Origin of the sequence: Pseudomonas sp. GD04091, assembly GCF_029836165.1 — a bacterium.
Lineage (GTDB): Bacteria > Pseudomonadota > Gammaproteobacteria > Pseudomonadales > Pseudomonadaceae > Aquipseudomonas.
The window spans coordinates 173,015-218,602 of sequence record NZ_JAOEBG010000009.1 but is presented as its reverse complement, the minus strand read 5'-3'; the positions used below and the strand labels follow the sequence as shown (position 1 = coordinate 218,602).

General features: G+C 63.6%; 49 protein-coding genes and 1 riboswitch (1 of these 50 running past the window's edge). Of the genes, 21 read left to right on the top strand and 28 right to left on the bottom strand.

Going from position 1 to position 45,588, the window contains the following annotated elements:
* From N7422_RS14050 to N7422_RS14040, 3 genes are all read left to right on the top strand, one after another.
* Nucleotides 1-394, top strand: a 394-nt coding sequence (locus N7422_RS14050) for an MFS transporter (RefSeq protein WP_279807080.1), incomplete at its 5' end; no start/stop codon positions are given.
* Nucleotides 395-618: 224 nt separating this feature from the next.
* The gene (locus N7422_RS14045) at nt 619-1,317 is read left to right on the top strand and encodes a DUF305 domain-containing protein (RefSeq protein WP_008786731.1); all 699 of its coding nucleotides are present in this window, start codon (nt 619-621) and stop codon (nt 1,315-1,317) included.
* Nucleotides 1,318-1,327: 10 nt separating this feature from the next.
* Entirely contained in the window at nt 1,328-1,594 is a 267-nt protein-coding gene (locus tag N7422_RS14040; RefSeq protein ID WP_008786730.1) for a glutaredoxin family protein, read from the top strand.
* Nucleotides 1,595-1,600: 6 nt separating this feature from the next.
* Here the strand turns inward: N7422_RS14040 and N7422_RS14035 are convergent, their stop codons facing one another.
* From N7422_RS14035 to N7422_RS13990, 10 genes are all read right to left on the bottom strand, one after another.
* Nucleotides 1,601-3,595 carry a relaxase/mobilization nuclease and DUF3363 domain-containing protein gene (locus N7422_RS14035; RefSeq protein WP_019396546.1) on the bottom strand — a complete coding sequence of 665 codons (1,995 nt, stop codon included), beginning with the start codon at nt 3,593-3,595 and terminating at the stop codon, nt 1,601-1,603.
* Nucleotides 3,592-4,047: a hypothetical protein gene (locus N7422_RS14030; protein WP_071567547.1), complete on the bottom strand. Its 456-nt coding sequence runs from the start codon at nt 4,045-4,047 to the stop codon at nt 3,592-3,594. The genes N7422_RS14035 and N7422_RS14030 overlap by 4 nt, the downstream gene beginning before the upstream one ends.
* On the bottom strand, nt 4,044-4,643 hold the full coding sequence (locus tag N7422_RS14025) for a S26 family signal peptidase (protein WP_047337404.1): 600 nt from the start codon (nt 4,641-4,643) through the stop codon (nt 4,044-4,046). The genes N7422_RS14030 and N7422_RS14025 overlap by 4 nt, the downstream gene beginning before the upstream one ends.
* A complete protein-coding gene (locus N7422_RS14020; RefSeq protein WP_047337403.1) occupies nt 4,640-5,197 on the bottom strand; it encodes a DUF2840 domain-containing protein in 558 nt (185 codons plus the stop codon). Before N7422_RS14020 ends, N7422_RS14025 begins: the two co-directional genes overlap by 4 nt.
* Nucleotides 5,194-5,457, bottom strand: coding sequence for a hypothetical protein (locus N7422_RS14015; RefSeq protein WP_047337411.1), 264 nt, complete (start codon nt 5,455-5,457; stop codon nt 5,194-5,196). Before N7422_RS14015 ends, N7422_RS14020 begins: the two co-directional genes overlap by 4 nt.
* Complete coding sequence (gene parA, locus N7422_RS14010; RefSeq protein WP_047337402.1) at nt 5,454-6,092, bottom strand: ParA family partition ATPase; 639 nt, start codon at nt 6,090-6,092, stop codon at nt 5,454-5,456. Before parA ends, N7422_RS14015 begins: the two co-directional genes overlap by 4 nt.
* A gap of 253 nt (nt 6,093-6,345) precedes the next feature.
* A complete protein-coding gene (locus N7422_RS14005; RefSeq protein WP_113994982.1) occupies nt 6,346-7,191 on the bottom strand; it encodes a replication initiator protein A in 846 nt (281 codons plus the stop codon).
* Between the two features lie 26 nt (nt 7,192-7,217).
* Nucleotides 7,218-7,502 carry a helix-turn-helix domain-containing protein gene (locus N7422_RS14000; protein ID WP_011241663.1) on the bottom strand — a complete coding sequence of 95 codons (285 nt, stop codon included), beginning with the start codon at nt 7,500-7,502 and terminating at the stop codon, nt 7,218-7,220.
* Between the two features lie 111 nt (nt 7,503-7,613).
* Nucleotides 7,614-8,384: a DUF2285 domain-containing protein gene (locus N7422_RS13995; RefSeq protein ID WP_047337400.1), complete on the bottom strand. Its 771-nt coding sequence runs from the start codon at nt 8,382-8,384 to the stop codon at nt 7,614-7,616.
* A 348-nt stretch (nt 8,385-8,732) separates the two neighbouring features.
* Nucleotides 8,733-9,083: a DUF2958 domain-containing protein gene (locus N7422_RS13990; RefSeq protein ID WP_047337399.1), complete on the bottom strand. Its 351-nt coding sequence runs from the start codon at nt 9,081-9,083 to the stop codon at nt 8,733-8,735.
* A 317-nt stretch (nt 9,084-9,400) separates the two neighbouring features.
* Here N7422_RS13990 and N7422_RS13985 point away from each other — a divergent pair, with 317 nt between their 5' ends.
* Genes N7422_RS13985 through N7422_RS13975 form a run of 3 tightly spaced genes read left to right on the top strand, consistent with a single transcriptional unit; the run spans nt 9,401 to nt 11,956 of the window.
* Nucleotides 9,401-9,694 carry a helix-turn-helix transcriptional regulator gene (locus N7422_RS13985; protein WP_047337410.1) on the top strand — a complete coding sequence of 98 codons (294 nt, stop codon included), beginning with the start codon at nt 9,401-9,403 and terminating at the stop codon, nt 9,692-9,694.
* Nucleotides 9,687-10,940, top strand: coding sequence for a hypothetical protein (locus tag N7422_RS13980; protein ID WP_047337409.1), 1,254 nt, complete (start codon nt 9,687-9,689; stop codon nt 10,938-10,940). The genes N7422_RS13985 and N7422_RS13980 overlap by 8 nt, the downstream gene beginning before the upstream one ends.
* Nucleotides 10,937-11,956: a hypothetical protein gene (locus tag N7422_RS13975; RefSeq protein ID WP_047337398.1), complete on the top strand. Its 1,020-nt coding sequence runs from the start codon at nt 10,937-10,939 to the stop codon at nt 11,954-11,956. Before N7422_RS13980 ends, N7422_RS13975 begins: the two co-directional genes overlap by 4 nt.
* A gap of 71 nt (nt 11,957-12,027) precedes the next feature.
* Here the strand turns inward: N7422_RS13975 and N7422_RS13970 are convergent, their stop codons facing one another.
* The 3 genes from N7422_RS13970 to N7422_RS13960 form a co-directional block, all read right to left on the bottom strand.
* Nucleotides 12,028-12,342 (bottom strand): DUF736 domain-containing protein, encoded by a 315-nt coding sequence (locus N7422_RS13970; RefSeq protein WP_047337397.1) that lies wholly within the window; start codon nt 12,340-12,342, stop codon nt 12,028-12,030.
* 842 nt (nt 12,343-13,184) lie between these two features.
* Entirely contained in the window at nt 13,185-15,230 is a 2,046-nt protein-coding gene (locus N7422_RS13965; protein WP_047337396.1) for a ParB/RepB/Spo0J family partition protein, read from the bottom strand.
* A gap of 79 nt (nt 15,231-15,309) precedes the next feature.
* Nucleotides 15,310-16,140: a DUF932 domain-containing protein gene (locus N7422_RS13960; protein WP_047337395.1), complete on the bottom strand. Its 831-nt coding sequence runs from the start codon at nt 16,138-16,140 to the stop codon at nt 15,310-15,312.
* Nucleotides 16,141-16,732: 592 nt separating this feature from the next.
* Here N7422_RS13960 and N7422_RS13955 point away from each other — a divergent pair.
* Nucleotides 16,733-17,542, top strand: a complete 810-nt coding sequence (locus N7422_RS13955; RefSeq protein WP_047337394.1) for a hypothetical protein — start codon at nt 16,733-16,735, stop codon at nt 17,540-17,542.
* 70 nt (nt 17,543-17,612) lie between these two features.
* On the opposite strand, the gene radC is transcribed toward N7422_RS13955, so the two are convergent.
* Nucleotides 17,613-18,119, bottom strand: a complete 507-nt coding sequence (radC, locus tag N7422_RS13950; protein WP_047337393.1) for a DNA repair protein RadC — start codon at nt 18,117-18,119, stop codon at nt 17,613-17,615.
* A gap of 358 nt (nt 18,120-18,477) precedes the next feature.
* Between radC and N7422_RS13945 the strand changes: the two genes are divergently transcribed.
* A complete protein-coding gene (locus N7422_RS13945; protein ID WP_047337392.1) occupies nt 18,478-21,126 on the top strand; it encodes an AAA family ATPase in 2,649 nt (882 codons plus the stop codon).
* Here N7422_RS13945 and N7422_RS13940 read toward each other — a convergent pair.
* The 6 genes from N7422_RS13940 to N7422_RS13915 form a co-directional block, all read right to left on the bottom strand.
* Nucleotides 21,089-21,799, bottom strand: a complete 711-nt coding sequence (locus N7422_RS13940; protein ID WP_047337391.1) for a hypothetical protein — start codon at nt 21,797-21,799, stop codon at nt 21,089-21,091. The two genes, N7422_RS13945 and N7422_RS13940, sit on opposite strands and share 38 nt — an antisense overlap.
* Nucleotides 21,800-21,806: 7 nt before the next feature.
* Nucleotides 21,807-23,090, bottom strand: coding sequence for a hypothetical protein (locus N7422_RS13935; protein WP_058142533.1), 1,284 nt, complete (start codon nt 23,088-23,090; stop codon nt 21,807-21,809).
* Between the two features lie 13 nt (nt 23,091-23,103).
* Nucleotides 23,104-23,922, bottom strand: a complete 819-nt coding sequence (locus N7422_RS13930) for a TIGR02391 family protein (RefSeq protein ID WP_058142534.1) — start codon at nt 23,920-23,922, stop codon at nt 23,104-23,106.
* A 22-nt stretch (nt 23,923-23,944) separates the two neighbouring features.
* Entirely contained in the window at nt 23,945-24,247 is a 303-nt protein-coding gene (locus N7422_RS13925; protein WP_047337388.1) for a DNA-binding transcriptional regulator, read from the bottom strand.
* Nucleotides 24,231-24,614, bottom strand: coding sequence for a type II toxin-antitoxin system RelE/ParE family toxin (locus tag N7422_RS13920; RefSeq protein WP_047337387.1), 384 nt, complete (start codon nt 24,612-24,614; stop codon nt 24,231-24,233). Before N7422_RS13920 ends, N7422_RS13925 begins: the two co-directional genes overlap by 17 nt.
* A gap of 139 nt (nt 24,615-24,753) precedes the next feature.
* The gene (locus tag N7422_RS13915; protein ID WP_047337386.1) at nt 24,754-25,953 is read right to left on the bottom strand and encodes a site-specific integrase; all 1,200 of its coding nucleotides are present in this window, start codon (nt 25,951-25,953) and stop codon (nt 24,754-24,756) included.
* Nucleotides 25,954-26,269: 316 nt separating this feature from the next.
* On the opposite strand from N7422_RS13915, the gene N7422_RS13910 reads away from it, so the two are divergent.
* The 4 genes from N7422_RS13910 (at nt 26,270) to N7422_RS13895 (ending at nt 28,249) form a co-directional block, all read left to right on the top strand.
* Nucleotides 26,270-26,827 (top strand): hypoxanthine-guanine phosphoribosyltransferase, encoded by a 558-nt coding sequence (locus N7422_RS13910; RefSeq protein WP_279807079.1) that lies wholly within the window; start codon nt 26,270-26,272, stop codon nt 26,825-26,827.
* Between the two features lie 2 nt (nt 26,828-26,829).
* Nucleotides 26,830-27,303: a WbuC family cupin fold metalloprotein gene (locus N7422_RS13905; RefSeq protein ID WP_279807078.1), complete on the top strand. Its 474-nt coding sequence runs from the start codon at nt 26,830-26,832 to the stop codon at nt 27,301-27,303.
* Nucleotides 27,304-27,416: 113 nt separating this feature from the next.
* A complete protein-coding gene (locus N7422_RS13900; protein ID WP_279807077.1) occupies nt 27,417-27,887 on the top strand; it encodes a hypothetical protein in 471 nt (156 codons plus the stop codon).
* Between the two features lie 71 nt (nt 27,888-27,958).
* Entirely contained in the window at nt 27,959-28,249 is a 291-nt protein-coding gene (locus N7422_RS13895; RefSeq protein WP_279807076.1) for a PA4642 family protein, read from the top strand.
* A gap of 114 nt (nt 28,250-28,363) precedes the next feature.
* Here the strand turns inward: N7422_RS13895 and mqo are convergent, their stop codons facing one another.
* Together mqo and N7422_RS13885 are read right to left on the bottom strand one after the other, a co-directional pair.
* Nucleotides 28,364-29,869 (bottom strand): malate dehydrogenase (quinone), encoded by a 1,506-nt coding sequence (gene mqo, locus N7422_RS13890; protein ID WP_279807075.1) that lies wholly within the window; start codon nt 29,867-29,869, stop codon nt 28,364-28,366.
* 604 nt (nt 29,870-30,473) lie between these two features.
* Entirely contained in the window at nt 30,474-30,707 is a 234-nt protein-coding gene (locus tag N7422_RS13885) for a hypothetical protein (RefSeq protein ID WP_279807074.1), read from the bottom strand.
* A 142-nt stretch (nt 30,708-30,849) separates the two neighbouring features.
* On the opposite strand from N7422_RS13885, the gene N7422_RS13880 reads away from it, so the two are divergent.
* On the top strand, nt 30,850-31,434 hold the full coding sequence (locus N7422_RS13880; protein ID WP_279807073.1) for a YajG family lipoprotein: 585 nt from the start codon (nt 30,850-30,852) through the stop codon (nt 31,432-31,434).
* Nucleotides 31,435-31,537: 103 nt separating this feature from the next.
* Here N7422_RS13880 and N7422_RS13875 read toward each other — a convergent pair whose 3' ends face one another.
* Nucleotides 31,538-31,744, bottom strand: a complete 207-nt coding sequence (locus N7422_RS13875; protein ID WP_279807072.1) for a hypothetical protein — start codon at nt 31,742-31,744, stop codon at nt 31,538-31,540.
* A 158-nt stretch (nt 31,745-31,902) separates the two neighbouring features.
* On the opposite strand from N7422_RS13875, the gene N7422_RS13870 reads away from it, so the two are divergent.
* Nucleotides 31,903-32,163, top strand: coding sequence for a hypothetical protein (locus N7422_RS13870; protein ID WP_279807071.1), 261 nt, complete (start codon nt 31,903-31,905; stop codon nt 32,161-32,163).
* 62 nt (nt 32,164-32,225) lie between these two features.
* On the opposite strand, the gene N7422_RS13865 is transcribed toward N7422_RS13870, so the two are convergent.
* The gene (locus N7422_RS13865; RefSeq protein WP_279807070.1) at nt 32,226-33,392 is read right to left on the bottom strand and encodes a 1-acyl-sn-glycerol-3-phosphate acyltransferase; all 1,167 of its coding nucleotides are present in this window, start codon (nt 33,390-33,392) and stop codon (nt 32,226-32,228) included.
* Between the two features lie 125 nt (nt 33,393-33,517).
* Between N7422_RS13865 and N7422_RS13860 the strand changes: the two genes are divergently transcribed.
* Genes N7422_RS13860 through N7422_RS13850 form a run of 3 tightly spaced genes read left to right on the top strand, consistent with a single transcriptional unit; the run spans nt 33,518 to nt 34,596 of the window.
* Nucleotides 33,518-33,700 (top strand): CPXCG motif-containing cysteine-rich protein, encoded by a 183-nt coding sequence (locus N7422_RS13860; RefSeq protein WP_279807069.1) that lies wholly within the window; start codon nt 33,518-33,520, stop codon nt 33,698-33,700.
* On the top strand, nt 33,700-33,960 hold the full coding sequence (locus N7422_RS13855; RefSeq protein WP_279807068.1) for a DUF2007 domain-containing protein: 261 nt from the start codon (nt 33,700-33,702) through the stop codon (nt 33,958-33,960). The genes N7422_RS13860 and N7422_RS13855 overlap by 1 nt, the downstream gene beginning before the upstream one ends.
* A gap of 15 nt (nt 33,961-33,975) precedes the next feature.
* On the top strand, nt 33,976-34,596 hold the full coding sequence (locus N7422_RS13850) for an SOS response-associated peptidase (protein ID WP_279807067.1): 621 nt from the start codon (nt 33,976-33,978) through the stop codon (nt 34,594-34,596).
* 183 nt (nt 34,597-34,779) lie between these two features.
* Here N7422_RS13850 and N7422_RS13845 read toward each other — a convergent pair whose 3' ends face one another.
* Nucleotides 34,780-36,921, bottom strand: a complete 2,142-nt coding sequence (locus N7422_RS13845) for a methyl-accepting chemotaxis protein (RefSeq protein WP_279807066.1) — start codon at nt 36,919-36,921, stop codon at nt 34,780-34,782.
* 152 nt (nt 36,922-37,073) lie between these two features.
* Here N7422_RS13845 and N7422_RS13840 point away from each other — a divergent pair, with 152 nt between their 5' ends.
* Nucleotides 37,074-37,889 (top strand): M48 family metallopeptidase, encoded by an 816-nt coding sequence (locus N7422_RS13840; RefSeq protein ID WP_279807065.1) that lies wholly within the window; start codon nt 37,074-37,076, stop codon nt 37,887-37,889.
* 116 nt (nt 37,890-38,005) lie between these two features.
* Here N7422_RS13840 and N7422_RS13835 read toward each other — a convergent pair whose 3' ends face one another.
* The 3 genes from N7422_RS13835 to N7422_RS13825 form a co-directional block, all read right to left on the bottom strand.
* Nucleotides 38,006-38,590 carry a TMEM165/GDT1 family protein gene (locus N7422_RS13835; RefSeq protein WP_279807088.1) on the bottom strand — a complete coding sequence of 195 codons (585 nt, stop codon included), beginning with the start codon at nt 38,588-38,590 and terminating at the stop codon, nt 38,006-38,008.
* 91 nt (nt 38,591-38,681) lie between these two features.
* A riboswitch (yybP-ykoY riboswitch) is annotated at nt 38,682-38,801 on the bottom strand.
* A gap of 39 nt (nt 38,802-38,840) precedes the next feature.
* Nucleotides 38,841-39,839, bottom strand: coding sequence for a class I SAM-dependent methyltransferase (locus tag N7422_RS13830; protein ID WP_279807064.1), 999 nt, complete (start codon nt 39,837-39,839; stop codon nt 38,841-38,843).
* A gap of 50 nt (nt 39,840-39,889) precedes the next feature.
* Nucleotides 39,890-40,855 (bottom strand): 2-hydroxyacid dehydrogenase, encoded by a 966-nt coding sequence (locus N7422_RS13825; RefSeq protein WP_279807063.1) that lies wholly within the window; start codon nt 40,853-40,855, stop codon nt 39,890-39,892.
* 284 nt (nt 40,856-41,139) lie between these two features.
* On the opposite strand from N7422_RS13825, the gene N7422_RS13820 reads away from it, so the two are divergent.
* The 3 genes from N7422_RS13820 to N7422_RS13810 form a co-directional block, all read left to right on the top strand.
* On the top strand, nt 41,140-42,822 hold the full coding sequence (locus N7422_RS13820) for a fatty acid--CoA ligase (protein ID WP_279807062.1): 1,683 nt from the start codon (nt 41,140-41,142) through the stop codon (nt 42,820-42,822).
* Nucleotides 42,823-43,155: 333 nt separating this feature from the next.
* Nucleotides 43,156-45,093, top strand: a complete 1,938-nt coding sequence (locus N7422_RS13815) for a DUF1302 domain-containing protein (protein WP_279807061.1) — start codon at nt 43,156-43,158, stop codon at nt 45,091-45,093.
* Between the two features lie 26 nt (nt 45,094-45,119).
* Nucleotides 45,120-45,588, top strand: the beginning of a protein-coding gene (locus N7422_RS13810; RefSeq protein WP_279807060.1) for a DUF1329 domain-containing protein. It continues 896 nt past the right edge of the window; 469 of the gene's 1,365 nt are visible here — the first part of the coding sequence; it begins with the start codon at nt 45,120-45,122; its stop codon lies off the right edge, out of view.

The window sequence follows — 45,588 nt, the reverse complement described above, 5'->3', positions numbered from 1 at the left end:
TGGGCGGCTGATGGTGCGCTACGGCAAGGAGCGCGTGACCGCCGTGGGCATGGTGCTGCTCGCCGCCTCCGGGGTGGTGGCCCTGGGCGGGCTCGGCCTGTCCCACTTCTGGGGCTCGCTGGCGCTGCTGGGCATCGGCTGGAACTTCAGCTTCATCGGCGCGACGGCGGTGGTCACCGATTGCCACACCCCGGCCGAGCGCAGCAAGGCGCAGGGCATGAACGATTTCTTCGTCTTCGCCGCCACGGCGGCCGTGTCGTTCCTCGCGGGATCGATCCTGCACAGCTCGGGCTGGCAGGCGGTCAACTGGATGATCTTCCCGGCCCTGGCGCTGATCTTGGTGCCGCTGCTGTGGCAGACCGCGCGAAAGCCGGTGCGGCTAGGTCCGGGCTGATCGGGCCGATGCGGGAGGTGTTCCATCTAGCGGTCGCCTCAGGCGCTACATCACCTGCTTCCACCGCTGCAGCTTCGACAGCGCGTTGTCGTAGGCGGCGGAAGTGAAGGACTGGATCTTGCGCCGAGGGTCTTCATCGGCATCAACGGCGAAATGAGGGGCTTGACCTTCCAACAATGGGAAGCCCTACAGTGACTCCATCAATCTCATTCAAGGAGTTTTTCATGAGAGTCAACAAGTTCAGCCTGTTGTTCATTGCGGGCGCCGTCGTGGTCGCCATCGGCCTGATGGCCGTTCAGAAGAAGGTGGTCCCGTCGGGTGAAGTGATGCAGGCCAATGCGAGCGGAGATCACCAAGGGCACGCGATGCCCTCCAGCGCCTCGGCCAATGACAGCCCTTCCACGACCGCGTATCGCGCCGTGAACGACCAGATGCACGCGGGGATGGGAGCGCAGTTCACTGGCAACGCCGACGTCGATTTCATGCGCGGCATGATCCCGCACCACCAGGGCGCGATCGACATGGCCAAGGTGGCGTTGCAGTACGGCAAGGACCCGGAGGTCCGCAAGTTGGCTGAGGAGGTTATCTCTGCGCAGGAAGGCGAGATCGCCATGATGAATAAGTGGCTTGGAGAACGCGGCCAACAGGCGGCGACCGGCAGCTCGGGCGACGCCTCGACGACCGCCTACCGTGCCGGCAATGACCGCATGCACGCCGACATGATGATTGACTTCAGCGGCGATGCCGATGTGGACTTTATGCGCGGCATGATCCCGCATCACCAGGGCGCGATCGACATGGCCAAGGTGGCGTTGCAGTACGGCAAGGACCCGGAGGTCCGCGAGTTGGCTCAGGAGGTTATCTCTGCGCAGGAAGGAGAGATCGCCATGATGAAGAGCTGGCTTGCCGCTCGGGGAAAGTGAAGGCACGACCATGAACCAAGCCAGCACCCCGCGCATCATCATCTATAGCACTCCAGCCTGCCCGGACTGTCGGGTGCTGAAGGAGTGGCTGTCCCAGCAGAGCATCGTGTTTGAAGAACGCGACCTGACCGACCCGAAGATTTCTGCGGAAGCCAAGTCACGAACCGGCGTGCGCGTGGCTCCGATCACGCTCATCGGTAATGAGGTCTTCTATGGCACCTTTGCGAGCCAGAAGCCGGGGCTGATGAAGGCGCTCGGCCGTTCGACAAGTAGATGAAGGGTCTCAAGAAATACTTGGCCCGCGCTGCCGTCCAAGCTCCCAAGATACGCCGCCACCGCGCACCACGGCGGCGATATGCTGCCCCAGCCGCTGCTCGATCACCGGCCGCCACGGCACCAAGCTGAATCCCATGCCGTCGTCCAGCATCGCGTAGCGCCCGCTGGCGAGCATGACGCTGCGCCGGTAGATGCCAGCCACGCGCTGCCCGTCGGCCACCGGGCGATGCTCCAGGCCGGTTTCAGCGGCAATGCCCTTCGCGGCCTGTGCCAGTTCCCGGTTGCGCAGTGTGCCCAGCAGGTTGCGCGCCAGGATCACGCGCTGCCCGCGCCGCTCGGCCAGCCCCTGTTCGGCCAGGAAGTCGGCGCGCTGTTGCATGGCCTGTTTGGCCTCGCCACCAAAGCCCAGGTCGCCCAGGCCCGAGCCGCCGCCGATCAACTGCTGGTCGAGCCACGTGGCCCCGATCACGCGGGCCTGCCGCTCGATGGGCAAGTGCGATTTCAGCTCCACGGCCACGCCGCCCAGGCGCTGCGCGTCGTACTGGCGGCCACGCTCGGCCAGGTCGTCCGGCACCTTCCATAGCCCTTCGGCAACGCGCTCCACAATGCCGGCCCGACGCAGGGCCTCCAGCCGGCGGATGTGGGCGGCGACGACTTCTTGCGGGTCGCGTCCGGCCTTGGCCCGGCCCTGCCCGATCGCCAGGTGATGGTCAGTGCGGTACAGGCCATCGCTCGCCAGCGCGGCGATGTTCTTGTCGGCTGCGCGCACGTCGGCCGAGCCTTTCACCTCCACCACGGCGCCGCTCGGGTAGTTCGCCAGCTCGTCGCGGGCGTTGAGCGCGACGTAATGGGCCTTGCCGTCCACCCCGTCGATGACCAGATAGCCCCGGTCGCGCAGCTCGTCGGCCAGCCCCTTCGCGGCCACACGGCCGAGGATGGTTCGGCCATCGTCCCCCGGCTCGAACACGGCCAGCTCGCGCGGCTCGCCGCGCATGGCCCGCTGCACGGTGCGGATGATGTCGCCGCGCTCGCCCAGCGCGCGCAATGTCTTTTCCGCATCGGCATGGATGGCCCAGGTGCCGGGCTGCGTCTCGTCGGCCAGGCCCAGGCGCTGCAAGTGTTGCAGGCGGCCGATTAGCATCAGGCGTTGGCGCTGCAAGCGGGGGGCGTTGAACCTTTCGACGCGCACCAGGCCATCGCCGCCGGCCTCGCCTATCTCACGCTTGAGGGTGCGATCCAGGCTCGTCCACCGCTCTTGCTCCACCTCACGCTGCAAGGTCTGCTGGATCTCCAGTTCGGTGCGCGGCCCCAGCCATTCGGTCGCCAGCTCGGCGGCGCGATAGCGGAAGCCATCGGCGATGTAGTCGCCCGCGATGATGAGGTCTTTGCCGGTGTCGTCGCGCCCGCGCACGACGATGTGCGTGTGCGGGTTGTCGGTGTTCCAGTGGTTCACGGCCACCCAATCGAGGCCCGTACCCAGGTCGGCCTCCATGCGGCCCATGAGGTGCCGCGTGTAGGTGCGCAGGTCTTCCAGCTCCGCGCCATCCTCGGGCGAGAGGATGAAGCGGAAATGGTGCCGGTCGTCGGCGCAGCGTTCCTTGAAGGCGTCGAGATCGGCCACGTCTGTCTGCGGCCCGTAGGCTTGGCCCGGCTCGCCGTCGCGGCCCACGCCGTCGCGCTCGATGTAGCGCAGGTGCTTGGCGAGCGACTGCGGGCTGGCCCGCTGGTGGTTCACCAGCAGCGTCTTGATGGTCGCGCGCCGCGACATAGGCGTCAGCTTCGCCCCGGCGAAGCGTGCTGCCGTGTGGCCGCGCCCCAGGCGCGAGCCGGGCCGCTGGCCGGTGCCACTCGCCGATGCCGGACGGCGCACCGTGGACTTGCCGCTGCTGGCTTTGCCCGCCTGTTTGAGCACCTTGGAAACGAAGCTCTGCCCCTGGCCCTTGCCCCGGTTCTTCGGGGCGCTGGGGCGCACGCGGAAATCGTCGTCGCGGCGGTCGGTCATGGCTGCGCTCCCTGCAAGCTCTGGCGTGTCCTGTCGTGCGAAGCACGCGGACATGCCTGCATTGGCGCGACCTTCGCGCCGAACGCGGCACGGCGGCAAAGCCGCTCCGTGCCGCGCCACCCCCATGTGCAGACTGGCTTTCGACGCGGCCCGGTGCCGCGTCCTTTTGTCTTGCCTTCCGCCTTTGCCCTTCGCTGTCGCTCCGGGCAGCGGCGGCCCGGCGGCGCCGCTGCGCGAGCAGCCAGCGCGCCGGCGAACGCGCCAATGGCCGCAGGCTGGGCGCGTTCGAGGTAAGACGCCTGCACGTTGGACGGCTGCGCCGGATGTTGCGCGAAGCGCGGCGCGGATGCGCTCGCGCTGCACGCGCGACGACACGGCGGCAGCAGCCGGAACGACTTGCCCGATGGCACGATGAGAGGCACGGCAACGTGCTGCGAATCGGCGGCCATCATGGGCTTGTCTCCAGCCAGACCGGATGCGCGACGCCGATCACGGCGGACGCACTGACCGGCCCGAAATAGCGGCTGTCGAACGACGCCGGATTGGTCACGCTCAACAGGAACAGCTCGCCCGGTTCGAGGCGGCGGCAAAGCTGCAAGGATGGCAGCGGCCGGCCCAGCCGGTCGGCAGGCAGCGCGGCGGCCGCAGGCACGCCGTCGATGCTTACCTGCCCGGCGACGATGCAAACGTGTTGCGGCGCGACCGCGCCCACACGTTTGAGCAGCGGCATGCGCATCGGCAGGTAGCCGCGATGCGCAGCCAGCATGGCGGCCCTATCGGGCAGCGGCACCAGCACGATGCTGTCCACGGACAACGGACGTGGCAGCGAGGCGGTGCGCGGGTCGAACGGCTCGATGCGATACCAACCGACCGCCACGCTGTCGGACGGGTTGTAGGTCAGACGCGGCAGCGGCGACACGAAAGCCGCCCAGGCCAGCGCAGCGAGGCCGACGGCGGCGAAGCACGCCAGCACGATGCGAGCGCGCAGGCGCGAGCGAGGATGCGGCGCGGCTTCGTGCGTGCGCGCGGTGGTGGATTGGGTCGTCATGGCAGCGCCCTCCCGGCCAGCCAGGCGGCGTACCGCTCGGCGGTGTATTCGGGCAGCGGCAGACGGGCCGCCAGACGGTTGCCCAGCGTGCGCCAGTACGCGGGCGACACATCGATGGCGGCGATGCCTTGCGCGTCGATGCCGTCGATGCATTCCAGCACGGAACGCACCGCGTTCTCGCCTTCGGCGTGCAGCAGCAGGCGTGCGCCCGGCCGCACGCCGGGGATGCGCTGCATGTCGTCCAGCGGCGTGGCGGCTTGCATCACCATGAGCTGCCAGCGGATCGTGCCGTAGTCGTTGGCCTCCCAGCGCACGCGGCAGAACATGGCTCGCGGCAGGAACACCGCGCAGCGCCGCCAGCGGTCGAGCCGCAGCGTGCGCGCCGGCTCACCGAAGCGCAGGTAGAGCTTGAAGCGCGGTTCGATGTAAGCGAGCGATACGCGAGTCAGCGGCACGCTGCCGGCCTGGCCGGCGAGTGCCGAAAGCGAAGGCGGCGGCGCAGCAGCCGGTGCAGCCGTCGCCGCGTGAGCGGCAGGCAAGGCGGATGCGTTCATGGCGGGTTCTCCAGGCGCTTGTCGGGAAACTCGCGCTCCAGCAGGCCGCGCAGCAGTTCGGCCACGGTCACGCCCTGGCCAAAGGCGGCGATCTTGATGCGCGCGCGGAGCGCGGGCGTCACGTCGAGCGTCAGGCGTGCGGTGTAGAGGTCGCCCTTGTTGAGCGCACCGGCATCGCCCTGGCGAATCCACGCCTCGGCGTGCGGATTCGCGGGCGGACGTGCGCCGATGCCAACGCGCTTGCTGCGCGGGCTGCTCATGTCGGCCACCGCAGCAGTTCATCGGCGAGCGCGGCAATCTCGCGGGTGGCGACGCTGTCGGGTGCCGTCTCGCGGGCGAGCCGGCCGGCGGCCACGCTGTCGGCGAAGACGATGCGCTGACGTACTTCGCTACGCAGCGCCGGCAGCGGCTGTTCGGCCAGCGACTGCCGCGCTTCCCTGCCGATGATGGTGGTGCTGACGCGCCGGTTGATGACGAAGGCCGCGCGCAGTGCAGGCCGGAACACCTGCGCCTCGCGGATCAGCGCCACCATCTCGGCGCTGGCCCACAGGTCGTAGGGGCTGGGCTGCACCGGGATCAGCACGCGCTCGGCCGCCAGCAGCGCGGAGCGCGCCAAGGCGGCGATGCGCGGCGGGCCGTCGATGATGACGTGATCGGCGCGGCGGGCCAGCTCCGGCGCTTCCTGATGCAGCGTTTCGCGGGCGAGGCCCACGACGCTGAACAGCCGTGGCAAGCCCTGCTGGCTTCTGCGCTGCGTCCAGTCCAGCGAAGAACCCTGCGGGTCGGCATCCAGCAGGATGACGTGCTGGCCGCGCAGCGCGAGTTCGCCCGCGAGGTGCGTGGCGAGCGTGGTCTTTCCGACACCGCCTTTCTGGTTGAGCAGCGCGACGATCATGGCGCGGCCCTCCGGGTTGGAAAGCCGGGCTTTGGCTGTTGCGCGTGGTGCCGTTTCGCAGTTGTCCACCGAAGCGGCGCGCTTCTACTAAAAGTTATGTATTTCTTGTTAGGTATGTTAGAGGGCGCGCAAAGCCAGCAATGGCGCGGGTTTTCAGCCGATTTTTGTGCCTGATAGCACGAGGATGTGTTGCCTGATAGCACGAGCCTCCTGTTGCCTGATAGCACGAGTGAATCCACAGGTTTTCCCGCACTTATCCCCGTGCCGTAGGCAGCACGGGCCGGAAGGTCAGCAGCTCGGTTTTCTCGCCAGGCATCCGCTCGATGCCCAAGACGTAGCCGGGCAACGATTGCCGCGCCACCAGGGCGCGCAAATCGGCGGCGAAGTCGTAGAAGCGCGCTACGCTGCCCGACTTGCGGTACAGGTGCTGAAAGTCGAATTGCCAGCCGTGTTCTTGCCGCCCGCCATGCTTGCGCACCAATCGGTACAGCCAGCGTTCGATGCCACCGGTGAGCCGGAAATACGTCGGGTCGATGGTCAGCACCAGGGCCGCGTCCACCACGCCCGCATAGAACCAGTCCGGCAGGATCAGTTCGATGCCCAGCGGCGTGCCGCTGGCATCGGCCAGTTCCTTCCACTCGTTGATCCACGAGAAGCGGTGCAAACGCCTTCCCGTGGTTTCGCGGATGGACGTGGCCACCGTGGTCGATTGCAGCCGGTCGAGCGCCGCTTTCAGGCGCTGGTAGTCGCGCAGCGACGTACCGCGCCCGATGAAGCGCAGGATCTCGTAGGGGCGCACCTGCATCAGCCGCGAGGTCGGTATGCCCGCATCGCGGGCTTCCACGATCTGGCTGGCGGCCCAGATCAGGATGTCGGCATCCCAGATCGTGGCGATGCCATGCTCCTGCGTGCCTTCCACGCGGATGGTGATACCGCCAGTGCGAAAGTCGATCGGCGTTGTGCGCCGCGACTTGGCGAGCGAAAAGAACGGAAAGGCCATCAAGTCCTGGCTGTCGCGCGGCGCCATGTCGCCCGGCAGCGCGCGGAACAGGTCGAGTTGTTCGCGCTGCGGCAAGGCTTGCCCTGGCGGGCTGGGCATGGCGAAGGCCATCCACGCGCCGAAGGTCAGCGACCATCACGGTAGTCGCCCGCGTGGCGCTCGGCGTACTCGGGATCGGACGTAGCCGCGTAGCTGCGCGCATCGGCCCAGGCGTCGAGGTCGGACACCGCGTACATGACGCGGCGGCCGAACTTGCGGAATTTCGGCCCGCCGCCGATCACGCGCTGCTTTTCCAGCGTGCGCGGCGAAAGGCGCAGGTAGTCGGCGGCTTCGTCGTTGGTCAGGTAGCGTTGGGGCTGCGCGGGCGCAGCGACAGCAGCGGCGGCAGGCCGCAAGGGAGCGGGTCGCATGGGATGGTCCTCCATCAAGCCCGGCCACACCACGCGACCGGATAGAGGCACTTTCGAGAAATCCGGGCTTCCTGCTAAGGGACGAATTGCAGGGACTGCAAAACGTCCCCCTTACTGCGATGCAACTGGCGGAAGCTGCGCCAGGCTGCGATAGCCGCCGCGCATCAACGCCTCGCCACGCCGCACCAGCCGGCGCACGCGGGCGCGCAAGGCGCTGTCCTTGTGCCAATCGGCCACGACGATATCGGTGCCGAACAGTCCTTCGGCCACCTCGCGTAAGGATGCGCCCGCCAGGGTCGCGTCGAGCGCCTGCAAGCTGTGTAGCTCCAGCACCGCGGACGGCGTAGGCCGGGAGCGGGCCGCTGCCGCAGGCGCGGCCACGGTCGCGGCGGACAGCGCATCCAGCTCGGCCGCCAGCGTGCGATAGCGCGCGCAAGGCGCGGCGCAAGCACGGGTGGCGTAGAGATACGCCATGCCGTCTTCCAGGCCGGGCGCAAGTGCGAGCCGCAAGCAGCAGCCGGGCCAGTGCGACACCAGCACCAGGCGCTTGCCATCGTGGATCAGTTGCTTGCGGCCAGGCACGCGCCAGAATTCGAAGACAGCGGCTTCGGGCGGTGGATCGGCATCGGGAAGAAGCTGCACCACGGCATCGTGATCGGGGAACCAGGCCGGATGCGCGTCCCGCGCATCCAGGGCGGGATCTTCCAGCAGGCGCAGGCCCCAAGCCTGCGCCGCGTCCGGCCGGCGACGACGGCGCAGCCAGTCGCGGCGGTAATCGGGATTCCGTCGCAGGTACTCCCAGGCCAGTGCCGGGCCGTCGAGGTGCAGTGTGTAGAGATAGGCGGCGGTGGGATACCAATGCTCGGCGCTCGCTTCGGCCATGACGCAACCTCCCGTGTAGCAGGAACGTCGCCACGGATTTCGCCGTACGGAGCTATCGAATCGCCATCAAGCTGTCATCGGGTCGGGGTGAACTGATGTGGCAGGTGTCAAGACCGATTGGCTCCGAAGCATTGCGAAAATCGTCTCGATGCGACGGCTGAAACGCCAGAAAATCGGAGTCAGCATCAGGCACCGTGCCGAAACCCGCGCCAAAGATCATGTCTGTTTCGGTCAGGCACGCACCGATTTCGTGCAATAAAGCCGAGCAAGATCTATTCGGTCTTGACCAAGACCGAAATAGTCACAATGTGCTCGCCTTGGCTCGGCCTTCTCTGTCTTCGTGGCCGCTCAATCCGTGATCGAGCCGTTCTCCTGCGCCCGTCGGACGTACTCCGACAGCGGGCGCTCTGCCAGAAAGTAGAGATCACGCATCACCGGATGCTGGCTCGGCCCGACGATGGATGCCAGATCGGATAGCTTCACCGTTCCCAACGTCGGCAGGCCGATACCCAGGTCGATCAGTCCCCAGGCCGTATCACCGTCGTCCGGGTCAAGCGCGGCTAGCAGCCAGGTGGCGTGCGCGTCAGGGGTGAACAGTCGCACCGCCGGCATCGGGTCGATGCTCCGGCCAGCGGTGCGTGCCGCGCCGACGGCCAGCAGTTGCGCCCGCTGTTCAGCGGTGACGAGCGGCTGGGTCATGCCCCGAATCCCCACGCATCCGAAGATGCACGGGTACGCTTTTCCACCGAAGCGCGGAACCGCTGAAGCGGCTGCGTGCTTTGGCGGGAAAGCACGAAGGCGCAAGCCATCGAATCCGTACATGCACAGAAACGCAGAAGCGCAATTGTGAGGGTCAGGAAAGGCACGGAAGTAACTCTCTGGCTCCGGCTAAATCCGCAGTTGCGGATTTCCGTAAAAGCATGAGGCGGATTGCTCAGCAGGAATGAATACTATAGATTGTAGCCCTATTGGGTGCAATGAGCTGTCATCTTGGTTTTCTAGGGGAAACCAAGTTGGTGGCAGCGAAACACTCATTGGCGACGGCGATACGGACAGTCAGGAAGGCGCGCGGCTTGAGCCAGGAAGCGTTCTCCGACGTGTCCAGCCGTACCTACATGAGTTCGCTGGAGCGCGACTTGAAAAGCCCGACCATGCACAAGCTGACCGAACTGTGCAAGGTCATGGACGTGCATCCGCTCACGTTGCTGACTCTGGCCTATGCAGGCGACGACATGGACAAGGTAAGGCGTGTGCTTAAGCAAATAGAACAAGAGCTGCTATCTATCAAGCAACGGGATGTTCATGGATAAGAAGACCCAAGGCGCGTGGTTGCTGCACCACGCAAGAAAACTTCAAGCAACAACGAACCAAGATTTTGACTCGATCGCCTTCGCTGGGAAAAGTGGCACGTTGTTGTCCGCAATCTCCGCGGAAAGGCAAAGCGTTGTCACGCAACAACGCCTAGAAGCCCTCGCACGTGCCAACCACATCAGCCCCAAAACGGAACTCCCTGCAATCGTTGCCGAACTCGCGCGACAAAAGCTAATCCTGCCGGGCAGCGGGGGGGTGGAAGTCCTCGGTTTGACTGGACATAGCGTGCTCGAGCACACATCCAGAATTTTCGATGAAAGCAGCCACGAGGCACATGAAGAAGCCGTAATCTTCGTATCAGAGATTGCCTCCGAGACGCCCACGACGGACAAAGCTATCGCCGAGGTCGTTTCCGATAATTTGAAGCTTTCACGCAAGGAAGTCGGCGATACGCTGGATCTTGCGACCAACATCGGCTTCTTTGACTCTGAGCCGATCTCGGCTCAAGAGAAATTACTTTTCAATGGCAACCTGTTCCGGCGCGATGATGCGCGGAAGGTCAATGCAATTCTATCAACCTTGAAAGCCCCCGAGGCTGCGCTTCTGACAGAAGTGAATCAGAAGCTTCAAGAAACAGGCTGCCTACCATTGGAGACGGTCAACAGGATTCTCGGGCAGGATCTTTTCGCACGCCTTCACTCCATTGGTCTATTCGATGTCAGCGTCGTGGGTAATGATCAGGGAAAGAGCTACTTCGTTACCCGTCCGGCTGCATTCTCCAAATTCAGCAACTCCATTGCGGACGACGCGTTGGATTTGGCCAAGGCGCTGGTAGCCTCGCTCACCTACGGGATGACCGTCAGCAGCTATTACCGTGGCCGTATCCAGATGGTTTCGGCACTCATGAATAAGCTGATCGCAGGCCATAGCGTCGGTCCCGCCACCGCTATTGGAAGCGACTATCAGGCCCTTGAGCTCAAAGGCGTCGTCGCCGTGACACCTGCTGATAACGGCATGTTCAGCATGAGGCTCCTGAAGCCGGAAGTGGGGCGTCTTGCACTCGCCGTAATCGAAGATGGCGACATAACGGCCGAGAGCGTTTCGCATATTCCTGGTGCACGTATCACTGAATACATCGCGCCGGAATTGAATCGAGAGGTGCAGCGGAAAAATGCCACAGAGGCAGTGAAACTGAAGGCGCGCAACCTGCTCCAAGAAATTCGAACCGGCGGGCTCAAGCGATGAAAAGCCAACCACTAAAGGGCTCTGTCGCCGAGGAAGCACTGCGGAATTATTTCCTAAGCATTGGCTACTATGTTGCCAGAGGCATCAAGTTTACATTCCATCGATTCGATGTGACGGATGTCGATCTGTGGCTATACGCGCGCAATTCGCCTCTCAGCAGAGAACGCATCTGCGTCGACATCAAGAACAAGAAGACACCGCAGGCTCTCGAACGCATTTTTTGGGCAAAGGGCCTGCAGTCAGTTCTAGATCTTGACTCGTGCATTGTCGCGACAACGGATTCTAGGCCGGATGTTCGCGAGTTTGGCCTCCAACACGATGTCCGGGTATTGGATGGCAAGTTTCTTTCTCGATTAACCAATAGCGCACGCAGCCACAAGGAGCGCATCACCGAGGAAGATTTCCTTGCGGATCTTGAATCGGGCTCTCTAGGCCGATTGAGTGGTGACTGGCGTGGCAGGTATGAGGAAAGCAAATCTCGCCTGCTTCACTCCTTGAACTTCGACGGATGCAACGCCTGGCTTGAAGACATCGAATATTTATTGACCCAGATCGCCTCCGGAAATCGGGCGTGGAGACTCTTCTATGCCTCATGCTCGCATTTCATGATCGCGATGGACTTCATCCTCAGGGAATTCATTGCTGAGGATCAGGAGCAACGCCGTCAGATCATCGAGCGTGGAATACGCTACGGCGTATCAGGGCAGGCTTTCACGGAGAAGGTCGGTCGCATGGCGGCAGCACTAGTGGAAGGTGTTGCGGCTCAACCTGGTCTCGCTGATACGCTACAACAGGAACTTCAGCAACAGGCTAGTAACGTCAAAGCCGATCTGTTGGCCGAGTTCTTCGCCAGAAACCTAACGGGGTCAGCGGCGTTCGATGTGGCACTTGCGTTAGAGTCCGCAGCCTTCTCTCCCCAAGCTCCCACGCCATCCGCACTGCCTTCACAGGCGCAGGCGGTGGTTGGGGTGATCGCTGATTTTTGCGGCGTAGATCGGAAGATTGCGCTCGCCTAACGCTCAGGCGAGCGATTGGAACTGAGAGATGCCGCGCCCCGCCGCAATGGGCGGGGCGCGGTAGGCGGCCGTCAGGCTGCCTTGGGTTTGCTACGCGACCAGATCAGGTCGTGCGTGCCGTCCTCGTTCTCGATCAGGCGGGCATAGACCGTCGCGGGGAACGAAGGGTCATCGAGTGAAACCGACAGGTACGGACGGTCGGCCTGGCTGGTTTTCTTCCACGCCGCGCCGATCTCGTGGCCGGCCGCCTGAAGGTGGAAGTCGGGGGCGTTCTCGGTGTCGCCCTTGTCGTTGGGAACCAGCTTGACCTTGACGTTGAGCGTCAGGGTGCGGAGCGTGCCGGTGAAGCCGTCTTTCTCTGCGATGAAGGTGCCGATGTTAGCCATGATGTTTCTCCTTTCGGGTTGAACAAGGTCGCGCCAGTGCGTCCTTGTTGTGATCCGTCCGGCGGGGGATGGGCTGGCCGCACCGCTTGCGGTCGAAGCGCAGCGGAGAGCCTGGAAGCGAAAAGAATTTGTCCCGCGAGGAATGCGCGCAGCGCAGGGGAAATTGTTTTCGCTGGAAGGTTGCGACCATCAAGCCCAAGGCGCAGCCGCGCCCCCGCCAGGATTCACAACAAGACAAGGACGTACAGGCCGACCGCCCCCGAATGGAGACATGGCCGACTCGGCATCCCCGCGCGACGGCTTCACCGGCTTGCGCCCTGACGCGGGCAAGGCCAACCACCAAGGACAAGGGCGAGAACGCGCCTGCCGTCGCAGGCGGCAACGTGCTTGAGGCGTGGCGTGGAAGCTCCATAGGCATGGCCGTGCGGCGTGTCGGTGAACCGTCCTTCGTGACGACCAGGCAGCGAACTGCCAGCGTCGGGGACGGCACGCTTTCGCACAACCTGCCGCAGCAAACCTGAGCGTAGCCCTACAAGCCTCGCCCATTGCAGCGGGGCGCTGTCTAAGCACCGGCGGCGCGATGCGCCGGCGCACTTGCCGGCTTCTTGGGTTTCTCGCGCACAAGGCTGCTTGTGCGCGGCCCCTTCGCCGCCTGCCCGAAGGCGGCGAAGGGGCGTTTTGGCTTGGGCCTTGAATCCGAGCGCGGCTACCGCCGCGCCCGGATTCTTGACCGCCAGCTCCAAGGCGGAACGGCCTGGAGCTGGTGCGAATGGGGGGAGTCCTTCGTTTCGACAGCATGAAGCGCCCCGGTCGGAACCGGAGCGCCTATCTGCGGTGCAGGGTCACGCGGCCAATGCCTCGGCCGGTTCATCCGCCACGGCGGCAGCTTCTCCCGTACCGTCCTGCTCCGTGCCTGCTTCCGGCATTACCTCTTGCGGGCCTTCGGTGCGGAAGATGGCGGGCATCCAGCCGGTGCCATCGGCCAGCCGTTCGGCTTCGCTGGCACTGTCGGCCTTCTTCAACTTCGCCAGCCGGGTCACATGCTCCGGTGCAAACTCGCCCACGGCTTCCAGAATCGCGGCTTTCGGCACATGCCGGAAATAACCCTCATTGGTGGGCTTCCACCATGCGGCTATGTCCAGCCCCACGGCCTGCGCTAGTTCCGCGCCGGGTTGCAGCGTGGTGGCGCGGAGCGTCACCACGTCTACCGTGGGTGCCACGCACACGGCCAGCAACCGCACCAGTTCATCCTGCGACTTCGCCAGCAGCACGGCGAACAGTTCGGCACTGTCCTCCGGCAAGGCGTCGCCTGCTACCTGTTGCAGTTCGCGCAGCGCGACGGCGGCGGGCGATTCTGGCCAGTCCGGGGCCATGCCTTCCAGTCGGTCTTGCACCTTCAGGCTCACGCCCAATGGCAGGTCGTGGCCGTAGTGGCTTTTCTGCAAGACGGTCTGCACCATGCCATGCACCAGCGCAGCCAGCGCCACTTGCGGACGCCGGGCGACTTCGATTTGCAGCACGGCGGTGCGGTGGGCGCTCAACCGCTGTGCCAGCCGGTCGGACATGGCGGCGGCCTTGGGCTGCTCGTCGTCCTCGGCTTTATCCTCGTTTTCAGCGTCTGCGCCACCGAAACCCTGCCGAAAGCGTTCCAGCGTGCGCAGCGCCTTGGCTTCGGCTTCGCGCATCAGGCCGCGATGAATCACGGCTTCGCCGCTGCGGTCGATGGTGACGATGGCACCGGCTGCGGCCTTCACGTTCGGGCTGTAGTCTTGCAAACTGTCCTCGATGGCCTGCAACTGTTCGCCCAAGGCTTCGCCTTTCTCCTGCAAGACACCGGCCTTTTCCTCGTCGTCGGCATCCAGCGCAGCATCCACGGCTTCTGCCAGGTCGTGCAGCTTGGCTTGCAGCTTCTCGATGCGGGCAGCTTCGCGCTTGTTCGCCGCAAGGCGTTCCCTCGGGACGCGTTGGAAGGCGTGCAAGTCGGCATGGGTCACGCTCGGCGTGGCATCCACCCATGCCCAGCCTTCGGCCTTCACCTCGGCGGCAATACCGGCCAGCTTGTCTTGCGCCAGCTTCTCCAGTAGCGCGGCATCGGTCAGATACACACCTGCATCATCATCCGCGAACAGGTCGCGGCGGATGCCGCCGCCTGCAGCTTCGTAGGCATCCAGCCCTACAAAGCGAACCAGTGGATGCCGATAGGCGTCAATCTCACGCTCGGTAAGGCGGTCGCGCAATTGGGACGGGTGCCGCTGCCACGTCGGCGCATCGTAGAAGGCGGTTTCCTGCGCGGCGTGATCGTCGGTGATGGCAAGGGCCATCAACTGGTCGAGCGTGACGGCATCGGCGCGATAGTCGGCCATCAGACGCGGCGATACGTTCGCCAGCTTCAAGCGGCGCTGCACCACCAACGGCGTAACGCTGAAATCCGCTGCAATGTCCTCGATGGGCCGGCCTTCGGCCACCAGCGCGGCAAAGGCTTCAAACTGGTCTGCCGGGTGCATGGCTTCGCGCTGCACGTTCTCGGTGAGGCTGGCCGTGCGGGCGGTGCCATCGGCCACCAGCAAGCAAGGCACTTCCCATTCTTTGCTGATGCGGTGCTTCTTCGCCAGCAGCTTCAACGCGGCAAGACGACGGCCACCGACGACGACTTCATAAGGTTCGTCGTCAGCGGTCGCGGTGACGATGAGGTTTTGCAGCAGGCCGACACGTTGGATGCTCGCGGCCAGCTCGGGGATGGACATGCGCGGGGTCTTGCGCACGTTGCGACCAGTCGGGCGCGACACCAGCCGCGACAGCGGAACCAGAATCAGGTTCTTGGTCGGGTCGACAGTTTCCAGCGCGGGGACTTGGATGGCGCGGGCTTCGCTTTGGGGGATGGCGTTCATGGTGATAACTCCTTGCGGTGAGGAATGCAGCAGCGAAAGAAGCGGCAAGGGCTGCTGCCGGCCCCTGCCGCGTGGGGATTCAGACTTTCAACTGGCGCAGGCCATCGGCCAGCATCCAGAGGGCGCGGTTCAGGCGCACATCGGAGTCAATGCCCTGCACCGGGCGGGTTTTCTGGCGGCGACCATTGGCGCTGCGGCCATGCAATCCGCCTTTGGTCAGGTTTTCTTGGGTGCGATTGAACACGCTCCACAAGTCCGGGCGGCGGTCGTCGAACCGGCGCGGCATCAGGATTTGCGATTCGGTGATGGGCGCGGGCTTGTTGCCGGTGGGGTCGTACTTGAGGGCCAGCGCGGCGCGGGCGAACACTTCGGCTTCGCCTTCATCCAGCGTGATCGCGCGCATGGCATCGCGGGATTCCTTCACCCGCTCGAAGCCCTGCAAGACTTCGTAAGCGCCTTCGATGACGGAACCGGCCACGTCGCCTTTGTGCGGCACGCGCACATCCGCCACGGTGTCGCCGCACACAAGGCCATTGCTGCACACGAACCGGAACATCCCGGCCAGCATCTGATAGCTGCTGGTGCCGTCGTGCGAGTTCAGCAGGATGATTTCATTGGCTTCCGCGCCGTTGATCTGGCTGGCGTGGCGCAAGCGCAGCATGTGCTTGGTGTGTTCGCGCTTGCCTTCGTCGCGCACGCGGGTTTGGCACGCCATGAACGGCTGAAAACCCTCTTTGCGCAGTTCGGCCAGCACGGCGGCGGTGGGAATATAGGCGTACCGCTGCGAACGGCTTTCGTGCGGGGCCTCCGCGAAGATGGACGGGGCCACGCGGTGAATCTGGTCATCGGTCAGCGGGTAGTCGCTGCGCAGCGACGGCGAACGGGAAGCAAAACGGGATGCGAGTTGCATGGTCTTTCTCCTGACGAAAAGGGTTTGCTGTTCAAACCGCACACCGGATTCCTAGATTCGGAGCCCAGCCTTTCGGCTGTTCTGTGCGGTCGGCACGAGGAACCCGGTTGGCCCTGTTGCCACCGTCTTTCCTGAGTTCATCGCCCGCGACGGTCAGGAGCACGCGGACGGGAGCCGTCAAGGAAACAAGCGCAGGGTTGGTGCGGCCCGCAGGCGCAGCCGAGGACACGGCCCTGCGCGCCTTGACGGCACACGGACGCGGGCTACAGTCGCGGACAAGGTGATGAGGTCAGGGAAGACGGCTGTACATGGCAACGGCCCCCCTCGTGTGCTGAACCGCACGCAAGCGAAGCGCGCAGGCCCGGATCGAGGAATCCGGGCCGGAGGCGTCAGCGATGGAAGCCCGAAGGGGGCGAGACTCGTGCAGCGAGGCTCGATGCGCAGCACGACAGCGCGACCGGCCGTTTCCTGGCCGGGGACGCCCGGATCGCATGAGGTACCTGAAAGTCAGCCGATAGACGAAGACTCGGGTACCGACAAGCCCGCCTTGGTTAAATACGCTGCAAAGCGTCTTCAACATCAGGAACGGAACATGAGTTCACCGCAGACGACAAGCCCGCAGCAAGCCTGCGAAGCCATCCTCATCGAAGGAAAGCGCTACAACATCGAGCACGGCATCCTGCCCAGCGAGAATGCCGTCGCCGACCGTCTGCTCGCCCGCGGCGTCGAGCTGAGGGAGGCCTACGGCGAGTTGTACGAAAAACTGCAGCCGCGTCCGCCGGCACTCAAGGTTTTCCTGGACCTTCTGCTGAGCACGGCAGCGTTCTGGAGCCCGGAGAAGATCGCCGAGGCGCGCGTCGCCCGCGACGAACTGGCCGGCGTCAACCGGCAGATCGCACGGAAGGCCGAGGAACTGGCGGAGCTGCTGGAGCGCCGCACCGAGTTGAACAACACCTCCGGCTTCAGCAGCGAAACGCACTATCACGTCTGCGACGTGATCGAAGCGGCATCCGAGCACAACTACTTGTTCAACTCCTGGGTCAAGGATCGCCTGGATGCCCTTCGCGGCCAGTTCGATCTGAAATACTGGCCATCGCTGGATCAGTTCCTGCGAGAACTGGCTGCCGATGCGGAGAACGCCGGCATGGAAGCCACAGATCCTTTGACTGCGGCGGCCACCGTGGCGTCGCGCCCGTCACGGGCCGACTTCTTCAAGGCCCTGTTCGCCGCCATCGAGGAAAACAGCGCACGAAACTACGGGCTGCTACCCACGGGCTTCAAGCTTACCGACGGCACCCTGGCCTCGTTGGCGAACTGCGCATTGGATCTTGGGCCAGACGAGCTGGCGGACAGCACCTATGTGAAGCGGCTTCGCCAGCGCGAACGCAACGGCGGCAAGTGACGACGTGCCGTCGCCAGCAAAACGCAATCTCCCCTGATGCGCAGCAAAAAGGGGGCCGAAGCCCCCTTCGTCACAGCCAGCCGAGTTCGGCGAATGCCGTCGTCTGGTCGCCTGCAACGATGATGTGATCCAGCGTGCGCACCTCAACCAGTGTCAGCGCCTCCTTGAGCCGCTGGGTCAGTGCCCGATCGGCCGCGCTCGGCTCGGGATTCCCGCTCGGGTGGTTGTGCGCCAAGATCACCGCCGCCGCATTGTGCTGCAGCGCTTCCTTGACCACCTCGCGCGGATACACCGATGCCTGGTCTATGGTGCCGCGGAACATCTCGACGTACTCGATCAGCCGATGGCGCGTGTCGAGGAACAGGATTGCGAAGACCTCGTGCTCGAAGCCTGCGAGCTTGGTGCGCAGGTACTCCTTGACCGTCGCCGGCGAACTAAACTCGGTACCGCGCTGCATCTTCTGGTCGATGACCCGACGCGCGGCATCCAGGATCTGGTCGGCCGACGCCGGCCGATAGCGGCCACGGCCGTCACGCACCAGCAGCGAGGCATCGGAAGAGAGGGAAAACTGCGACATGATCGTGCTCCGGTTGCTCGGGCGGAATTGCCCGGAACCGGCGCCAGCACGGCGCAGCGCAAGCAGTCAGGGGGCGAAGCCGGCCGCCAGGACGCCAGCGCGCAACGCGCGCGCCGCCCTTGACGGCGAGAACGCCGTGGTACGGTGAAGGGAAACAGCAAGACCGCTCCATGCCATACACGCCCCCCGGCAAGTGGAGCGCGCAGGCCCACCAGGGCCGGAGGCGTTAGGGATCAAAGCCGGATGGCCACAACTCGATACGAGGCGCGGGGCGTGACCCCCAAGCCCAACGGCGAAACGCAGAGACGCACAAAATGAAAAAATCGGGTAAAACTTGCAACAAAGACTGGAGGGGGCTATGTCGATACTGCAAGAAATTCTGGCTTGGACTCAGGGATTGCCAGCTTGGCAAAGCGATGCCGTCGCACGCCTGCTGGCGAAGCAGACATTGACGATGGATGACAACGAAGATCTATTCGCGCTGCTTAAGCTGGCACATGGAATTCCCGATCCGAAGGGCCGTCAGCCTAAACCCCTAACGGCCGACCAGATTCCTGCGCCCGTTGCGGTGGCGACGCACATCGAGCTGGTCGCAATGAAGAACATGAGAAACGTCAATGCGATTGCAGAGAATCAGCGCTTGCCTTTCAATGCAACAGGTATGACCGTCATCTACGGAGATAACGGTTCTGGCAAATCAGGATATTCGAGGGTGCTCAAGCGCGCCTGCCGCGCTCGCGACCGAACTGAAGCGATCCATCCCAATGCCCACCTCCCCGCTGGTCAAGCCGGCGTCCCAGAGGCGACCTTTGAAATCTTGGTGGACGGTGTTGCGAAGGACGTGCAATGGACGCATGGCAAGGTAGCTCCCCCTGAATTGTCGTCATTGGCAGTCTTCGACACGCGCTGTGCACGCGCCTATCTGGACAGTGAAGACGATTTCTCTTACGTACCTTACGGGCTCGATGTATTTGAGGCGTTGGCGAAAGTCTGCAAGCAGTTGAAGGCTATGGTCGAAGCTGAGCAGATGCAGTCCGCTGCCGACCTTACTGCATTTTCCCCGTTGCAGGGCGATACTCTGGTCGGCAAGCTGATTTCCTCACTGTCCGCAAAGACAACTCAGGCCCAGATCGACGCGCTAGCCAACTTGACCGCAGAAGAATTGGCGCAGCACGCCGAATTGGAAAAGAGCCTGCAAGAGAACAATCCGAAGGATAAGGCAGCTCAACTGCGCTTGCAGGCTCGCCGTGTCACAACCATCGCGACAAGCGCGACCAGCAAAGGCGCGCTGGTAGACCATCCCGTCGTCGAAAAGCTGCGCAGTTTGGCGGACAGCTATCGCACAGCGCAGGCAGCAGCCGCGCTTGCTGCCAAAGAATTCAAGGAAGGCGAAGATCTTCTGCCGGGCACCGGGGGAGAGGTTTGGCGCGAGCTGTTCGACGCCGCTCGCAAGTTTTCCGTCGAGTCACATCCGGACAAGGCGTTTCCCGACCTAGGCACAGATGCACCTTGTCCGCTATGCCAGCAGCCCTTGGCCGAAGGCGCTACTCGCTTGCTGCGTTTTGAGGCATTCATCCAGCAAGAAGCCGAGAAGACTTCACAGACACGTCGGGCCGCACTGTATGCAGAGTACAAGCCTTTCATCGCGCAGAACCTGACGTTGAATCTCGACGATGTGACCTATGGAGAGATTGAAGCGTTGGACCCGAAGTTGGCAGCGGACGTCAAGGCATTCGAGCCGCTGCTGGCAGCCCGCCAAGAGGCTATCAAGGCGGCTGTGCTCTCACACCAGTGGGAAGGCGTTGCTCAAGCCCTAGAAAATCCCGCGCCGCGACTTCAAGCGCTGGCCGACAAGCTGAACACTGCGGCAGAAACATTGGAAAAGGCCTCAGACGAGAAGGCCCGCGCTACCCTCCAGAAGCAGTTCATGGAGCTGAATGCACGGGTCAAGCTGCGAGAGGTCAGAGACGCGGTGGTCACGGCCGTGGGCAAGCTCAGCCATCAAGCGAAACTTGCGCAGTGCCTATCCGCTGTTAAGACCAATGCCATCTCGCTGAAGGCATCGGACATGGCCGAGAAGGTTGTTTCCAAGGAACTCGCCGAAGCGCTGAATCGCGAGTTCAAGGCATTGGGGGTTGGTGCGTTGAGCGTATCACTGCAGAGCCGCGCCGACAGAGGCAAGGCGTTGCACAAGCTGAAATTGGAACTTCCTCAAAGTCGAAGCCCCGGTGACATTCTGAGCGAGGGCGAACAGCGCGCCGTGGCGATCGGCTCCTTCTTGGCTGAAGTCGGGTTGAGCGGTGGCAAAGGCGGCATCGTCTTTGACGATCCTGTGTCATCGCTCGACCATCGCAGGCGAGAGCGCGTAGCAAAGCGCCTGGCCACCGAAGCCGCGTATCGTCAAGTTGTAGTGTTCACCCATGACATCTACTTCTTATGTCTCTTGGTGGAGGAGGCCAAAACTGCCGGCGTGGCGATTTCGACTCAAAGCCTGATTCGCCGCGCTGAGGGGTTTGGCGTCGCCGATCCAGAACTCCCGTTTGAAGGGAAGAATGCAAGTAAGCGGATCGGCGCGCTAAAGGCCCAACAGCAGTCCATCGCCAAGCTGCACAAGGATGGTGAGGAGCAAGAACACCGAAAGCAAACAATCGATGCCTATTTTCGTTTACGCATGGCGTGGGAGCGTGCTGTCGAAGAAGTCTTGCTGCGTGAAGTGATCCTCCGATTCCGTAAGGGCGTGGAAACGCAAAGGCTCGCTGGCGTCGTGGTCGATGACGACGACTATGCCCAAGTCAATGCAGGCATGACGAAATGCTCGAACTATGCACATGACAAGGCGCTGATGGGTGGAATCGCAGTCCCCGATCCCGATGAGCTTCTCGCCGACATCACAGCGCTGGAAATGTGGCGGGCGCAGATTGAGAAGCGCGGTGTGGAGACGGCTAAGAAGCGCAAGGCTGCTCCAACCGTTAGTGGGGCGCCCGCAGTGGCCGCAACACCTGGGTGAGTGGAGTTTCACGAAATTCCCACATGTGCGAATCGTCATGGATAAAGATGGTATCGAACACTGAAAAAGCGCCCATTTCAGCAAGAAGCGGGGCCAAATACGATGCCGCTTTGGAGCAGTTGATGGCTGGCAGCGGCCAGTTGTCATACACGATCAACCAGTTGGCGGGGTATCGAACGAAGCCGTCGGCCGTCGCCTTCGGCATCTTTTCTTTGACGTAGTGGGCCATCGCGGCGGCCCATTCGCGCTCCGGCGAATCGCCACACCACCCTGGGCCTGACTCGTCGGCCTCGATCTCACGGCGGAGTTCACCGGCCGTCTTTCTGGGTTCCCCAGGCAACACATGGGGAGTGAAGTAGACGTCCGGCCCCAAGCCCTCCTTTTCACGGAGAAAGTCAGCGCGGGCGATGTTCTCCGGCACAGCTTCAGTGTGCTCGATTCCCACATCGGCCCGGAACATCGCCAAAAGGAAATCCGGCTTGTCAGAATGGGTCAAGGTCAGCGGGAACGAGAGCTGTTCAACCGGTAGCGTCGCAAGCAGATGCGCGATGCAATAGCGCTCTGCATGGTGGTTCCGGCGCCCCTCCGACCGCGGGGGAACATCGATGTCCAACTCGGCTAGCCTGTCCTTTAGCTCCGCTGGAGTATTTGCCCGCAGGATGATTTCCGACATGGGATGGTCATGCCTCCTGGTTGGTTGCTGCGTGATTGCGATGCAGGTCCGACACCACTGCGATCAACCTGTTGATCGGTTCGGCCAGCCGCTTCGGCAATACGCGGTGCTGGGTATGAGTTTTCAGGTCGGCGATCCAGCGATGCGCAACCCACACATCTTCTTCGGGGTGGTTGTTGTTCACGCCATTGCAATACTTGTAGCCAACGAGCGCATCTGTGTGCGACAGCAGGATGCGCGCCATCGTCATGTGGAAGCGATGGGCCTGGATATCCGCTGGACCTTTGGGGCGCGGCACGGTCAACCGTAGGCATCGCTGGCTGTTGAACTCACTCCAGTCGGGGCCAACGACCTGTCCCGCGCGTTCCAGCATTTTGCGCGACTGTTCGTTCTTGCCATTGACCAGAGCAACGGCGACCGTACCTTTCGGGTACTCCAGCTTTTCGGCGAGCAAGTTCATCCAGCGCACCAGCTTATTCAGTGTCTCATCGTCGGCAAACACAAGGAACTGATGGCGTTGCTCGTCGTCCAGAAACGCCGGCAATTGCGCGTAGAGGGGGTACAGCAGGTCGTGGATATAGATGTAGGTCTGCCGGCGTCCTTGCTCGTGGCTCCGCGTGGTTGCGGTCAGTACCCGCTGTGCCCACTCAGGCGTAAGTTCGTCCAGCGTCATCTCGGTGATGTCGATGGAAATCAGCGGAAATCCGAGCGACTTCCCGATCAGCGCCTTGCGCCCGTCGAAGGCGTGGCCGAGTTCGATTTCAACGCCGCCCAGCACCATCGGCTCGACCTGGACCGGCGGCCCGAGCACAGCCACGTCGAGCCGGAATTTGCTGCCAAACGGCGTCTCCAGGGGATGCTCGGTTGCCACCCGGTCGGCGCCGAGCAACAAGTTGCCTTCCAGCGGATAATCCGACGCATCCGCATCCTTGAACGCCCACGGCATCGCAAGCCCGGCATTCAAGCGTCGGGAGAGTTCGGCCGCGACACGTTCTTTCGCCCGCCGGTGTTCGGGGCTTTCCTGCACGGCGCGCCACCGACTGGCTTCTTCATCGTCGAAGTGTGCTTTGGGGTTGAAGGTGTGCTGGGCAGGAAGCACCCGAAAATGGGATCGCCGACGCAGCTTTCCGCTTTCAAAGGAGGGGCTGACCCATGTCACCATCTGTCGTGATGCGTCTGGAGATACCAGGGGCCACAGTTTGCGCGCATGCTCCCGGCTGCGAACGTCGCGGGCGGCGATCGTGGTCTGAAAAATCCCTTTTCGAGAGAAGACAACGATCGCCTCGTCCATTCTTGGCCTTCCCTTATGGCGATACGGTCGCTAATTTCGTGGTGTCATCCAACTTGCGGTGAATCAGCGATACCAGCGTCAGGATGTCCAGTGCATCCTGTTCGGACATGGGCCAATTCGTCTTGGGTGCATGGGCCAGCGGATTGCGCACGGCGCCAAACAGGCCGATCAGAAGATTGGCAAAGCCTTTCTGCTCGCTCTTCTCGGACTCTGTGGTGAGCGGCCCCAAGGCCAGAACGGGCTGCTGGCCTGAGAATGCCTTGTTCACCAGCTCAGCGCCATCGCCGCTCAGGCCCGAAAGCAGGCGAATCCGCTCCGCAACGCCTTTCGTTGCCTCGAACACGGCATGGAAATAGTTTTCGTCCAGCAACTCCGCGCGGCAGTAGTTCAGCACTTCCGCGTGGACGACACGGCTTTCCAGAGCAGCCCTGAGTCGCCCCGCTCGGGCCCGCGCGGCATCGAGCGTCGTGGTCTTATCGGCGTGCGCGACCTTGCCATCTTCGCGCACGTAGAAACCGGAGAAGGCAAGCACGACGTTGAGTTCGTCGCGCCGCCAAGCGAACGTCGCAGGTTCGCGGGCGTAGTTCACAGGGTTCATCGCGCGATTGATGAACATGATGAGATGGTTACCGACCTGGTGCTGATTCTGTACGCCGGCCAGCGCATTGAACAATCGCTTCCACTTGGTCATGCCAGGCGACGTGTCGGCAACCTCGATTTCGTGCAGCAGGCGTTCTATCTGTGTGCCACTCAGGCCGCGCTCGGTATCGGCGAGCACGCGGCAAGCGGCTTCAAGATGCTGTGAGCTGAAAGGAGGAATTCGCGTCGCCACTGCCTGTCTCCGTTGTCAGGCATCAGATGATGGCCTGCAAGCCCTTATCGGCAATGATGTTCAGCAGTTTGAGTGCAGGTCCTGTGGGATGGGTCTCGCCTTGCTCCCACTTTCGCACGGTCGAAGCCGTGGTGTGCAAGTGAAGCGCGAACACCGGCTGGCTGAACTTCAAGGTTTCGCGCAGGCGTTTGATGTCGGCCGCGCCGAACTCCCGCACGGGAGGCGGGCAAATCGCGTCGAACTCGCGCATCGTCACCTTGCTGATCGCTCCCGCTTCATGAAGCGCAGCCAGGTCACCTCGCAGGGATTCAATGATCTTGCTCACAATGCACCTCCAATAACAGACCGGACTGCAACGCCATCGACAAGGCTTCGGCAGACAGTTCCATGAACACCTTGCCGGCGAATTGCAGTGCCTTCTTCTCGTCCTGTGTGACGTTCGCCTTATCGCTCTTGGAAAACCCGTGCAGGAACACATAGCGGCTACCTATCCTGGCTGACAGCAGCGTGCGGTAGCCGCCGCTCTTACCGCCACCGGGGCGAGCCACCCGCTTCTTGTAGAGGGAGCCGCCCAAGTCCGCATCGATCAGACCGTTTTCCATCTCCTGAACCGCTTTGCACAAGGCAGCATCGGGCAGCTTCTCACTCGCCTGCCACCGCGCGAAGTCCCTGCGCTTGAGGATGCTCGTCATGTCGACCTCCAAACTATACCCGTAACGGGCATGTTTTTCAAACCTTCGCCGTGAAGCCGCCCTGGAAGGGGGGGCCTGCCCGATTCTCGTGACACCAACACGACAATCGGAACAGGCAAGGCGGGGTGCTGGCCGCTGCTCATGCAGTGGCTTCCGCCGGGCGCGAGGCACCCGTGATCGCCAGCCGCCGGCTTGCCACCAGCTCGGCCGCGTCGCGCACCGGCTTGTCCTCGGTGTGGACGTAGTGCATGAACATCGCCACGGTCTTGTGACCCGTCAGCCTCATCCCCACCTTGGTCGGCACGCCCGAATTGGCAATGTCCGTCGTGGCGCGGTGGCGGATGCCGTGCGTGCCGACATGCGGCACGCCGGTAGCCTTGAGCACGCGCTTCCAACCTCCATAGTGCTCGCCAAAGGTCAGGTGTCGGGTCGGATCATTGGGTGACGGCAGGACATAGGGGCAACCCTCCCGGCGCGGCGCAGTCGAAAGCAGCCGATAGGCTTCCTCGCTCATAGGCTTGGAAACGCCTCCGGTCTTGCTGTCGGGCCAGACGACGCGGCGCTTCTCCAAATCTACCCAATCCCATTCCAACGGGCAGATTTCGGAGCGGCGAGCAGCGAATTCGAATTGCAGGCGGATCGCCAGCGGGATGACGTAATTCTCCAGCCCTTCCGCCTCCAAATGCTCCAAGTGACGGAAGATCCGTACCAGCTCATCGTCCACGATGAGCCGGGTTTCCTTGCCCGGCGGGTACATCGGGACGTGACGGCATGGATTCGTGCCGTCCGGGCGCAGGCCCCATACTTCGGCCAGATTGAACATCTTGCGCAGCACGCCGAAGGTGCGGTTGGCCTCGGCCGGCTTGTAGGCCAGCTTCTTCATCAACGCGGCCACGTCCGGGCGCTTCACGTCCTGCACCTTCATCCGGCCCATGATGGGGATGATGCAGCGGTCGATGACCCCCTGGTAGCCTCGCTGCGTGCTGGGCTTATTGCGCTGCCTGGAGTAGTCCTCCATGAAGGTGTGGCAAAACTCCTTCATGGTCGGAGCCTTACGGGCAGCGTTCTTGGCCGCGCTGGGGTCGCCGCCCTTGCGCACCTCGGCCAGCCACTCCTGAGCCATCGTGCGTGCCTGATCGACTGTCAGCTCGCCGTACTGCCCCAGGGCGGGTTTGCGGCGTTCGCCGGCGTTCGTGCGGTACTGGAGCATGAATACCTTGCGGCCAGCAGGGGTGATCTTGCATAGGAAGCCGGGCACCACGGTATCCCGGAGCTCGATGGCCTTGGATTGAGGTTGTGCCGAGTCGACTACGGACTTGGTGAGCTTGATTTTCGCCATGATGACTCCTCGGAAAGCCCGGTTTCCAAGAGCCGCATGGGAGCCACGCGAGGGGAAGCCGGGTCAAATTTCGGAAAGCACCGGCATATGTTGAACTCGCTTAAGTGGTTGATAAACCTGCTGTATCTAGCCCTGGCGTAGTCCAGCGAATTGCGATGCTGGAGTCATCGTGAAACAAAAAAACCGCGCTAGGTTAATCTATTCAGTCCTTGATGTCGTGCAGTCATTGTGCACGTTAGTCCATAAAGGCTTGATCTGGGACGAGCGGATGCGTACCTTTGCCCGCTTTTCCAAAACGCACCCCGTGGAGAGCGCCATGTCCGCCGATCTCGAGCATATCCGTCAAGTGATGCGCGAGGCTGATTGCCTGTACAACGAAGCCGAGGTCGAGGCCGCCATCGCCGAGGTCGGCCAACAGATCTGCAAGGACCTGCACGACAAGAACCCGGTGGTTTTCTGCGTGATGAACGGCGGCCTGATCTTCTCCGGCAAGCTGCTCACCCATCTGCAGTTCCCGCTGGAGGCCTCCTACCTGCACGCCACTCGCTATCGCAACACCACCAGCGGCGGAGAGCTGTTCTGGAAGGCCAAGCCGGAGGTGTCGTTCATCGACCGTGACGTGCTGATCGTCGACGACATCCTCGACGAAGGCCACACCCTCAGCGCCATCATCGAGTTCTGCAAGCATGCCGGCGCCCGCGCGGTGCACACCGCCGTGCTGATCGACAAGGACCACGACCGCAAGGCCAGCCCGGACCTGAAGGCCACCTATACCGGCCTGCCATGCGTGGATCGCTACATCTTCGGCTACGGCATGGACTACAAGGGCTACTGGCGCAACGCCAACGGCATCTTCGCCGTCAAGGGGCTGTGACCATGGACCAGCCCGGGTTCCTCGATCAGTCGTTGTTCGCCGAGCTGGCACAGCGTGCCACTTCCAGCCCGCGTGGGCGGCAGAACCACAACTTCCATGGAATGGAAGAGCCGTGCCATCGCATGGCCGTGGGTTTGCAGCCGCGAACCTACATTCAGCCGCATCGCCATTTGAGCGACGACAAGGCCGAGACCCTGATCGTGCTGAAGGGGCGTCTGGGCTTGCTGGTTTTCGATGACCAGGGCGCCGTGATCGACAAGCGGGTGCTCGAGGCGGGGGGGGAGTGTCTGGGCGTCGACCTGGTCCCGGGCGTTTACCATGGCCTGGTCGTGCTGGAGGACGACAGCATCATGTTCGAGTGCAAGGCCGGGCCCTACCGTCCGGTAGGCGAGGGTGAGCTGGCTGAGTGGGCGCCACGCGATGGCGACGCGGGCGTTGCCGAGTACCACGCCTGGATGCGCGCGCAGTTCGACTGACTGCTCCGGCCTCCCGCCGGGGGCGAGCCTGCCGGCGCGGGCTCGGCCCACGGCAGGGCCGTTACAGGCAAACGGACCATGCTAGAGTGCCTCCTCATGCCAAGGAGCCTCACATGCGTGCGATCGTCCCCTTCCTGCTGGCGGTGAGCCTGCCACTGTCCGCCGCCCCACTGCACAGCCAGTTTCTCCCGCCCGACGACCTTTCCCTGCGCCAGGAAGCCCCGAACAACCAGCAGCTGCTGCAGGTCACCGACTACACGGTGGTCGTGGGCACCCAGCGCCAGTCCGACCAGCAACCGATCCCGATCACGTCCTCGTTGCAGATGCGCCTGAAGGGCAAGCCGCTGAGCAAGGGGGCGACCATCGGCCAGGTGCTGATCAACTTCGATGGCGAGGGCGGCAAGAGCCTGAAGAAGCCGGCCTATGACGACAAGACCCGGACCCTGACCCTCAATTACCCGCTGGCCGACTACCGGGTGATCATGGACCTGTTGCGCAACGAAACCCTCTACGTGCAGTTCCTCTCCTACGCCAATGGCCATATCTGGGCCGATCTGCATACCGGCACCGTACGTACGCGTTGAGGCCCGCAGGTGCCGGGGGTAAACTGCCGGCCTTCGAAAAAATGCCCGTGATGGCCCAGTTGGAGTCGGCGATGCGTAAAGACAAGAAACAAGTGATTGGTGACGAGATCAGCGACGAGTACATCAAGACCTTCCTGCAGTTCGAGCCCGCCGATGGCCTGACCTCGCCGTCGCACCACAAACTGATCAAGGGCTATCGTGGCCTGCGGGTCGACGACTTCGAGCGCTTCGTCGGCTTCTTCGTCGAGGCGGGTTACGACCTCGATGGCAAGGACGAGCACGGCAAGACCTTCGCCGAAGTGATCGCCGACCAGCGCAACGCGCCGGAGTACATCGAGATCATCGATAACGCCCGCAGCTGATCCATGACCTGCACTGGCCCTTTCGCGGGTAAACCCGCGAAGAAGCCCGTGCAGGCTGGCAAAGATACAGGCACAAAAAAACGCCCCGAGGGGCGTTTTTTCGTTTCTGGCGGATCAGGCGTAGTGCTTGGCCGGGCTGTTTTCCACCAGCTCCAGCGCCACGTCGTTGTCGGCGCTGATCTTGTGGTACAGCGCGGCATCGTTGGCCAGGACCTTCTCACGAGCCGGGAAGATCTCCTTGAGCTTGGCGGCCCAGGCGCCCTTGGCCTGCTCGGGGAAGCAGCGCTCGATCAGCTCGAGCATGATCGACACGGTGACCGACGCGCCCGGCGAGGCGCCGAGCAGCGCTGCCAGGCTGCCGTCCTGGGCCGAGACCAGCTCGGTGCCGAACTGCAGGATACCGCCCTTCTTCGGGTCCTTCTTGATGATCTGCACGCGCTGGCCGGCCACTTCCAGGCGCCAGTCCTCGGCTTTCGCCTCAGGGTAGAAGCGGCGCAGCGATTCCAGGCGCTGTTCCATCGACTGCATCACTTCGCTGACCAGGTACTTGGTCAGGTCCATGTTGTCGCGGGCCACGGCCAGCATCGGGCCGAGGTTGCCCATGCGCACCGACAGCGGCAGGTCCATGAACGAGCCGTGCTTGAGGAATTTGGTGGTGAAGCCGGCGTAAGGACCGAACAGCAGCGACTTCTTGCCGTCGACCACACGGGTGTCGAGGTGCGGAACCGACATCGGCGGCGCGCCGACCGCGGCCTGGCTGTAGACCTTGGCCTGGTGCTGCTTGACGATCTCCGGGTTGTCGCAGCGCAGCCACTGGCCGCTGACCGGGAAGCCGCCGAAGCCTTTGCTCTCCGGGATGCCGGAGGCCTGCAGCAGGGGCAGGGCGGCGCCACCGGCGCCGAGGAAGACGAAGCGGGCGTCGACTTCACGGCTGCCGCCGCTGTTGACGTCCTTGATGCTCACGGTCCAGCCGCTGCCGTTACGGCGCAGGCCGACGACTTTCTTGCTGTACTTGACCTGGGCGTCCGGCGAATCGCCGAGCAGCTTGAGCAGTTTGTTGGTGAGGGCGCCGAAGTTGACGTCGGTGCCTTTCATCACGCGGGTGGCGGCGATGTGCTGGTCGGCCGGGCGGCCCGGCATCATCAGCGGCATCCAGTCCTTCATCACGGCCTTGTCTTCGGTGTATTCCATCTCGGCGAAGGCGTGGTGCTGCTTGAGCAGCTCGAAACGCTTCTTGAGGAAGGAAACGCCCTTGTCGCCTTCGACGTAGCTCAGGTGGGGCACCGGATTGATGAAGGCGCGTGGCGAGCCGAAGCTGCCTTTTTTGCTCAGGTAGGCCCAGAACTGGCGCGAAACCTCGAACTGGGTGTTGATGTGCACGGCCTTCTTGATGTCGATGCTGCCATCGGCGGCCTGCGGGGTGTAATTCAGCTCGCACAGGCCAGCATGGCCGGTACCGGCGTTGTTCCAGGGGTTGGAACTCTCCGCGGCGCCGGAGTCCATCGCCTCGACGACCTCCAGCTTGATCGACGGGTCGAGCTCCTTGAGCAGTACGGCCAGGGTGGCACTCATGATGCCCGCGCCTACCAGTACCACATCAACCGATTCGTTCTGCGCCATTTAACGCGTCTCCACAATCTACAGCACCTAATTGACAGCATAGGATCCCTGGGGTGGCCAGGATCGCCATGTCCGACTCTTCGCAGTTCTTGCAACTTCCGCGGACACCGCCAATCAGTCTTGGGTGTTCAGGTATTGAACGCCGTTTGCCACGGGTGCGGCAATTCGACTTATGGTCAAGTGATCCGTCGTGCGTTATGGACCGGCCTCAAAGGCTCATCATGGATGAACGATCCTGCCGTCTGTTCAGGGCTGTTCGGGACACATCTGCCGCTTTTGCACATGCCAGACTGTTCATTTGCTCGCCACACTCTCGTGAAGTTGTGAAAAACCGTTTTTTCACGCTCTTTTGGAGACGTGAACCTCAAAAGTGGACTGCGCGATGGCAACCCGCAGGTTCATGCGAAGCGGAAGGCCGGAACAGCAGGCACGACAGCCAATGCAAGACCTGAGTGGAAGGCTCTCTGTGGGCGAAGCGTCGAGGGTGCCGTGGTCAAGCGGCGAAAGCGGGGCCCGATCAGGAGACGTCCTTATAATCGGGGGGAGATTATAACGAGGTCGCGGGCAGAAAGGTCGTACTTCTTGGTTTTTATTGCAGCGTTTGTCAGACAGACAGGATGCGCTGTTGCCAACGGCGCGTTGCGCGGGCGCAAACCCGGGCGCTGGCAGGCAGTGGCTGGCCGAGCCAGCCAAGGTGCGCATCGCTGACCTGCACCCAGCCGCTGCCGGTGGGCGGCAGGGCACATTGCTTGAAGCCCAGGCATACTCCGTGGTCGTCGAGACGGGCGTAAGTGTTGTGGCGCGGGCGGTGGAAGAGCAGGGTCCAGAGCGAGGCCATGGCGGAGCGTCCTGTGTGTGAGGGCTGGCTCGAGGATAACGGCAGGGCATGAAACGATTGTGACAAGCGGGTCGGGCCGATGGCTGGGCTGCAGCGCGCTGGGTATACTGTGGCCTTTGCCGCTTTTTCTGGAGAAACGCGCATGTTGCAACGTCTGTTGGTCGGTTTGTTCGCGGTGGCCAGCCTGAGCCTGGCCGGTTGTGCCCACAGCCCGCAGCAACTCAGCCCGCAACCCAAGCTCACCCAGCAGCTTGCCCCAGTCGGCCATGGCCAGCCCGTGGTGGTGAGGGTCGTCGATGGACGTGCCTCGCAATCGCTGGGCACCCGCGGTGGCATGTATCCCGAGACCAGCACCATCACCGTCAACGGCAACGACATCGTGCCGAAGCTGCAGGCCCAGGCCGAGGCGGCGGTGCGCCTGCTCGGCTTCACCCCGACCCCCAACGCCGGCAACGCGCCGCAGTTGACCGTGACCTTGGCCGAACTCAAGTACCAGTCGCCCAAGGACAAGATGTACGTGACCGAGGCGACCATCGGCGCCACTTTCCGCGCCGACGTGTCCAACGCCAATCGCCGCTACAGTGGCCGTTATGGCGCGTCCCTCGACCAGCGTTTCGGCATGGCGCCGAACCAGGAAACCAACACCAAGCTGGTCAGCGATGTGCTCAGCGATGCGCTGACCCGTCTGTTCAAGGACCCGACCATCGGTCAGGTGCTGGGCGAATAACGCATCGGCAATGAAGAAACCCGCCGCCTGTGTCCAGGTCGCGGGTTTTTTGTTGTCTGTGCCGACGCCTTCATGGGCAAACCCGCGAGGAAGGCGAGGTGATTCAGGCGGCGAGGACGTTGAAGTCGAGCAGGCTGATGCCGGTCTGCGTGTCGATTTCCGGCAGGTCATGATGGGCATGGCCGCCCAGCGCGCAGTAGACCAGCCACTGACGATCCTGGACGTTGAAGGCGAGGCCGTCGATCAGCGCCTGTTGTTCCTCGCTCTGGTTGACGAGGTAGAGGCGGTCCTGGTTTTCCGCATGCAGCATGACAAGCTCCGGTTCGGTCGAGGCCGACAGGGTGGCCTGCCTTGATGACGAGCGTGTGACAGATGAAATTAGATGACAGCTGGTCGCAAAGTCGCGGCTCAGGTGATGGCCTTGGGTAGAATGCCGCCCTTTGTTGCACGTGATACCGAGGTCGCGCAATGTCGTTGCAAGTGCTCTGGGGCGTCCTGGCCGCCCACCCGGCCAAGCTGATCAACCTGCTGGCCCTGTTCATTACCTGCCCAGGCGGGCTGCTGCTGCAAAGCGCCAGGCGCCGCGCGGCCATGGCCCGGGAGCGGCTGGTGGCCGATGAGGGGATGGTGGACGCTTTCGACCTGCGCGTGCCGCGCTACTACTACATCCTCGGCTTCTCGTGCCTGGCGATGGCGTTGCTGCTGTCCTGGTTCAGCACCTGGATCTGAACGCCAGACACCGGTTTTGCGGGAGCGGGCCTGACCCGCGAACCCGCCCCACAAAGACGCTCTCAGGCGGATGCGGGCTGCCGCTTGACCTGGTACTGATTGCGCACCGGCGTCGCATATTGCTGCACCAGGTATGGCTGATGCTCTACCGGGCAGGCGTCCAGTCGGCGCTGCCACTCTTCCTTCGCCTTGGCCAGCTCGTCGGCCGGGAACAGTTTCTCCGCGCTTGGCACCTCGAGCGCCTCGTCCTTTTGCCCCCACATCGCGTAGGCCAGGTAGTGCACCGGGAACAACCGGTAGCCGCCGAGGATCTGCCGATCGATCGCCTGTGCCAGTTGCTTGGTGTCTTCGTGGTACTCGGTCACTGGCGGGGCGAAGTTGATGTGTACCCGCCCTTTGTAGCCGGTGATGCCCAGGGCGATGCTGTTGTCATCCTCGCCCGGCGCCTTCTGGTAGGTGCCGGTGGTCGCGCGGATGTACAGCTCGCGCGCCTTGGCCTGGTCGCAAGGGTCGTACTCGTAGCTGATCGACACCGGGATCAGGTTCAGCCCCTGGATCACCGCGCCGAATGGCTCGTCCTTGCGGCTCATGTGGAACATCTTGAGGATCGCCGAATCGGTGCGGTCGTCACCGTCCTTGGCGCGGCCTTCGGCCTGGGCGATCCAGATCGAGACGCAGTCGTTGCGGATCGAGTGGTTGATATAGGCCGACAGCAGCTGGTAGGCGGCCAGCTTCTCGCGGCGCCCACTGATCGAACGGTGCACGATGAAGCTTTTGTTCAGGCGCATCATGTCGCTGACGAACGGCTTCTGCAGCAGGTTGTCGCCAATGGCGATGCGCGGCGTCGGCAGGCCGGCGTGGTATACCGCATAGTTGACGAAGGCCGGGTCCATCACGATATCGCGGTGGTTGGCCAGGAACAGGTAGGCGGTGCCGGACTTGAGCTGTTCGACGCCGGTGTAGGTCACGCCGTCGGTGGCACGGTCGATGGTACGGTCGACGTAGTACTCGACCTTGTCCTGCAGCGTCGACACGCAGGTCACGCCGGCGAACTCCTTGCGCAGGCGTCGGGCGATCAGCGGTTTGAGCAGCCAGCCGAAGGCGCCGGCCACGCGCGGGAAGCGGAAGTGGGTGAGGATATCGAGGAATGCCGGGTCGCTGAGCAGGCGTGCCAGAACGGCAGGGACCTCAGCGTCGTCGTACGGTCGGATGGCATCGAATTCGCCCATCATGCTCTCTTGTTGGAAACGGCTAGGGTAATAAGGTAGGGACGGGGTCCGAAAAACGGCTCGAACACACACAGGCCCCGTAAACAGACCGGCAATTATACGCACAAGTCACTCGGGAGGCCGCGATGCTCGAGACTGCGATCTACGATTGTCCCTATTGTGGCGAGGAAATCGAAACCACCGTGGACCTGTCCGGGGGCGATCAGGAGTACATCGAGGACTGTCAGGTGTGCTGCAAGCCTATCCGCTTTGTACTGCAGGTACATGGCGAGGAATGGATGCTGGATGTATACGGTGAGAACGACTGATGCAGCGAATCTACGAACCGCAAAGCCTGATGGAAGCCCAGATGCTGGTCGGCATGCTGACCAGCGAAGGTATCGAGGTGCACCTGGTCGGTCGTGATCTGATGGGGGCGATGGGCGAGTTGCCGATGCAGGGGCTGCTGGGGCTGGCGGTCGCGGATGAGCACGCCGAGTACGCACGGCAGTTGATCGATGCGTACAATGCCGCGCAGCCACTTGCCGGCGACGAACCGGAGAGTTATCCGGGAACCCTGATCTGCTAGGTTTTGATTTCGCCCATGTGTGGACGCTATGCCCTGTTTCGCTGGTCCCAGGCCCTTGCCGGCCTGCCGGGCTTTCCCTCGGGCCAGCAGGCCCAATGGAACATCTCTCCCGGTGCCACGGTGCTGATCCAGCGCCAGCTCGATGGCCAGTTGCAACTGGCCAGTGCCCGTTGGGGGCTTACCCCGGCCTGGCTCACCGACCTTTCGCGCACGCCCGCCCAGGCGCGCGCCGAAACCCTTGCCGAGCAACCGATGTTTCGCGAGCCACTGCGCCAGCGGCGCTGCCTGATGCCGGCCAACGGCTTCTACGAATGGCGCGGCACGGCGCGCAAGCGCCCGTATTGGGTAACGCCGGGAGAGGGGGCCTCGCTGTTCTTCGCCGCGCTGTGGGAAGTCTATCCGGTGCAGGAGCAGCAGTGGCTGAGCTGCGCGGTGGTGACCCAGGCGGCGATGAGCCAGCGCCGGCCGCTGATTCTGGATGAGGCCGAGCAGGCGCTGTGGCTGGATCCCGAGACACCGATGGCGAGGTTGCACGAGCTGCTGGCCAAGCCACCTACGGCGCTGCGTGAGCGGGCGCTGGCGCACTTCGTCAATGATCCGAAGCTCAACGGGCCGCAATGCCTGACACCGGCGTAGGTGGCAGGCACTCCCTGCAGGAGATCGCCCAGCCTCGCGGGCTGCGTTGTCGCGCAGGGAGCTGTACCCCTGTGCAAGCAACAGTCTTGCTCACGCCCTCAATATGGCGCGATCCCTGTTGGAGCGGCTTTAGCCGCGAACGGCGCCGCGACAAACCTGCGCCCGCAGGGTGCGCGTCCTGACCTACACCCTGAACTGATTGATCAACCGCCGCTGCTGTTCCGCCAGCTTGGTCAGCTCGGCGCTGGCTTGGCTCGACTCGTCGGCGCCACCGGCCACTTCGCCGGCCACCTGGCCGATGTTGATCACGTTGCGGTTGATGTCCTCGGCCACGGCGCTCTGCTCCTCCGCGGCGCTGGCGATCTGGGTGTTCATGTCGTTGATCACCGACACGGCCTGGGTGATGCTTTCCAGCGCCTGCGCGGCCCGGCTGGCCTGCTGCACGCTGTCGTCGGTCTTGCCCTGGCTGTTCTCCATCACCTTGACCACTTCGCGGGTACCCAGCTGCAACTGCTGGATCATTTGCTGGATCTCTTCAGTGGCCTGCTGGGTCTTCTGCGCCAGGTTGCGCACTTCGTCGGCGACCACGGCGAATCCACGGCCCTGCTCGCCGGCGCGGGCCGCTTCGATGGCCGCGTTGAGCGCCAACAGGTTGGTCTGCTCGGCAATGGCGCGGATGGTCACCAGGATCGTGTTGATGTTCTCGCTGTCGCGGGCCAGATCCTGCACCACGGTCACTGCGCGGCCGATCTCGGTAGCCAGGGCGCCGATGGCGTGGGACGTGTCGCGCACGATGTCCAGCCCCTGGTTGGCAGCGCGGTCGGCATCGCTCGCGGCCTGGGCCGCCTGCGTGGCGTTGCGCGCCACGTCCTGGGCGGTGGCGGTCATTTCATGCACGGCGGTGGCCACCTGGTCGATCTCGGCCATCTGCTTGTGCACGCCCTGGTTGGTGCGGATGGCGATGTCGGCGGTATGTTCCGACGAGTCGCTGACCTTCTGCACCGAGCTCACCACCTGGCTGATCATCGCCTGCAGCTTGGCCAGGAAGGTGTTGAAGCCCTTGGCGATGGCGCCCAGCTCGTCTGCGCGGTCGCTCTGCAGACGGCGGGTCAGGTCGCCTTCGCCCTGGGCGATGTCGTCGAGCATGGCCACCATCTGCCGCAGCGGACGGGCGATACCCAGGGCCAGCAGCCAGATCACCAGCAGGCCGAGTGCCGCGATGCCCAGGCCGACGATGGTCATGCCGGTGATATCGGTCCGGCGCTGCTCGGCCAGGTCCTTCTGCAACTGGTTGGCATCGGCCATCACGGTGCTCAAGGGCAGCTCGAGCAGCAGCGTCCAGCGCGCATCGGTGCTGGCGATCTTGAACGGCAGGTACAGCTCGATGCGATCCTTGTCGGCGTCCACCTGGTACTGCAGGGCCTCGCCGCTCAGGCTCGCGAGGGTGGTGGCTTCGTCGCTGTCCAGCACATCGCTGGCTTTCTCGCCGAACTTCGCCGGGTCACGGGTGTAGGCCACCAGGCGGCCATTGCCCGACACCAGCGCCAGTTCGCCAGCCCCATCGTAGAGCTGGCGGTCGGCGGCATTGAGCAGGTCCTGAATGAAATTCACCGACAGGTCGGCACCGGCCATGCCCTGGAACTGGCCGTCGATCATGATCGGCTCGACGAACGAGGCGAGCATGACCATCTTGTCGCCGACCTTGTACGGTGCCGGGTCGATCACGCAGGCCTTCTTCGATTCCTTCGGGCACAGGTAGTACTCGCTGGCGCGCACGCCGGTGGCCAGCACGGTGCGGTCGTCGACATCGGCCAGCTTGTCCTGGCCGAGGCTGCCATCGCCATTGCGGAACCACCATGGCAGGAAGCGGCCACTGGTGCTGTCGATGCCGATCAGGTTGCTGCCGACGTAGCGGCCGTCGGCATGGTCGAGCGCGTTCGGCTCCCAGCCCAGGTAGGCGCCGAGCACGCTCGGGTTGACCTCCACGGTGCGCTTGAGCTGGTTGATCAGGTGTTCGCGGTCGACGCGCATCAGTGCTTGGCCGTCGGCGCCCAGCATGCCGATCATCGCGTTGGCGGTGGCCAGGCCGCGGGCGATCGACAGTGGCGCTTCCAGGCCGCGCTGGATCTCGCTGACCTGGGTGCGGGCCAGGGCCGTGAGGCGCTGCTCGATGACCGTCTCGAACTGCTGCTGCGTGCGCTGTTGCACCAGCGCCTGGGTCCGCTGCCCGGAATACACGGCATACAGCACCAGGGCCGCGACAATGCTCAGCACGATGGCACCGGCCAGGGCGGCCACGGAAAACTGGATCGACTTGAACTTCATGGCAAAGCTCCGCGCGCAAGGAGGTCGTTACCGGATGTTATCGGCGGGCTAATACCAAAGCATGAGGACGATGCAAGAAATCTTCCCTGCGGCTCTGGCCCGGGCGGGCGTCTGGGCCTAGGATACGCGGCATGTAAAAAGGGAGTGTTTTCATGCGTAAGTCATTCGTTGTCAGCCTGCTCGGCGCCAGTGTCCTGCTGGGCGGCTGCCAGGCGGTCAATACCACCAGCGGTGGCGCCGTGGGCGTCGAGCGCAAGCAGTACATGTTTAGCATGCTCTCGACCGACCAGGTCAACCAGATGTACGCGCAGTCTTACCAGCAGACCCTCGGCGAAGCGTCGAGCAAGGGCGTGCTGGACAAGAGCAGCAACGATGCCAGGCGCGTGCAGGCCATCGCCGACCGCCTGATCGCCCAGGCGCCACAGTTCCGGCCGGATGCCGCGCAGTGGCAGTGGGAAGTCAACGTGATCAAGAGTGACGAGCTCAACGCCAACTGCGGCCCGGGCGGCAAGATCATCGTCTACACCGGCCTGATCGATCAGCTCAAGTTGACCGATGCCGAGATCGCCGCGGTGATGGGCCATGAGATCGCCCACGCCCTTCGTGAGCACGGTCGTGAAGCGATGTCCAAGGCGTACGGTGTGGAAATGGCCCGCCAGGGAGCGGGTGCCCTGCTCGGCCTGGGCCAGGACAGCATGGCGCTGGCCGATACCGTGGTGAACTATGCGATGACCCTGCCCAACAGCCGGGCCAACGAGAACGAAGCCGACCTGATCGGCCTGGAGCTCTCGGCGCGTGCCGGCTACGACCCGAATGCCGCGATCACCTTGTGGAACAAGATGAGCAAGGCATCGGAGGGCGCGCCGCCCGAGTTCATGAGCACCCACCCGGCCTCGAGCAGCCGGATCGCTTCGCTGCAGGCGGCGATTCCGAAGGTGATGCCGCTGTACCAGGCGGCCAAGAAGTAAGCCGCCGGGGTTTCATGTAAGGCGTGGGAGCGGGTCAGGCCCGCTCCCACGCTGGTGGCCTTGCAATTTTCTCCTGTTCGACAGTCCAGCCCTTTGGGCGGGGCGATCTCCCGCGGTCAGCCAATCCAGCCACTGGTCTTCATCGCCGAGTACACCGCGACGATGGCCAGCACGAAGAACGCGGTCGCTGCCAGGCGACGGATCAGCGTCAGCGGCAGTTTCTCCGCCGCGAAATTGCCCGCCAGCACCACGGGCACGTTGGCGATCAGCATGCCCACGGTGGTACCGATGATGACCATGATCAGGTGCGGGTACTGGGCGGCCAGCATCACCGTGGCGACCTGGGTCTTGTCGCCGATCTCCGCCAGGAAGAAGGCGATCAGGGTGGTGACGAACGGCCCGAAGCGGCGGGCGTTGCTGCTTTCGTCATCGTCCATCTTGTCCGGCACCAGGGTCCACAGCGCGGTGGCGGCGAAGCTCGCGGCGAGGATCCAGTGCAGCACCGATTCGCTGAAGAAACCGCTGACCCAGGCACCCACCGCACCGGCGGCGGCATGGTTGGCCAGGGTGGCGGCGACGATGCCGGCGATGATCGGCCAGGGCTTGCGGAAGCGGGCGGCGAGGATGAGCGCGAGCAATTGCGTCTTGTCGCCGATTTCGGCGAGGGCGACGATCGCGGTGGGGACGAGCAAAGATTCCAGCATCAGGGTTCCTACGGGGGCGGGTCGACACGGCTATGACACGTACGACCTCCCCGCCCCGGGTAAGGTGTGCGTGTCATAGGTCTTGTCAAACCCTGGATCTGTCTGCGCAGATCGTGGGTCGCACGCGCCATGGCCTGTGGGCCAAGTGTGTTGACGCGTACCGGGCGAGCGGGGGGCTCGCGGGAGACTACTCCCCTAGGACGGAGCGGATTCTGCCTAGGCCGATCGCATTCGGCAAGCCCTGTTTTTATCCGCGGCTTGCCCGGTAGATCCGAAAGCCTTGTGCTTCGGCGCGGATCTCGCAGTTGCCCAGGGCGCCTTCGATCAGCGGTTGATAGCGTAGGAAGCTATTGGCAACCAGGCGGATTTCGCCACCTTTTCGCAGATGTTCACCTGATTTTTTCAGCAGACCTTCCGATGCTTGGTAGTCGGTGTGCACGCCGGTATGGAAGGGTGGGTTGCTCAGGATCAGGTCCAGGCCAGTGGGCGCCGCATCGATGCCGTCGCCGCTGATCACTTCGCCTTCCAGGCCGTTGGCCGCGAGGGTGAGGCGACTGGCCGCGACCGCGAAGGCATCGACATCGAGCAGGGTTACCCGGCTCTGCGGATAACGGCGCTTGACCGTGGCCCCCAGCACGCCGGCGCCGCAGCCGAAGTCCAGGACATGCCCTTGTGGCAGGCCGTCGAGGTGTTGCAGCAGCAGGGCGCTGCCCTTGTCCAGGCGTCCATGGCTGAACACCCCGGGGAGGCTGATCACCTGCAGCGGGCCGTCCTCCAGGGGGAGCTCGAAGCGTTCCGCCAGGCTTTCCAGCGGCTTGGCCAGCGGGGCGTGGTCGATGGTCACCTGCCACAGCTGGCAGTGCCGTGCGCTGTCGAGCTTGCGCGGCTTGCCGAAGGCCTGCAGTTGCTTGGCCGCACCTTCGATACCACCCCGCTTCTCGCCCACCAGGTACAGCTCGCGACCGGCCAGGCGCGCGGCCAGGGCATTGAGCAGGTAGGCCGCCAGTTCGCGGGATTTGGGCAGGAACAGCACGGCGGCGTCGAAGGCCACCTCGGGCACCTCGACGCCATAGTGACTGCGCCCGCCGAAGCGGCTTTCCAACAGCGCCTGGTCACCCGCGTGCCAGGTCCAGCCGTGGGCGCCGGGCAACTGGCCGAGCAGGCCGTCGGCCTGGATCCCGGCGATCAGCAGCGGGCCCTGGAACAGCTCCGCCTGGCGGAGCATGACTTCACTGCGCGGGTCCATGGACGATGCCTCCTGAAAAAGTGGCGCAGTGTACCAGAGCCGCCGCCGGATCAGCCGACCACTCGCCGTGGCTGGCCGGCAAAGAAGGCCAGGGCGTTCTCGGCGAGCTGGCCGACGATACGCTGGCGTGACTCCACCGCGCCCCAGGCGCTGTGCGGGGTGACGATCAGACGTGGGATATCCGCCGCCAGCAAAGGATTGCCCTGTACCGGCGGCTCGACGCTGAGCACGTCGGTGGCGGCGCCGCCCAGGTGGCCGTCGCGCAGGGCAGCGGCCAGTGCCTGTTCGTCGATCAGCCCGCCGCGGGCCGTGTTGACCACCAGCGCATGGGGCTTGAGCAGTGCCAGTTCGTGGGCGCCGATCATGTGCCGGGTCTGCTCGTTGAGTGGGCAGTGCAGGGTCAGCGCATCGACCTGCGGCAGCAGCTCCTCCAGCGGCAGGCGGTCGGCGCGGGGCGGTCGGCCGGGAATCTGGCCGCTGAGCACGCGCATGCCGAAGGCCTCGGCCAGACGCGCCACGGCGCCGCCCAGCTCGCCGTGACCGAGCAGGCCGAGGGTCTTGCCTTCCAGTTCGACGATGGGGAAGTCCAGCAGGCAGAACTGACTGGCCCTGGCCCATTGCCCGGCTTTGACGGCCCGGTCGTAGTCGCACAGGCGGGTGGCCAAGGCCAGCAGCAAGGCCAAGGTATGCTGGGCCACCGACGGCGTGCCATAGCCCTGGCAGTTGCATACGGTGATGCCCTGGGCGCGGGCGGCGGCCAGGTCGACGTTGTTGGTGCCGGTGGCGGCCACCAGGATCAGCTTGAGCTGTGGATTGGCGGCCAGCGTGGCGGCGTCGAGCATCACCTTGTTGCTGATTGCTGCCACCGCACCTTGCAGGCGCTCCGCGACCTGGTCCGGGCGGGTGGCTGCAAACAGCTGCAGGTCGTCGAACCGATCCCGCAGGGGGGCAAGGTCGAGGTCGCCGAGGTCCAGGGACTGGTGGTCGAGAAACACGGCGCGGCGTGGGTTGGTCATGGGGGCTCCGGTGCAGGGCTGGATGCATTCTTGGCGTTGGTTAGAAGCTGTGGGAGCGCGAATGCGTAGGCGAAGTCACGGCCGCGTTCGCGGGTAAACCCGCTCCCACAGGGCGCGCGATCCATTCCGGGCAGTGTCCGGCCCGTCAACGCCGTTCGTCAACGTCGCTATCGCCGCTCATACCTTGGCGCACCAAATCATTCCTTCGGCTGATTTGACCGATGCGTCACCGAACTACAGTTGATCCCTGAATTGTCCGGCTCGCTTTGAAGAAAGGGATACCCATGTTGCAGACGCGCATCATCAAGCCCGCCGAGGGCGCCTACGAATACCCCCTGCTGATCAAGCGCCTGCTGATGTCCGGCAGCCGTTACGAAAAGACCCGCGAAATCGTCTACCGCGACCAGATCCGCCTCACCTACCCGCAACTGAGCGAGCGTATCGCCCGCCTGGCCAACGTGCTGACAGCGGCTGGAGTGAAGGCTGGCGACACGGTGGCGGTGATGGACTGGGACAGCCACCGTTACCTGGAATGCATGTTCGCCATCCCGATGATCGGCGCCGTGGTGCACACCATCAACGTGCGCCTGTCGCCCGATCAGATCCTCTACACCATGAACCACGCCGAGGACCGCTTCGTACTGGTCAACAGCGACTTCGTCGGCCTCTACCAGGCCATCGCCGGGCAACTGACCACGGTCAACAACACGTTGCTGCTGACCGACGGGCCGGACAAGACCGCCGACCTGCCCGGCCTGGTGGGCGAATACGAACAGCTGCTGGCAGCCGCCAGCCCGCACTATGATTTCCCCGATTTCGACGAGAACTCGGTGGCCACCACCTTCTACACCACCGGTACCACCGGCAATCCCAAAGGTGTGTACTTCACCCATCGGCAGCTGGTGCTGCACACGCTGGCCGAGGCGTCGGTCACCGGCAGCATCGACAGTGTGCGCCTGCTCGGCAGCAACGATGTGTACATGCCCATCACCCCGATGTTCCACGTGCATGCCTGGGGCATTCCCTACGCGGCGACGATGCTGGGCATGAAGCAGGTCTACCCTGGGCGCTACGAGCCGGACATGCTGGTCAGGCTGTGGCGCGAGGAAAAGGTCACCTTCTCCCACTGCGTGCCGACCATCCTGCAGATGCTGCTCAACTGTCCGTCCTCCCAGGGCCAGGACTTCGGCGGCTGGAAGATCATCATCGGTGGCAGCGCGCTCAACCGTGCGCTGTACGAAGCGGCGCTGGCGCGGGGTATCCAGCTGACCGCGGCCTACGGCATGTCCGAGACCTGCCCGCTGATCAGCGCCGCGCACCTGAACGACGAATTGCAGGCCGGCAGCGAGGACGAACGAGTCACCTACCGGATCAAGGCCGGCGTGCCGGTTCCGTTGGTCGAGGCGGCGATCGTCGACGCCAATGGCAATTTCCTGCCGGCTGACGGCGAGTCCCAGGGCGAGCTGGTGCTGCGCGCGCCATGGCTGACCATGGGCTATTTCAAGGAGCCGGAGAAGAGCGAGGAACTGTGGCAGGGCGGCTGGCTGCACACCGGTGACGTCGCCACGCTGGACGGCATGGGCTACATCGACATCCGCGACCGGATCAAGGACGTGATCAAGACCGGTGGCGAGTGGATTTCCTCGCTTGACCTCGAAGACCTGATCAGCCGCCACCCAGCGGTGCGCGAGGTGGCGGTGGTCGGCGTGCCGGACCCGCAATGGGGCGAGCGACCGTTCGCGCTGCTGGTGGTGCGCGAAGGGCAGAACATCGATGCGCGAGCGCTCAAGGAGCACCTCAAGCCATTCGTCGAGCAAGGGCACATCAACAAGTGGGCGATCCCCAGCCAGATCGCCCTTGTTACTGAAATTCCCAAGACCAGCGTCGGCAAGCTCGACAAGAAGCGCATCCGCCTGGATATCAGCCAGTGGCAGGCCAGTAACAGCACGTTCCTCTCCACCTTGTAAGCCGAGGCGACGGGTCGTGGCCTTGCTGGCACGACCCGCAGGCTAGACGCGATGCCGCCTTGTCAAACGTAGGAATTGAGCCATGCTTGAGCACTGCCGGCACCCAGGCCGCTCGTTCGGGGCGAGCCACAAGCAGGAAGCGCAAATCACACTTTAGAGGGATCAAGCACCTGTGGTCGCTGGCTATAGTCGGGTCAGGGGATTTTCAGGAATGGGGGAGGGCGCCGCGCTTCAACGGGCGGTGCCACGGGCAGGAGCCTGTTTCGACCAGGCGCTCGGGCCGTTTCTGAAAGGACTCACTGCCATAACAAAAAAGTACATGGAGTAGCGTCGATGACATCTGCAAACCCGTTCTGGCGCCGGGCTAAACTGCCTCTGGCCGTCAGCCTCGCTTCTACGCTCGCAAGTCCAGCTTTCGCGGTCAGCTTCAACATCGGGGAAATCGAAGGCCAGTTCGACTCGTCGCTCTCCGTCGGTGCCAGTTGGTCGACCGCCAACCCCAACAAGAACCTCATCGGTGCCAACAACGGCGGCAGGGGGCTGTCGCAGACCTCCGACGACGGCCACCTGAACTTCAAGAAGGGCGAGACCTTCTCGAAGATCTTCAAGGGTATCCATGACCTGGAGCTCAAGTACGGTGACACGGGCGTGTTCGTCCGTGGCAAGTACTGGTACGACTTCGAGCTCAAGGATGAAAACCGACAGTTCAAGGACATCAGCGATTCGGGCCGCAAGGAGGGCGCCAAGTCCTCGGGTGCGGAACTGCTCGACGCCTTCGTCTACCACAACTACAGCATCGCCGACTTGCCGGGCACCGTGCGCCTGGGCAAGCAGGTGGTGAGCTGGGGCGAAAGTACCTTCATCGGGGGCGGCATCAACTCGATCAACCCCATCGACGTGTCGGCGTTCCGCCGTCCGGGCGCGGAGATCAAGGAAGGCCTGATCCCCGTCAACATGTTCTACGTGTCGCAAAGCCTGACCGACAACCTGACCGCCGAAGGTTTCTACCAGATCGAATGGGACCAGACCGTCGTCGACAACTGCGGGACCTTCTTCTCCCAGCCCGACGTGATCGCCGATGGCTGCAACAACAACCTGGCGGTGCTGGCCAAGCAGGCCAACGTGGCGAGGAGCCTTTCCGCGCAGCTCGGCCCGTTCACCGGGTCGGCCATGAACGCGCTGGCCGGGCAGGGTGTCAGCTGGGGCTCGCCTGACGAGGGTGTGATCGTGCGTCGCGGCCCCGACCGTGATGCGCGTGACAGCGGCCAGTTCGGTGTGGCCTTGCGCTACATGTACGAGCCTCTGAACACCGAGTTCGGTGGCTACTTCATGAACTACCACAGCCGGGCGCCGATCTTCAGCGGTCGAGGGGCCGCAGCCGGCTTCTACAACCCGGCCAACCTGGCAGGCGCCCTGGCTCGCGCAGGGGTTCCGGCTGGTGCCGCAACCAACCCGGCCCTGCTTCAGGCGCTCATGCCGCTGTACGTGGCGGGCAACTCCAGCTACTACGTGGAGTACCCCGAGGACATCCGCCTCTACGGCCTGAGCTTCTCCACCACCCTGCCCACCGGCACTGCCTGGAGCGGTGAGATCAGCTATCGGCCGAATGCGCCGGTGCAGTTGAACACCACCGATATCCTGTATTCGGGCCTGACGCCGCTCGACCCCAACACGTCGGTCCTGAAAGGCACGCCGGACGCGGACCAGCCAGGTTACCGCCGCAAGGAGGTCACCCAGCTGCAGACCACGTTCACCCACTTCTTCGACCAGGTCATGGGCGCCGAGCGTCTGACCATGGTGGGCGAAATTGGCTGGACGCATGTCGGCGGGCTGGAAAGCTCCTCCAAGGCACGTTACGGCCGTGACCCGGTCTACGGTCCTGGCCCGCTGCCCAATGGCCGCTGCCAGAGCCTCAACGCCACCACGCTGGCAGGTGTCGAACAGAACAACCTGTCGCGCTACTGCGAAAGCGAAGGTTTCACTACCTCCGACTCCTGGGGTTATCGCGTTCGCGCCATCTGGGACTACAACAACGTCTTCGCCGGTGTGAACCTGCGCCCGAGCGTGGCCTGGTCCCATGACGTCGATGGTTATTCCCCAGGTCCCGGCGGCAACTTCGAGGAAGGCCGCAAGGCAGTCAGCCTGGGCCTGGACGCCGAGTACCAGAACACCTACACGGCGAGCCTGTCGTACACCAACTTCTTCGATGGCAAGTACACCACCGTGGATGACCGCGACTTCGTCGCCCTCAGCTTCGGCGTGAACTTCTAAGCACACTGATCCAGGACGACAACAGAATGAAAATGACCACACGTCTGCTGCAAGCCGGAGTACTGGGCATGTCCCTGCTGGCAACCAGCGTCATGGCTGCGGTTTCCGCCACCGAAGCGGCCAAGCTGGGCTCGACCCTGACCCCGATGGGCGCGGAAAAGGCCGGTAACGCCGATGGTTCCATCGGTCCATGGGAACCGCTTTCGAAGAGTGCCGGCAGTGTCGACGGCAAGGGTTTCCTCTCCGACCCCTACGGCAGTGACAAACCGCTGTTCACCATCACCGCGCAGAACGCCGAGCAGTACAAGGACAAGCTCTCGCCTGGCCAGCTGGCGATGCTCAAGCGCTATCCGGACACCTACAAGATCCCGGTGTACAAGACCCACCGTGGCGCCACCGTGCCGGACGACGTCTTCGCCGCCATCAAGGAGAACGCCACCAAGACCACGCTGGTCGCCGGCGGCAACGGCCTGGAGAACTTCCGTACCGCCGTTC

Excerpts from the sequence above, each read along its gene's own strand:
- N7422_RS14045 (WP_008786731.1), top strand. The coding sequence starts at position 619 with ATGAGAGTCAACAAGTTCAGCCTGTTGTTCATTGCGGGCGCCGTCGTG.
- N7422_RS14040 (WP_008786730.1), top strand. The coding sequence starts at position 1,328 with ATGAACCAAGCCAGCACCCCGCGCATCATCATCTATAGCACTCCAGCC.
- N7422_RS14035 (WP_019396546.1), bottom strand. The coding sequence starts at position 3,595 with ATGACCGACCGCCGCGACGACGATTTCCGCGTGCGCCCCAGCGCCCCG.
- N7422_RS14030 (WP_071567547.1), bottom strand. The coding sequence starts at position 4,047 with ATGATGGCCGCCGATTCGCAGCACGTTGCCGTGCCTCTCATCGTGCCA.
- N7422_RS14025 (WP_047337404.1), bottom strand. The coding sequence starts at position 4,643 with ATGACGACCCAATCCACCACCGCGCGCACGCACGAAGCCGCGCCGCAT.
- N7422_RS14020 (WP_047337403.1), bottom strand. The coding sequence starts at position 5,197 with ATGAACGCATCCGCCTTGCCTGCCGCTCACGCGGCGACGGCTGCACCG.
- N7422_RS14015 (WP_047337411.1), bottom strand. The coding sequence starts at position 5,457 with ATGAGCAGCCCGCGCAGCAAGCGCGTTGGCATCGGCGCACGTCCGCCC.
- parA (WP_047337402.1), bottom strand. The coding sequence starts at position 6,092 with ATGATCGTCGCGCTGCTCAACCAGAAAGGCGGTGTCGGAAAGACCACG.
- N7422_RS14005 (WP_113994982.1), bottom strand. The coding sequence starts at position 7,191 with ATGCCCAGCCCGCCAGGGCAAGCCTTGCCGCAGCGCGAACAACTCGAC.
- N7422_RS14000 (WP_011241663.1), bottom strand. The coding sequence starts at position 7,502 with ATGCGACCCGCTCCCTTGCGGCCTGCCGCCGCTGCTGTCGCTGCGCCC.
- N7422_RS13995 (WP_047337400.1), bottom strand. The coding sequence starts at position 8,384 with ATGGCCGAAGCGAGCGCCGAGCATTGGTATCCCACCGCCGCCTATCTC.
- N7422_RS13990 (WP_047337399.1), bottom strand. The coding sequence starts at position 9,083 with ATGACCCAGCCGCTCGTCACCGCTGAACAGCGGGCGCAACTGCTGGCC.
- N7422_RS13980 (WP_047337409.1), top strand. The coding sequence starts at position 9,687 with ATGGATAAGAAGACCCAAGGCGCGTGGTTGCTGCACCACGCAAGAAAA.
- N7422_RS13975 (WP_047337398.1), top strand. The coding sequence starts at position 10,937 with ATGAAAAGCCAACCACTAAAGGGCTCTGTCGCCGAGGAAGCACTGCGG.
- N7422_RS13970 (WP_047337397.1), bottom strand. The coding sequence starts at position 12,342 with ATGGCTAACATCGGCACCTTCATCGCAGAGAAAGACGGCTTCACCGGC.
- N7422_RS13965 (WP_047337396.1), bottom strand. The coding sequence starts at position 15,230 with ATGAACGCCATCCCCCAAAGCGAAGCCCGCGCCATCCAAGTCCCCGCG.
- N7422_RS13960 (WP_047337395.1), bottom strand. The coding sequence starts at position 16,140 with ATGCAACTCGCATCCCGTTTTGCTTCCCGTTCGCCGTCGCTGCGCAGC.
- N7422_RS13955 (WP_047337394.1), top strand. The coding sequence starts at position 16,733 with ATGAGTTCACCGCAGACGACAAGCCCGCAGCAAGCCTGCGAAGCCATC.
- radC (WP_047337393.1), bottom strand. The coding sequence starts at position 18,119 with ATGTCGCAGTTTTCCCTCTCTTCCGATGCCTCGCTGCTGGTGCGTGAC.
- N7422_RS13945 (WP_047337392.1), top strand. The coding sequence starts at position 18,478 with ATGTCGATACTGCAAGAAATTCTGGCTTGGACTCAGGGATTGCCAGCT.
- N7422_RS13940 (WP_047337391.1), bottom strand. The coding sequence starts at position 21,799 with ATGTCGGAAATCATCCTGCGGGCAAATACTCCAGCGGAGCTAAAGGAC.
- N7422_RS13935 (WP_058142533.1), bottom strand. The coding sequence starts at position 23,090 with ATGGACGAGGCGATCGTTGTCTTCTCTCGAAAAGGGATTTTTCAGACC.
- N7422_RS13920 (WP_047337387.1), bottom strand. The coding sequence starts at position 24,614 with ATGACGAGCATCCTCAAGCGCAGGGACTTCGCGCGGTGGCAGGCGAGT.
- N7422_RS13915 (WP_047337386.1), bottom strand. The coding sequence starts at position 25,953 with ATGGCGAAAATCAAGCTCACCAAGTCCGTAGTCGACTCGGCACAACCT.
- N7422_RS13910 (WP_279807079.1), top strand. The coding sequence starts at position 26,270 with ATGTCCGCCGATCTCGAGCATATCCGTCAAGTGATGCGCGAGGCTGAT.
- N7422_RS13905 (WP_279807078.1), top strand. The coding sequence starts at position 26,830 with ATGGACCAGCCCGGGTTCCTCGATCAGTCGTTGTTCGCCGAGCTGGCA.
- N7422_RS13900 (WP_279807077.1), top strand. The coding sequence starts at position 27,417 with ATGCGTGCGATCGTCCCCTTCCTGCTGGCGGTGAGCCTGCCACTGTCC.
- N7422_RS13895 (WP_279807076.1), top strand. The coding sequence starts at position 27,959 with ATGCGTAAAGACAAGAAACAAGTGATTGGTGACGAGATCAGCGACGAG.
- mqo (WP_279807075.1), bottom strand. The coding sequence starts at position 29,869 with ATGGCGCAGAACGAATCGGTTGATGTGGTACTGGTAGGCGCGGGCATC.
- N7422_RS13885 (WP_279807074.1), bottom strand. The coding sequence starts at position 30,707 with ATGGCCTCGCTCTGGACCCTGCTCTTCCACCGCCCGCGCCACAACACT.
- N7422_RS13880 (WP_279807073.1), top strand. The coding sequence starts at position 30,850 with ATGTTGCAACGTCTGTTGGTCGGTTTGTTCGCGGTGGCCAGCCTGAGC.
- N7422_RS13875 (WP_279807072.1), bottom strand. The coding sequence starts at position 31,744 with ATGCTGCATGCGGAAAACCAGGACCGCCTCTACCTCGTCAACCAGAGC.
- N7422_RS13870 (WP_279807071.1), top strand. The coding sequence starts at position 31,903 with ATGTCGTTGCAAGTGCTCTGGGGCGTCCTGGCCGCCCACCCGGCCAAG.
- N7422_RS13865 (WP_279807070.1), bottom strand. The coding sequence starts at position 33,392 with ATGGGCGAATTCGATGCCATCCGACCGTACGACGACGCTGAGGTCCCT.
- N7422_RS13860 (WP_279807069.1), top strand. The coding sequence starts at position 33,518 with ATGCTCGAGACTGCGATCTACGATTGTCCCTATTGTGGCGAGGAAATC.
- N7422_RS13855 (WP_279807068.1), top strand. The coding sequence starts at position 33,700 with ATGCAGCGAATCTACGAACCGCAAAGCCTGATGGAAGCCCAGATGCTG.
- N7422_RS13850 (WP_279807067.1), top strand. The coding sequence starts at position 33,976 with ATGTGTGGACGCTATGCCCTGTTTCGCTGGTCCCAGGCCCTTGCCGGC.
- N7422_RS13845 (WP_279807066.1), bottom strand. The coding sequence starts at position 36,921 with ATGAAGTTCAAGTCGATCCAGTTTTCCGTGGCCGCCCTGGCCGGTGCC.
- N7422_RS13840 (WP_279807065.1), top strand. The coding sequence starts at position 37,074 with ATGCGTAAGTCATTCGTTGTCAGCCTGCTCGGCGCCAGTGTCCTGCTG.
- N7422_RS13830 (WP_279807064.1), bottom strand. The coding sequence starts at position 39,839 with ATGGACCCGCGCAGTGAAGTCATGCTCCGCCAGGCGGAGCTGTTCCAG.
- N7422_RS13825 (WP_279807063.1), bottom strand. The coding sequence starts at position 40,855 with ATGACCAACCCACGCCGCGCCGTGTTTCTCGACCACCAGTCCCTGGAC.
- N7422_RS13820 (WP_279807062.1), top strand. The coding sequence starts at position 41,140 with ATGTTGCAGACGCGCATCATCAAGCCCGCCGAGGGCGCCTACGAATAC.
- N7422_RS13815 (WP_279807061.1), top strand. The coding sequence starts at position 43,156 with ATGACATCTGCAAACCCGTTCTGGCGCCGGGCTAAACTGCCTCTGGCC.